A 53,833-nucleotide genomic window follows, 5' to 3' on the forward strand; every position below is an offset into this window, starting at 1 on the left:
ATTTGCATAAATTAAGAGAAAATAAAAAGTTAGGAATAATCGTATTTGGGATTGTTCCTAGCTTTTTTACAAACAAAGGTATATTAAAACAATGAAGATGGACAAGCGAGGCATTCCTCCTATTTAGCTGGTTTTTAGTAAAAGATAAAAGGTGACAAAATTAAGTATAGTTAACAGGTTGTTTGACGAAGTGAGGCTGCCAAGTAAAAAAATTGCACTGAAATTTGCAAACAGATTAAAGATAGACAGCTGGAAATACAAGTTACGCTACATATCAAAAAGACAGTGTGTTAATTCCCCATTTTCTTTTTCTATCCTTTTAGAGAAAAAGGAGTAAATAATCCTCATGCTTCTACTTTTACCATAAAATACAAAAAAGTTAGGCATAAAGCAAGGGGAGAATTGGTCGGAGTAATCTATTCGAGTGAATGCGAACAAATTTTCGGTTTATGATGAAAAAAAGCAATGAAAATGGTATGATAAAAGGGCATATAATTTTATAAAGCAGTACCTATTTTATAAAAATTATTCAAATAAAGCCGGATAAGGCATAAATTCATCTTGAGTAAAAAGGAGGACACTCGATGGTTAAATTCATCCATGCAGCTGATTTACATATCGATCGCTCTTTTGAAGGACTAGTAAATTTAGATAAATCGGTACAGGAAAAATTATTAGAGGTTAATTTAAAAGTTTTAGCAAATATTGTAGACAAGGCTATAATAAATGAAGTTGATTTTGTTTTACTTGCGGGAGACACCTTCCATCAAAATCGTCCTTCATTAAAAATCCAAAAAAATTTTTTTGATCAAATCGAACGATTGAATGAAAAAGAGATTGCTGTCTATTTGACATTTGGAAATCATGATTATTATCAATCAGAGCGCTACTGGTTTACTTTTCCCGAAAATGTCCATTTATTTACTTCGGAAGAGGTAGAAACAAAGACATTTTTATCTAAAAAAGGGGAAAAGGTCGCCATCAGCGGGTTTAGTTATTTACACCAATGGATACAGGGAGATAAAGTTGCTGAATTTCCTTTACGACACTCAGTGGATTATCATATCGGTCTGTATCATGGCGAAATAGGGAGCAATCAGCGGGGAAACTATGCACCTTTTCAGCCGTCTAAAATGCAGGAAAAAGGCTATGATTATTGGGCATTAGGACATATCCATGTGCCAATGTCTTTAAACGAAAAAGAAACAATGAATTATCCAGGGGCACCTCAAGGCCATACCCAAAAAGAGCAGACAGCTAGAAATGTTTTATTGGTTGAATTGACCTCCAGTGAATGCCAGACGATTCCGCTAGAGGTCGCAGAAGTATACTGGGAGAGTAAGAACGTGTCTTTAAAAACTGCTCGGACTACGCAAGACGTGTTACAAGTGATCCAAGAGCAGTTAACTATGGGAAATCCAAAACTGACGTTGTTAGATTTAAAGGTAACAGAGTATCATCACTTGAACCAAGAAGTGATTGATCGAATCTATTCTGGCGAATTACTTGAGTATTTAATGGAAAAAATAGCCAACCTATCTACAAATTTACTTATTTGGCGTATATCTATTAAGGAAGATGAAAGAATGAATCGAATATCGTTGAAGGTCTCACAGACATTAGTTGACCAACTCTTTGAAACTTATCGGGTAAGTGAAGATTTCCATCAGATTTTAGGTGAGATGTACAGTCATCCTGATGCGGTTCGCTTGATGAATGATTTACCTGAATATCAGGAAGGTACCTTGACTAAAGCCAAGGCAATACTGGAGCAAGATTTTGTGTTCGAGGAGGAAAGTATATGAGAATCCTTCGAATCGAAATAGCTGCATTTGGTAAGTGGAGACAAAAAACATTTGATTTTATTTCTGGAAATCAATTGATCTACGGTGAAAATGAAGCAGGCAAGTCAACGATTTACCAATTTATTCAGGCTGTATTATTTGGCTTCCCTTCAAAAGGAAAGAAGAAAAAAGACTATACGCCGAAAGATGGGGCTGCCTATGGTGGGAAAATTTGGTTAGAACATCCTGTTCATGGAGAAATACTAGTTGAACGTTACAAACAGCAAAATCGTGGGAAATCCAAAGTCCTTTTTAATGAGCAACAGGGAAGTGATGAATTATTAGAGAAATTACTTTCTCCACTAACAAAGGATTTATTTCAGCAGGTTTTTACTTTTCAACAAGAACAGTTAACTGAACTAGATCATCTACGAGAAAAAGAATTACATGATGCACTGATCACATTAGGGATTACGGGTAGTTCGTATGTTTTTCAAAAAAGACAAGAATATTATCAGCAAGCCCAACAGCTTTTTAAGAAAAAAGGACAGAAACTGCTTATCAATCAGAAATTGAATGAGTGGAAGAACCTTCAAGAAAGAGTCCATCAAAAACAAGAGCAGGAATCTTTTTTCGGTGAACTCATTCGACAAGAACAAGCCTACAGTCAAGATCAAAGAGAGCTACAAAAAAAACTCCAAGAGATAAACGAAAAAATTTCTCAGATCAAGCAACAAGAGCTGAATTATTCTTTATACGAAGAGTGGCAAACACTTAAAGCCAATACCTTACCACAAGTTCCTGAAGAACAGTTGCTTTTAGACTTAGAGGAATTCACTAAACGCTACCAGCAGATGACGGAACGCCTAGATGAGCTCGAAGCTACTTTAGAAAAACATAGCGGAATGGATCAACAGTCGGCACGATATTATTTCTATTTGGAACAAGAGCAAGTACTAAAAGAATTGCAACAACAGCAAACACAAATCGAACATTGGCTGAATGAATGGCAAAGACTCCAAGTGGAAGAACGAGAAATTGATTCAGAATTAAAAATTTTAGAACAAAGTTGGCAATGGCAACGGACACAAATGCCACAAGAATTTTTGCATACCGAAGAATGGCAGCAACTGTTTTCTGAAAATCGTTTGTTGAAAGAACAAGTCAATCAATTATCAATCAGATCAGAAATCGTCTTAGAGCAGCAGCGGACGATTGAAGCGGAGATCAACCAATTAGAAGCCACACATCCAGAATTATTACAGTCGGCACCTTCAGAAGTTCGTTCAAAGAACAAAACACCGTTTGCTATTATCGGCGGATTCTTTTTTGTGGTGGGGATCTTCCTACCAATGCCTTGGAAACTAGGAGTCTTTTTATTAGCCTTAGGTACATTGGGGTATTCATTTTATGAAAGGAAATCACTGAATGGTCAGAAAAGTGATTTATCAGAAATCAAAGGTAAGTGGCAAGAAAAACTGGGACAATTAGACAATACGTTAGCTCAAATCGAAGAAATCAATCAAAGTAAAAACAAGCTAGTGATTGAACAACAAAAAATCCAACAAAAAGCTTTCGATTTTCCAAAGGTCCATCACTTAGGAACGATGAATACCTTAGAAGCGATGAAGGAATATGGGCATGAAGTATCCGATTATCAAGACTTGTATAGCCGCTTGATCAAGAAACAAGAACGAGCAAATGAGATTCAACAAAAGTTGGTACAGCTTGATCGTCAGTTTGAATTGATTAAGGAATGGTTACCGTTACAAGATAAAGGAATCGCTGAAAAAATGGTGCTTTTAACGAACTTCATCCAAGAAATGGAACAATTGAAATTCGCTAGAAGTTATCAACAAAATACACTGTTGAAACAAGAAATCAACCAATTGAAAAAGAAACAAAAAAGTTTGATCGAACACTATAGCGGACAGATGGAACAGGTCGGACTTGCTTATCCATCCGAAGTAGCTGCTTATTTGCAAAAAGCGCAACAAACAAAAACACAACTTCAACGACTAAAAGAGTTGGATGAGATTCTCGCGCCACTTTTTCCAAAAAAACGGACACGGGAGCAATTAAGTACTGAACTGTATCATAATCAAGAGAAACAACGGCAGTATCAGTTTGAAGAAAAACAATTGATCGAACAACGTCAGCGGTTAAAGATCCAAATCGAGGAATTACAAAAAGATGGTACGTTGGATGAGATGTACCAAGAAGAAAGTTTATTGAGAGCACAACTGCAACAACTGATGGAACATTGGGGCGGTCTAATGGTCGCTGGGACTTTTTTAGGGGATCTGTCTACAGAAATGAGTGAACGTCAATTACCACAATTGTTAAAAGCTGCTGGTCACTATTTAGGAGTCTTAACACAAAATCATTACCAAGAGATTTTATTGAGAAATGATACTTTGACACTAACAGACGGTGTAACTGATTTTCCCATTTATGAATTATCTACAGGAACGAAAGATCAACTGATTATGGCCATGCGCTTTGCCTACCTATCGTTAGAATCAAAACGTTCGATCTGTCCAATCATCATAGATGACGGTTGGTTGCATTATGACCATCAAAGAAAATATCAATTAGCCAAATTGTTAGCTGATTTCGGTCAAAATTATCAAGTTATTTGTTTTTCTTCTGACCAAGAAATGGTAAGCTATTATCAGGAGCTTCAACAATCTGTGAATATATTAAAGGATGTATAAAGAATGAAAAAAATTCGTGAATTAGTTGTCGATGAACAATTTGAATTGTTTGTTTTAATTAAAAATGCTGATGTCAGAGTTGCGAAAAACGGAAAAAAATTTATTGCATTTACTTTTCAAGATACGTCTGGAACGATTGATGGCAAATATTGGGATGCTTCTGAAGAAGAGATCAACAAGTTTACTGCTGGGACAGTTGTTTTCTTAAGTGGGAAGCGGGAAATCTATCAAGGAAACCCACAAGTAAAGATTTTGCATATGCGATTGACTAAACTTGAAGAGCCAAGTGATCCTAGTTTTTATATGGAAAGGGCTCCTTTGAAAAAAGAAGAAATGGAAGAAGAAATCAATCAATTATTATTTGATATAACAAATGCTCATTGGAATCGGATTGTCCGTCATTTACTAAATAAATATCAAAAGCAATTTTTTGAATTTCCCGCAGCAAAACGGAATCATCATGCTTTTGCGAGTGGATTAGCTTATCACACATTGACTATGTTGCATTTAGGTAAAGCGATTGCTGATGAATATCCAGAATTGAATCGATCGTTGTTATACGCAGGAATCATTTTACACGATCTCGGAAAAGTGATTGAATTATCTGGACCGATGAGTACGGAATATACTTTAGCGGGTAATCTAGTGGGGCATTTGGTACTAGTAGATGAAGAAATCACGAGAGCATGTATCGCATTGAAAATAAATGAAGCAGATGAAGATGTTTTGGTATTAAGACATATGGTCTTAGCACATCACGGCTTATTAGAATACGGATCGCCGGTTCGACCACGTATCATGGAAGCAGAAATCTTACATCAGATCGATAATCTCGATGCTTCAATGCAAATGATGTTGACGTCGATTCGTCAAACAGAACCTGGAAAATACACTGAACGGATTTTTGGAATGGAAAATCGTAGTTTCTATGTTCCCAAAGAACTATAGATAACTAAAGGCACGTAGCCTAACACGAACTACTTGTGAGCCTACGTGTCTTTATTATTGGAAAATTTATTTTGTTATTGATAAAAATCTACAATAGTGTAAGATTGTAGTCAGATGAGAAACCGTTTTACTAATAGGGGGAAAATAGTTAATGAATCATTATATCCAATCTCTTGGCGTTCAAAGAGATCCGCTATTTTTCTGGGTATTGGGAATTTTCTTCTCAGTATGTTTGTTGTATATGGCTTATAAATTGAGAAACAAATCCAAGATTGCTTTGATTACTTTAACGACTACGGGCGTCTTTATTTGTATTTTTGCTATGTTTGCAACGATCGTTACACTGATGACCAGAATCAGTTACTAAAAAACAGCTCTTTGTCAAAGTGAATAGGTAGCGAAAAAACATCAAAGTCAATCATTTACTTTGGTGTTTTAATCTATGCTTATCTTTTATAAAAAATAAGGTGGAAATTACGATCCTTCTTAGAAATTATAGCGTCAAAAAAAACAGACCTGGATAGGTCTGTTTTTTCATCTTATTTGCTTGATGATTCAGTTGTTGATGATTCAGAAGTTTTTGTTGATTCAGTTGTTTTAGATTCAGAAGATTTTGTTGATTTTGTTTTAGACCCAGATGTATTGGTATTAGCTGTTTCCATAGTAAATGGCGTTAATACATTTTTAAAGGCATCATCTGTGACTTTTACATTTTCTTCTTTTAATACTTTAGCGATAATTTCTTTTTGTAGGTCTTGATCACTTTCTTTTGTATCTCGGGCGATTGATTCTAATTGTTTCTTGTATTTATTCATGTCATCGCCTTTATTTTGGTTTTTGACCATTTTTACAACATAATAATCTGTTGAGTATGAAGTTGTATTTGTCGCTGAGATAACGTCAGATACTTGACCGTCTTTTAATTTGAAGGCTGCTTCTTTCACTTCAGTTGGAACATCTGTCGTTTGAGAATCAAATTTGATTTTTCCGCCATCTTTTTTAGTTGCTTCATCGGTTGATTTTTCTTTTGCCAGTTTCGCAAAATCAGTTCCGTCATCTGCTGATTTTTTCACTTCTTTTGCTTCATCTTCACTGCTTACTTTAATGATTTGTGCTTCAACTTCTGGATGGAAAGTTTTCCAAGCTTCTTTTAAATCTTTTTCTGTCACTTTGACGTTAGCACTTATACCAGCTTTTAATACTAAACTGCTTCTAAGTGCTTGTTTATATGAGTCTTCTGTATAACCAGCTGCTTCTAATTGTGATTTAAAGGTGTCACCGTAAGTTTCTTCATTCTTTTTGTATTCAGCATTGACATCTTTATCCGTTACTTTATCGCCATATTTATTTTCAAAGGCTTTGTAAATAATCATATTTTGAACTAATTGTTGGTTGTTTTGCGTATGTTTTGCTTCATTATAAAAATCTTCAACCGTGATAGTTCCGCCTTTCATTGTGGCGATGTCTTTATTTGTACTACCTGAACAAGCAGCTAATGCTAATACAGCTAGCGCACTAGTTGCAGCTAAAATTATTTTTTTCTTTTTCATTAAAATTGCTCTCCTGTGATTTATTATTATTCTTACAATAATAACTATACCATATCTATTTATTAATAAAAACGTTCTCGTGATAGTTTCAAATAAAATTCAAATTTTGATCACATTCCTAACTAAAAATTAAAAAAACAATAAAATTAAAATCAAAAGTGTTATAAAATTCCGCATTATTGCATGTCTTGTGGCAAATCATTTGTTAATTTTTCAACTTGTTCTTGGATTTGTGCAATTCTTGGTTCTGCTTGAAATTTAAAATTTTCAATATCTTTTTTCATTGATTCTTGAAAAGCGGGGATCAAAGTATTAGCTGTTTCTTTTGTGTCAACTAATGCTTGTTTGAAATTATTAAGACTGTTATTTAAATCATTTGTTAATTCCGTTGCTTCGTCTAGTTCAGCGATCAATTTTTTTCTGGTTTCGTTCCCGCTTCTAGGAGCAAATAACAACCCGGATATAGCTCCAACGGTCGTTCCAAAAACGATTCCTTTTAAAAAGTTTTTAATCAATGTTCTTCACCTGCTTTACAATGGTATGTTGAATTTGTTGCAATTCTTCCGCACTATATTCTGACTGATGGTTACCAAAGTGGATCGAAAAATCATCTTCTTTACTATAGCGAGGGACCAAATGGACATGTGAATGAAATACAGATTGATAAGCCAATTCACGGTTATTATTCAAGATATTCAGTCCTTGCATCTCAGGAAAAGCTTCTTCAATTGAACGAGCGATTTTAGGGATACGTGAAAAGACATCAGCTGCTAGTACTTCGTCATATTCAAAAATATCAGAAACGTGTTGTTTTGGAATAACTAGTGTGTGTCCTTTTGTAGCTTGGGATATATCTAAAAATGCATAGACTTTTTCGTCTTCGTAGATTTTATAACTAGGGATTTCTTGCTTAATAATTTTACAAAAGATACAGTTTTCCATAGGAAACATCCTTTCCATCAAAAATATTATTTATGTTAACTTTACCATATGTTCAAAGATTTGTATGAAAAAAAATAAATTGACTTCGTTTTCTTCATGGTATAATAAAAACAATCGAACGACGGAGGAAAAATTATGAGTCTAATTGTGGAACATGTAACAGGTGGCTATGGACATCTACCTGTTTTAAAAGATATTAGTTTTAGTGTACAGCCTGGCGAAATGGTAGGATTGATCGGTTTAAATGGCGCTGGAAAAAGTACAACGATCAAACATATCATTGGCCTCTTAGAACAAAAAAAAGGATCTATCACGATTAATGATCTGAGTTTGAAAAAAAATACTGAAGAATACCGAAAACAAATCGGTTTTATACCTGAAACGCCTTCTTTATATGAAGAACTAACTTTAAGAGAACATATCGAAGTGACTGCGATGGCCTATGATATTCCAATCGATATAGCGATGCAACGAGCTGAGAAATTGTTACATACGTTTCGTTTAGAGAATCGTTTGGAATGGTTGCCAGCCAATTTTTCAAAAGGGATGAAACAAAAGGTGATGATCTTGTGTGCTTTCTTGATCGAGCCTTCTTTGTACATTATTGATGAGCCTTTTTTAGGATTAGATCCATTAGCAATCAATGCTCTTTTAGAACTAATGGTAGAAATGAAAAATGAAGGTTCAGGGATCTTGATGTCTACGCATATTTTAGCTACGGCAGAAAAATATTGTGATCGTTTTGTAGTTCTGCACAATGGAGAAATACGTGCAGATGGAACCTTAAAAGACTTACAGGAGGAATTCCGACTACCTGATTCTTCTCTGGATGAAATTTATATCTCCTTGACAAAGGAGCAGGATCATGAATAATTTCTTTCAATTGCGATTAGCAAAACACCAGAAAAAAATGATGAAGTATTTGCGTTATGTACTAAATGATCATTTTGTATTGGTTTGCTTATTTCTATTTGGCGGAGTCGGCTTTTACTATTCAAACTGGTTAAAAACGTTAACGACTCCTTTTCAAATGGGTGGGATTATCCTTACGATCTTTTGGTTTATTTGTTTGTTTTTTGGTAAATTTGCCACTTTCACGCAAGCGGCCGATCTGGTTTTTCTACTACCGAAAGAAAAGGAGATGCATCAGTATCTCCAACGAGCTTTTCTTTATTCCAGTCTATTTCCTTTTCTGTTCTTAGGACTAGCTTGTGGCTTTTCAATGCCCCTCGTGGTTGTGACAACCGGGCAGCCTTTTTCTTTTTATTTCGTTTATTTACTGATTCTCTGGGGATTGAAGAGTAGTCAACTACAAATCAAACGAGTGGAGCTTTTCCGAATTGAAGAGAAAAAATTGATGGTATGGAAAGCTTCTTGGTATCTTTCGACATTGCTGATCTTGTTGCTTACGGTCTATGGATGGCTCTGGCTTGGATTGTTAGCTATGTTGATTCAATTAAATATTTACTTTTGGTTTTTATGGAAAAATATGACGTATCGGTTGGATTGGGAAAAAATGATACAAAAAGAAGAGCAACGTTTACATCAAATCTATCAATTCATCAATCTTTTTACTGACGTGCCGGAAATCACTTCTAAAGTCAAAAGAAGAAGGTATTTAGACCCGTTGCTTCAACATACGAAGAAAACGAAAGATAATACTTATTATTATCTTTATGTCAGAAGATTTATTAGAGGTTCTGATTTCAGTGGTCTTTTCTTACGCTTAGTGTTGATTGGAAGTATCTTGATTGCAGGTATTGAAGATGTTTATTTTATAACTGCTATTGGGGCGCTTTTTATCTATTTGATCGGATTCCAAGTGATTCCTTTATACAATCAATTTCGTTACATGACACTTGTCCAACTTTATCCAATCACGGAAAAGCAAAAAGAAGTTGCGCTGCAAAAATTATTGTTAAATCTTTTGCTGATTGCCGCTAGTCTTTTTGGATTGATTGGTGCAATCGTATTAAATGGGCTAGACAAACTCATACCGATTATCAGTTATTTGATCGTCATCGGCTTGTTTATTAAAATCTATACACCGACTCGGATCAAAAAAATGAACGAATAAAAGAGGTGAAAAAACGAGAGAATAAGGCAGATTTGCTTTTTCTCTCGTTTTTTTGATAAAAGATGGTTTTTTAGAGAGGAATACAGGAAAAAAGAACGTATATGTGCTTGACGTTCGGGGCTTAGGCGACTAGAATAATAAGTACTGCAAATCATAGAGTTTAGAGGACGGGAGAATGCATGATGGAGTTTCAGTTAGACCAAGAATGGCGTTTACGCCCAATCAAAGGTGATACGGGAAAAACATACATAGGCATGCGCGATGAAGATAAGGTCTTTATTAAACGCAATACGACTCCAATGCTTGCTGCACTATCCCGAGAAGGAATTACACCAAAACTGGTATGGACGAAACGGACAGGAAATGGCGATACCTTAACAGCACAGGAATGGCTAGAAGGACGTTTATTAACTCCGACCGAGATCGGCCAGCGAAATGATGTTATTGATGTCTTGTATCATTTGCATCATTCTGCTTCACTTAAAACGATGTTGACTCGGATCGGTGGCAGAGTGATGACACCAGAAAAAATGTTGCAACAATATGAACTGGAGTTACCTGAGACACTCAGAAAGAATCGATTTTTACAAATCGTTCACCAGTTTTTGCGTCAACAAATTCCACAGATGGATAAAGAGAACTTTGCAGTTGTACACGGAGATGTCAATCATCGGAACTGGTTAGTGTGCAAAAATTATTTGTATCTAGTTGATTGGGATTCAATTATGTTTGCTGATCCAGCGGTGGATATTGCCACGATTTTAGGGAATTATGTTCCATTATCTAATTGGAATCAATGGCTCGTTACTTATGGGATTCGCCCAACGGATGAGATATTAGAAAAATTACATTGGTATGCTGCGATGAACCTTTTACAAGAGATTACCCGATATTGTCAGCGTGAAGATCATCGACGAATGAATGAAGAGATCTTACAGTTGAAAAGAATTTTTAGTGGTTGAGCAAAGAGTCAAAAAGAATGAGTACGGTGTACGAATAAAGCATTTATTGTCGATTATTTATTCAGAGTTAAGATCAGAAGAGTAGAACATCACTTGTCTGATCTTTATTTTTTTAGGAAAGAAAGGAATGGAGTTTTCATGCGTGTACGTAATCGCCCAGGTGCTGCTGAAATGCTAGCAGCGCATCCAGATTTAGTAATAAGTGAACCAACCAAGTGGAGAGGTAAGTGGAACGAACTATTTGGCAATGAGCAGCCGATCCATATTGAAATTGGTATGGGAAAAGGTCAGTTTATCACAGGAATGGCTAAGGCTCATCCTGAAATCAATTATATCGGGGTAGAAATGCAAGTCAGCGTTGTATCAATTGCTTTAGATAAATTAATTGAACAACCATTACCAAATTTAAAACTATTGCATGTTGATGGTTCAGCGTTGACGGAATATTTTGCAGATAGTGAGATTGATCAAATCTATTTGAACTTTTCTGATCCGTGGCCTAAAAAGAGACATGAAAAACGCCGGTTAACGTATCATACATTTTTAGCGGTGGATGAACAAATTCTACGCCCTAAAGGAGAAATCCATTTTAAAACAGATAACCAAGGACTATTTGAATATTCATTAGCTAGTTTTTCTCAATACGGCATGATCATCAAACAAGTATGGTTAGATTTACATCAAAGTAAATATGAAGGAAATATCATGACTGAATACGAAGAAAAATTTTCTTCGAGAGGTCAAAGAATCTATCGTGTTGAAGCTCAATTTCCAGATAAAACGAAGAAATAATGACTTCATTTAATCAAAAGCAACCGAAACATTTTTGTTTCGGTTGCTTTTTTGGTTGTAGATGCAGCTGTTCGAGCAAGGAAAAATTGTAGGACAAAATATTTTCGTATTTATTTTATATAGAAGGTTCAATCAAGTTAAATTTAGAAAATGAAAATAAGCCTTTATCTGTAATCTTTAATTCGGGGATGACAGATAATGTTAAAAATGAAAGTGTTAAAAATGGATCGAATGATTGACTGGCACCTAACGCATGTGCTTCTTTAGTTAAGGAAACTAACTGCTCATTCACAGCTAAAAAAGGTTCTTGAGACATTAAGCCACCGATTGGTAAGGGTAAACAAGCCAACTCTTGACCATCTGCAACAGCGATCATTCCGCCACCTTTTTTGATTAATTGGTTTGCTGCTATTAACATATCTTCGTCATTCGTTCCCACCACGACGATGTTATGGGAATCATGCGCAACAGTTGTTGCAAGGGCACCTTTCTTTAGTTGAAATCCCTTAACGATCCCAACACCAACATTTCCTGTTCGATGGTGACGTTCGATCACAGCAATTTTTAGTTGGTCGTTGGTAATTGAAGGAACAAAGACACCATTTTTTGTGTCTACTTCTACGAGACAATCATTGGTCAATAAACTGTTGGGGATGACTTCGATCATGTGGGCTTTTTCAGTACAAAGTGGTAAAGCAAAAGAATCGACCGTTAATGGTTTCACATCCATTTTTGGTAATTTTTGAGCATAAGTATTTTTTTGTCTCGGAAATTGTTCCAGATTCAATTGTGCATTCTCTACCACGATTTTTCCATTAGAAAAGACAGTATTGATTGGAAGAGTCGATAAATCATTGGTTAAAAAGAAATCAGCTTGATAGCCAGGTGCGATGGCGCCTAGCTGACTTAAGCCAAAACATTCGGCAGCGTTTAGTGTGGCCATTTGAATAGCTTGTAATGGTTCCATTCCTAAATGGATTGCTTGGCGTATGATGTGATCGATAGAGCCTTCTGCAACCAGATCATCGATCAGTTTATCATCCGTGACAAATAAACAACGTCGTGAATTTTCTGGTGTTACAACGGGCAGGAGTGCTTCGAGGTCTTTTGCAACTGTCCCTTCTCGAATCATTAAATACATCCCTAAAGCTAGACGTTCTTTTGCTTCTTGTGCGTTAGTCGCTTCATGGTCGGTTTTTATACCAGCTGTCAAATAGACGTTTAGCTCATCCCCTTGAATACCAGCTGCATGACCATCGATTTTCATATTTTTCTCATGCATCAATTGTAATTTATCAATGATGGTTTTTTCGTTATTTGCAACAGCTTGGTAGTTCATCACTTCAGCAAGTCCCAACACTTCAGGACGATCAAGAAAAGGAATGAATGATTGGGCGTCTAGCACTGCGCCGCTTGTTTCAAAAGGTGTTACAGGAACGCAGGATGGCAGCATGATAAAAATATTCATTGGTACGGATTGGGCATCTTCAATCATAAAATCAAGCCCAATACTTCCTGCTACGTTTCCTATTTCATGAGGATCAGTAATTACCGAGGTGACGCCATGTAATAAAGAAATTTTTGCAAACTCGCTTGGAGATAAAAGTGAACTTTCGATATGCACATGCCCATCAATAAGTCCTGGTACGAGGTATTGATTTTTTGCATCATAGATTTCTTTGCCTTCGTATTGACCGATCCCCACGATTTTACCGTCACAAATCGCAACATCACCGGTTAGGATTTCTTTTGTAAAAACGTTGACGATTTGTGCATGTTTGATTACCAGATCAGCTGGTTCTTTTTTCCCAGCGACTAAAATATGCTTTGTTCGTAATGATTCCACCATGTTCCCTCCAAAATAAATTTTTAATAGTATAACATAAATTCGGATTTTGCCCATCTTTTAGCATTTAATGATACAAAAATAAAATAGTATTAGAAAAAAGACGTATGTTTTTTATGGAGGGGATAAGATGGATATAAAGGAGATATCAGATGATCTCATTAATGAAAGTTATAAAAAACGTGTTCAAGATATCTATATAATGCCTAATCAAACTGATTTCAATATTTATTACCGCTATAGTAAAAAACGAACATTCCAAAAAAGTATTGCATCAGATATTGGACAACAATTAATCTCACGCTTTAAATATTTAGGAGAGATGGATATCGGTGAGAGAAGAAAAGCGCAATTAGGTGCAATGACTTACGTCTTAAAAGAAAAAGAGGTCAGACTGAGACTGTCTTCTGTAGGTGATTACTTACAAAGAGAAAGTTTGGTGATTCGATTACTTTATGATTTGTCTGAAAAACAGTTCCGCTGTTTTTGTCCTGAGGATTTAAAGGTGATCAATGAGCGGAGTAAAAAGCGTGGGCTCTATTTGTTCAGCGGACCAGTTGGGTCAGGAAAAACTTCTTTGATGTACTATTTGGCACAAGATAAAGAGGTACAAGTAATTACAATAGAGGACCCAGTAGAAATTGAAGAAACAGCCTTTTTACAATTACAAGTAAACGACAAAATCGAACAAACGTATGAGGAATTGCTGAAGCTTGCATTACGTCATCGTCCAGATTTATTGATCATTGGAGAAATCAGAGATAGCAAGACAGCGAATGTAGCAATTCGAGCAGCGTTGACAGGTCACCGTGTATTTGCGACGGTTCATGCCCGACATTTAGATGGAACCGAAGCGAGAATTCTTGAATTAGTTGGCAGAAGCGATGAGTTTTTTGAATGTTTATCTGGCGTAATCTACCAAGAAATCCTTTTAGACCAAACACAAGCAGCAGCGGCTTTATGGGGTTACAACTTTACCTACAATGATTTTGAGAGGAAAGGGTGGGACCAAAGCTATGAAGAAGCAAAAAATAGTCGCTGGCGATCGTTTGCCTTCTAAGAAAATGTCACTGAACCATCAAGCAAAGTATATTCGACTGATGGGGGAGTTACTTGACCATGGATTTAGTATTCAAGAAGCAACGGAAATATTGTTGAAGATCACACCTGTCCCCCATATTTATTTACAGCAAGGACATCGTTTATTGCAAGAAGGACATTCTTTTTATGAGGTTCTACAAGCATTGGGTTTTACTCAAGACAAGCTTGTGCAAATCGAATTAGCCAGTGCGCATGGGAACTTGATCCAAACATTGAATGGGATGGCAGAACAATTTCGTCTCGTAGCAGAATTTCGAAAAGAATTAAAAAAGATGATCAGTTACCCGTGTTTACTGTGTTTGTTTTTATTAGGGATCTTAGTTGCATTACGCCAATTTATTTTGCCACAGTTATTAACTTCGGAAATGGTCATGGATACGCATTGGGGAATCCGATTTTTGCAGTCCTTTCATTGGTATGTTCTTCTTGTTTTACTGTCTGTTGGTTTATTATGTCTGTTTATCAAGATCAGGCTCCTAAAAATGGATATGATTCAACGAGGGGAATGGTTCAGCAACAAACCATTGATTGGTTCGCTTTTTTCCCTCTACCAGTCTTCTTATATCGCTTTAGAATTTGGAAAATTATTCTACGAGGGATTAGAATTGCGCCAAATTATTTTTTGTTTGAAAGAAACAAAACAAGGGAGTTTGATCCAACTATTAGCATTTCGTCTGACAAAAGGGTTAGAATCAGGAATTTCTTTAGCACAGCAGTTTGAGACTTATTCATTTTTAACGGCTGAATTTAGTCAAATCGTTTTACAAGGGGAAGCAAAAGGAAACTTAGGTAAAGAACTTTTGTTTTACAGTAAATTAGCAAGACAGCATTTTTTCCAAAAGGTGAACCGTGGACTTTCATGGATACAGCCAGTCCTTTTTCTAGGAATTGCCAGCTTGATTCTATTGATTTATGCAGCAATTTTACTGCCGGTTTATGGCAACATTGAGGAGGTTTTATTATGAAATATCTAGTCAATTTCAGACGAAAACAATTAAGGAATGTTGAAAGTTTTACGTTGATCGAAATGCTGATCGTCTTATTAGTGATCAGTGCATTAGTTCTCTTGTTCATCCCTAATATTTCCCGCTATCGAGATCATGTCAATCGAGAAGGCAAACAAGCAGTGATGCAATTGGTCGATGCTCAAAAAGAATTGTACTCTTTGCAAAATAATGGGAAAGTCCCAACGATCGCAGAACTCTTAAAGGAGGGATATATAAAGCAAGAACATGCAGATGCCTATAACCAAAAATAAACCAATTTGCCTTACTGGTTATACTTTGATTGAAACCTTATTTGTTTTGACGATCACTTTAGGATTATTTCTATTCCCTTCACTTTCGGTCTCAGCTTGGCAAAAGCAGATGACAATAGAGCAATTTTTTGCACAATTTGAAAGTAGGATATATGCCACGCAGAAAATAGCCATTGTCAGCCAACAAGCTACAAGAATCTTTTACGATCAATCAAAGGATCAAATTGTTTTTGACGTACCTAATCCAAATCTCGGTTGGTCAACTTTAGAGGTGCCAGATGAAATTACTGTCCAACAGATGGAAAAGCTCATATTCGCTTCGGGAACCGGCAATGAAAGTTCATTGCAAGCCTATCGGTTCTATTGGACAAATAAAAGACAAACAATCGTTTATCAATTTCAGCTAGGGAGTGGCCGATATATTAAAAAAATCGAATAGACATGCTTTTATTCTATTAGAAACAGTAATGGCTTTATCCATTACCTTATCGTGTATCTTTCTTGTCAGTCACGGGAATTTGTATTTATTAACTGCAGAAAAGCAAAATAATCAGGAAATCTTATTACTTCGCAGACTATATGAAGATGTAAAAACCTACCGAATGTATGAACAAATACCGAACCGAACGTTAAATGGACCAGATAGTCAGACAACCATAACCGCTAAAAAGAAAAAGATCGAAAAAGTGAAGCTCACACAAGGAGACAAAGTGATTGAGATTACCAAAATACCAGAATAAAGCTGCCTTTACACTGTTTGAATGTTTGATTTCGCTTGCCATTTTAAGTGCTGTTTTACTTTCAATCAGTCTTTTAATCACGCAAACAACGAAAGTGGAACAATATTTACAACGAAAGGATCAAAAAGAGTGGCTGATTTTTTTAGCTCAGTTTGAAGAAGAAATAAAAAAAGGAAAAAATGTCGTTATTAAAGATAACCGTATTTATTATGAGATGGAAAAGAAAACCTATTTATTTGAGCAATATCAAGCGTTGATACGTAAACGAGAAGTATCAGGGGGACACCAACCTGTGTTAACACAAGTCAAGCATTGGGAAGTGAGAGATTCTACTGCAGCTATCACATTTTTAATCGAATTTATAAACGGAGAGAAGTATGAGGGGATTTGGACCAAGCCACTATCATAAAAAGCATAACAAGGGGTTCAGTAGTAATATCTTATTCTCAACCTTACTATTGTTTCTAGTTTGTAGTTCCTTATTGTCGATCATTGTACAAACTTATCGCTCGACAGTAGATTTGAATCAACGCACCAAAAATTATTATGTAGCAAAAATAATCAAACAAATGGTTTTATCTGAAAGTAACGAGTTGAAAGAACAGGGAATGTATCAATATAATTTAGGAAAGGCTCATTACAAAAGAAAAGCGAATCAGCTAACGATCGAAATTCAGATCGAATCTCAGCATTTTCAGTTCATGGAAATGCTTAACAGTGATACAGAAAGTAACACAGAAAGTGAGTGAATCCATGAAAACGCACTCTTTTCTGTGTTACCGCTGTTTACATAACATTTATGTTTTTTATTTCACAAACAAAAAAGTGTGAAAACGATTGAAATTTTGCTCATAGTTCGTTAAAATTAAACAGGTAAAATAATTGTTATAATATATCTAGAAATGAGGTGCACCATGTTACCAGAAAAAATGGAACAGGGGTTTGAACAAAACCTAAAAGCGATTCAGCTTTTACAAAATGCATTGGGAACTTCCTTTTTAGAAGCCTATGTCGAAAATGCTGAAAACTTAATCGACAACTATCAAGTACGAGTGGTAGATGGAGTACCGTCTGAAGAAATCAAGCAACAGATTTCTGCTTTGTATAAAGAACTCAGTCAACTTTCCTTTGAACCAGAAGAGTGGCGCCGTCTGTCACAACTACTGTTACTAAAGGGGAGTCAGACAGAACATCTTCAAGCGAACCATCAACTTACTCCAGATAGTATTGGTTTTTTATTTGTCTTTTTAATTGAACAGCTATTCACAAATAAAGAAGAGCCAATCAAGATTTTGGACATTGCAGCAGGAATGGGCAACTTGTTATTAACAGTTCTTTTAAACCTATCAAGTGCGGGATACCAAGCGGAAGGGATGGGTGTAGATATTGACGATACGTTATTAGCGGTTGCTGCTTCAACAAGTGATCTGACTCAGGCGAATGTTCAATATTTTCACCAAGATGGCTTACAAGAATTACTGATTGATCCAGTGGATGTAGCTATCAGCGATTTACCGATTGGTTATTATCCGAATGATCAAAAAGCAAAAGAGTTTTTAACAAGCACCACACAAGGGCATAGTTATGCCCATCATCTGCTATTAGAACAGGCAATGAAGTATGTCAAACCAGATGGATTCGGTCTGTTTTTGATGCCAAGTAACTTCTTAGAAACAGAACAAAGTGAAGAAGTCAAAAGATGGTTTAAAGAAGAAGGATATCTTCAAGGAATGATCCAATTACCAGATGAATTATTCCGTAACAAGCAATCACAAAAAAGTATTTTGATCTTGCAGAAAAAAGGAACAAAGGCAAAACAAGCACAAGAAGTATTACTTGTAAAACTTGATTCACTAAAGAAACCAGAGAAGGTGACTGAATTTTTTAAAGAATTTGAAACATGGAAATCGTCTTCTCTTTAATCACGCACTAAGAAGGAGAATTATATGTCTAAAACAATTGCTATCAACGCTGGAAGTTCAAGTTTAAAATGGCAGCTATATCAAATGCCAGAAGAAACCGTAATTGCTAAAGGAATTGTCGAAAGAATCGGTTTAGAAGATTCAATTTTTACGATCAAATATGGTGAAGATCAAAAATTTGAGAAAATCATGGACATCGATGATCATGAAGTAGCAGTAAAAATGTTGTTAGATCAACTGATTGCATTACAAATCTTAAGCTCTTACGATGAAATCACTGGGGTAGGACATCGTGTGGTTCATGGTGGAGAAACTTATGCTGATTCTGTAATCGTGGATGAAGCTGTGATGGATCGCATTGAAGAATTGGCAGAGTTTGCACCATTGCATAACCCTGCTAACTTAATGGGTATCAAAGCATTTAAAAAAATCTTACCTGATATCCAAAGTGTGGCTGTGTTTGACACGTCATTCCACGCAACAATGCCAAAAAGCAGTTATTTGTATAGCTTACCTGTTTCTTACTATGAAGATTTCAAAGTAAGAAAATATGGCTTCCATGGTACAAGTCATCGCTATGTAGCAGAACGTGCGGCTAAGATGTTAGAGAAACCAATCGAAGAGTTGAAATTGATCACTTGTCACTTAGGGAATGGTGTTTCAATTACGGCAGTAGATGGTGGAAAATCAGTTGATACTTCGATGGGATTCACACCACTGGCAGGTGTAACAATGGGAACACGCTCAGGGGACATCGATCCAGCTGTTTTACCTTATCTAATGGAAAAATTAGAGATTGATATTGATGAAATGGTCAACATTTTAAACAAAAAATCAGGTTTGTTAGGTCTAACAGGTTTATCAAGTGACATGCGTGATCTTGAGAAAAACTATGAACAAGAACATATCCATTTGGCATATGACATCTTTGTAGACCGTATCCGTAAATATATTGGTGGATATGTGACAACGATGAACGGCGTTGACGCAATTGTTTTCACTGCTGGAATTGGCGAAAATGATGGGCACGTCCGTAGTGAAATCATTAAAGGGATGACATGGTTTGGTTGTGAAATTGATCCTGAAATGAATAAAAAACGTGGGGAAGAATTAGATATCTCCACAAAAGATTCAAAAGTCAAAGTACTTGTCATTCCAACTGATGAAGAATTGATGATCGCTCGTGACGTGGAACGTTTACGTAAATAAATATTCTAATGAAATAGTTGTTAGCCTTTTTTAGGTATGAAATAGTGTAACGAACGTATCATAATTTTAAGAATAAATTTTTTCCGAAGTGAACATTGTTCACTTCGTTTTTTTGTTTTGTCTATAAAAAGTGATTGATTGAAAAAAAGAAATGTTCTTTTTTAAATCAATAAAAAATATAGAAATAAAATAAAGTATTATGAAAAAAAGGGAGGAGATTGAATTGAGAAAAACAAATCGATTAACGATAACGATTATGAGTGTACTAATATTAGCTAATTCATCTATAACTGCCAGTCCATTTGTATACGCAGAACAAAATGAAGTCTCAGGAAAGAAAACAATGAAAAGTGAAATCAGCCAGGCAAATATTTCAGGTGAACATTCAGATGTGAAACAAACGAACATTCCTAATGATCAAAACGTTAAGAAAGCGACTGAGGCAGTGAAACTTCTGTTTGATGAAACAGGAGCAAAAACAAGTAATACCCAAGCAAAAATTAATGAAGTAAAGCTACAAGTAATGGAATTAACAGAAAGTGTACAAAAAACAAAATTATTTGAAAAAATTGTTCAAGCGCAAGAAATGTATGATTCAAAACAGACTAAAATGACAAATTCTAAAGAAAAAAATGGACAAAAAGAATTTGACGAAAAAACTCCTTCCTGTACAATCGACCCCTATATTTATGGAAACGTATATATGACTGGTACTTATGAAGGGGAAATCAATCAATTTAAATTGATTGTTGGCGATAAAGAATATACCCCAGGTTTTACTTTGTTACCAAATAATCAGTACAAACTTTATATTGGAAAGAAAATTCCGCCTTCAATTTTTTCAGTCACAGTAAAAATCTTTGATAAAAAAGGAAAAGAGACAAGTTCTCAAAACGTTTCAGTTCAAGCACCGAAACTCACCATTAACAATTACACATTAGGAGAAAACTATGTCAAAGGTGAGTTTATTGGTGATGTTGCTAAATTTAAATTGAGGGTGGGGACCACAGGAAGCACGAAAGAATACACTCCAGGTTTTAGACGATTAGCGAATAATCAATTTGAAGTCTATGCGAAAGATAAAATATTACGTGGAAGTAAAAGAGTCGTTTTGGTTGCTCTGAATTCAGAAGGAGATTTGTTAAAATCTGGTTTAGTTAGAGTCCAATCTCCCTACTTAGATATAAATGACTATAAATTAGGAAATGAATATATTACAGGTACCTATGCTGGGGCAGTAAAGAAATTTAAGTTAGTAGTGGATGGAAAAGAGTATTTTCCAGGATTTAAATTGTTAAAGGATAATCAATTTGAAGTCTACGCGAAAAACAAGGTATCGGCGCTAACTAAATCTATTACTTTGATTAGTTTAGATGAACAAGGAAAAGAAATCGTTAGTAAGCAAGTGGTTTTCATTGATTCAACGAATAAAGACTGACTATTTTTATAGCTGAAGCATTAACGACTCGTATAAAAAGTTACTTGAATAGAAATAGAAGAACAGCCAGTGTCACAAACAAAAATTTTTTTACCGAAGTGAGTAACTTTAACATTGTTTTTTATTTTATAAAATAGTCTATTTAAAAAAATGACATTTTTTTTTTAATAATTAAAAAAATAGCGAGCCCGAATAGGTTATTATTTCCTTAAATCAAATAAACAAAAAAGGGTGGTTTTTAATTGAAAAAGGGGAACTTGAAAAAGAATTTAGTGTCGTTTTCAACTACGAGTGCATTAGTATTATCTAGTTTATCTGGAGTAGTGACACCAATGGTCCATGCAGATCAAAATGGGGCGGGAGAAGGCATCACTATTACTACTTCGGAAAAAAATGAGAAAAAAGAAGAAGCAAATCAATCAAATCAATCAAGTCAGGCGAGTGAAACAAGTCAAACACACGCTTCAGAAGAAAAAGAAAATAAAAAAGTAGAAGAAACAACAACATCTTCCACTACAAAAGAACAGAACGCATCAAGTGTGCCAGTACCGGAACAGAAGAATACACTTGCAGATGAAGTGATTCAACAGGCTACTGATGCAGTCAATAATCTATTTGATGGAAATGGAGCAAAAGTAGGCAATACTAAAGCTCAAATTGATGCGGCGAAACAACAAGTCGAAAGCTTACCAGATAGTGATCAAAAAACAGCGTTGTTGGAAAAAGTCAATCAAGCACAAAAAGCATACGATACATTGATGCAAAAATGGCAAGTTGCGAATGAGACGATGGATAAACACTTTATTGATGGAGATATCGGTAATCCTAAAGGTAGTTTTACAACAGAAGAAATGATCGATCTTGCAGAAAAACTAGGTGAACTTCCTTATATAAACATTCCATTTTTAGAAGGCTATACGACCAATGAATTGCATGAAAAATACGATCAGTTAATTGCTGTATCAAACGCAACGCCAGTGGTGGATCGTCTGTTTTTTAATGGTAAACCAAGTACAAACAATACTCAAAATGATATTAATACTGCATTGAATCTTGTCCACCGTCTTGTGGATGGACCTTATAAAGACAGACTATTAGCGAAAGTACAAGAAGCACAAAAAGCTTATAATGATGCACATATTGTCCAAGATCCTGCAGAAAAACAAGCGGTAGAAGCTGTAAATCAGCTCTTTAATGGAGACACTCCCAAAGAAAGTAATACTCAAGAAGCAATAGATGAAGCTAGAAGAAAAGTAGATGCGGTAAATAATATATCTCCTGTTAAAGCACAATTATTGAAAAAATTAGAAATCGCTCAAGCAGCTTTGGATGATAGAGTAAATGCATTCAAAGTGGATGTTTATCATTATGGAAATGTCCATATGACGGGAGAATACAGTGGGAAAATCAAGAAGTTCAAGTTGATTGTTGATGGCAAAGAATACACACCAGGATTTAAATTATTAGCAAATAATAAATTTCAACTTTATATTGGGAAAAGGATTCCTTCGACAACAAAAACAGTTACAGTGAAAAGTTTTGATTCAAATGGAAAAGAAACAGGTACAAGAGAAGTTGCTGTACAATCACCTAAATTAACGGTGGAAGAATATACAGTAGGTAAAGATTACATCAAAGGTCAAATTGCAGGTGAGGCTAAACAATTCAAATTAATTGTTGATGGCAAAGAATATACACCAGGATTTAAACTTTTAGAGAATAATAATTTTGAAGTGTATGCAAAAAATAAAGTAACAGTAGATTCTGAAAAAGTGATTTTAAAAGTTTTAAATGCTGAAGGTATAGAAATCGGCATGCAAGAAATCACCCTTAACGCTCCAAGCTTAGTTGTAGATTATTATAAAGTAAACACTGATTATATTACAGGAAGCGTGACCGGCAATGTCAAGAAATTCAAATTGATAGTAGATGGAAAAGAGTACTTCCCAGGATTTAAGTTGTTAAAGAATAATCGATTTGAAGTATATGCAAAAAATAAAGTATCAGCAACGTCTAAAACAATTACTTTAGTGAGCTTAGATGAACAAGGGAAAGAAATTTTGAGCAAACAAGTTTCTATCTTGAATTCAGCAATCGAAGATGCTTTAACGATAGTAAATAATTTGTTTGATGGAAATGGAGCAAAAGTAGGCAATACTAAAGCTCGAATTGATGCGGCGAAACAACAAGTCGAAAGCTTACCAGATAGTGATCAAAAAACAGCGTTATTGGAAAAAGTCAATCAAGCACAAAAAGCATACGATACATTGATGCAAAAATGGCAAGTTGCGAATGAGACGATGGATAAACACTTTATTGATGGAGATATCGGTAATCCTAAAGGTAGTTTTACAACAGAAGAAATGATCGATCTTGCAGAAAAACTAGGTGAACTTCCTTATATAAACATTCCATTTTTAGAAGGCTATACGACCAATGAATTGCATGAAAAATACGATCAGTTAATTGCTGTATCAAACGCAACGCCAGTGGTGGATCGTCTGTTTTTTAATGGTAAACCAAGTACAAACAATACTCAAAATGATATTAATACTGCATTGAATCTTGTCCACCGTCTTGTGGATGGACCTTATAAAGACAGACTGTTAGCGAAAGTACAAGAAGCACAAAAAGCTTATAATGATGCGCACATTATTGTACTTCCTAAAGGAAATAAATAGGCGAATTGATGACAAAGAAATATTTTTATCCTGAAATCGATTAGGTTAGAAAAAATGATTGATTGGATAAATAATCTAAAAAAGAGCTTGGAACAAAAGAACGTGCCAAGCTCTTTAGCATATGTAAAAATAAATAAAAGCGGTTGTGACATACTTTTGTCACAACCGCTTGTTTAGTAATTAATCATTCTTTTTCAGGTAATTTATTCTCTAAATCAGTACGTACCACTAGAACATCACAAGTGGCGTTACGAATCACATATTCTGAAACAGAACCAATAAATAGACGTTCAACAGCATTCAATCCTGTTGCACCTAACATGATTAAATCTACATGGTTATCCTCAGGAATTTCTTTAGCGATGATTTGTTTCGGCGAGCCGTATTCAATCACGGTAGTAACATTGTTCAATCCCGCTTTTTTAGCATTTGCTTCATAATCAGCTAGCGTTTGCTTCGCCATTTCAGTTGCTTGCTCTGCCAACATGCCATCAAATGATGAAACGGTTTGGAAAGAACGAGTATCAATCACGTGTGCTAATAAAAGTTCTCCATTATTTCTGATAGCAACGTTTACGGCTTTTTTAAAAGCTAATTCAGCTTCATCAGAGCCATCTACGGCAACCATAATTTTTTTGTACTGTTGTAACATAAGCATTCACTCCTTCAGATAAATCAATCATTTATAATTCTATTGTAAAACAAGTTGAACAAAAAGAGAATTATTTACTGTTTGGTTTGACCATTTTCCGAGCGAAAGTAAAACTGAAGACAGAAGCAACAATAATGACCAAGAGCAGGTAAGCCAAAGCAATAAATCGTTGATTGAAGAAGGCAACAAAAATACCTAACACCCCTAGGAAAGCGTAAATGGCACCATAGAATTGTAAATAGCCACGATTTTTTTCTGTTTCTTCTATTAATACGAAAAAGATGGGTTGTTTTTTTAATAAATAATAGCTAACAAATAATAATAATAATGCGGCAATGCCCATTAAAAGTTGAATCATAGAAATTCCTCCAAAAGTCTAAAGATTGGTCAAATAATGTTTTTCAAGGGATATACTCGAAAAAAAAGGAGCTGTACCAAGTAATTGGCATAGCCCCTTAATCTTCAAAAAATGGTAATCTCCGTTAATGCCGTTGTTCGTCCTGTAGTATTGATCCCGCGAATTCAAGCAGGTGGGTCCCACGGTCGTAGCCTCGAACTACCAAATGATAAGGCATGTTACCAGCAGTGACACAAGACGGGTCCCAAGATATCAATAAAAATGTTCGGTCAACACACAAAGAGGACAATTCGAACATCACAGATTTCCCACCTCTATAGTAGCATATGGAAATAAAAAGAGCAATGAGAGCGCTCATGGAAAATCAAGTCTATGTCGTTGGCTTATTGCCTCCTGATTTTTTCCATTCTTTGATTCGCTGATATTGTTGCCCAAGGGCTTGTTCATATTTCCCTGTAGTCTTCGGATGATAATAAGACGCTTGTTTTAATTTGTCGGGTAAATATTGTTGGTTCACCCAGGCTTGATCAAAATTGTGAGGGTATTGATAACCAATCCCACGATTCAATGCCTTGGCTCCTTGGTAATGACTGTCTCGTAAATGATCGGGCACTTCGCCAGCGTTGCCTGAGCGGATATCAGCAATCGCTTCATCTAAAGCGGCATAAGCAGAATTTGATTTAGGAGAGAGACAAAGATCAACTACGGCATCTGCTAAAGGAATCCTTGCTTCGGGAAGTCCTAGACGTTCAGCAGCTAAGACAGCATTGACAGTTCTAGCTGCGGCAGCAGGATTTCCTAGACCGATATCTTCATAACCAATCACCATCAAGCGCCGACAGATACTTGCCAGATCACCAGCCTCAACTAAGCGGGCTAGATAATGAAGTGCTGCGTCAACATCGCTTCCTCGGATCGATTTTTGAAAAGCTGAAATCACATCATAATGAGCATCTCCGTCTTTATCATGAGTGAGGGCTTTTCGTTGGATACATTCTTCAACGATCGTTAGCGTCAAGTGAATGATGCCCTGTTCATTTGGCTCGGTCGAACGAGCCGCTAATTCCAAGCCGTTAAGTGTGCTTCGAAGATCGCCGTTCGTTGCGCGTGATAGATGGAGCAAAGCGTTTTCGTCTAATTGAATAGCTAGATTACCAAGCCCACGCTCTTTATCACTTAGAGCTGATCGAACCGCTTGCTGGATATCTGATTCGTTTAAGGGTTTTACTTCAAAAATCTGTGTTCGACTGCGAATAGCAGGATTAATCGTGATATAGGGGTTTTCAGTTGTTGCGCCAATCATGATGATCCGTCCATTTTCCAGATGTGGGAGCAAAAAATCTTGTTTTGTTTTATCTAAACGATGGATTTCATCAAGTAAGAGGATGACAGTGCCGCTCATCTTGGCTTCTTCGGCAACCACTTGTAAGTCTTTTTTGGAATCAGTTGCTGCATTGAGCATGCGAAAGGCAAATTTGGTTGAGCCAGCAATCGCACTAGCAATACTGGTTTTACCAGTTCCTGGTGGACCATATAAAATCATGGAAGACAGCATTTTGGCATCAACCATTCGCCGAATAATTTTTCCTTCACCAACTAAATGTTCTTGTCCTACGACTTCATCGATCGTTCGTGGACGCATCCGATAAGCTAAAGGTTGCTGCATAAAACGGCCTCCTTTTTTTATTTTTCGTTCGTTAATTATACCATACATTAGGACAATCCACTTTATGGTAACGCTAATTTAGAACGCCGTAAACCGTAAAGTGAAAGGAAACGAGTTTACTCATATTCAGGCTAAGTTTAACAGGGAGGATTCTTATTGAAAGGACTGGGGGACTTTTAAAATAAAGCACCAGCTTCCTCGTTTATTCTGATTTGAGGTAAAATAAAGGGAGTGAAGACATAGATGGCTTGGAGGAGGAGAAAAATGAAAGCGACACGATTATTGAGTGAAACATTGTTACGAGCACAAGAACGGTTTGAAGAAACGTTAGACCAGCTAGATGTAGCAGAAGCAAATACGATGCCGGCACCTTTGATCAAATCAGTAAATTGGCTGATCTGGCATACTGCTCGAGAATTAGACCTTCAAATATCCGATTTGAAAAATAGTGAACCACTGTGGTTTAGTCAAGACTGGTCTGGAAAATTTGCATTAGATCTGCCTGATGATACGCAAGATTGGCAACACACACCTGCGGAAGCAAAAAAAGTCGTCGTAACAGACAAAAAACTACTTACAGATTATTTAGCTAATAGTGTTTCATTGACGATTGAGTACTTGGAACAAGTCGATGAAGGAACACTTGATGAAGTCATTGATTCCAACTGGACACCTCCTGTCACACGTGAAGATCGTCTCGTGTCGATCATTGATGATGCAGTGATGCATTCTGGTCAGGGAATCTATACTCGCCGACTGGTGATCGGTAAATAATGAATGCTAAACCTTGTTCTGGTTTGAACGGTCTATGTAAAATCCTATAAAAGGCTGTGACAGAAGTGTCTAGTTCTGAAAAATAAGCCGGAGAATCCGAAGATAGTTCTTCCTATTTTTGGGATTTTTCGGCTATTCTTATCTGCCTGTCTATTGCTGTAGGTTTTTCTTGGTTTCCATAGCTTATGCTTTCAATATTGTGTATGATAAGGGTGGTGAATAAAATGACAAATAAAGAGCAATTAGATGAACTTTTATTGAATAAAACAACACCCGAAGTCGCCAGAGATCTTTTAGGGATGTATTTAGAATATGTTACGCCAACTGGTACCGTTGGTGGTTACATCGTTGATGCAGAGGCATATCTTGGTCCAGAAGATGAAGCGGCTCATAGTTTTGGGATGCGCAGAACCCCACGAGTGGCAGCGATGTATGAAAAGCCAGGAACGATTTATCTTTATACGATGCACACCCACCGTATTTTAAATATTATTACGCAACCTGAAGGGATTCCACAAGGGGTAATGATCCGTGCGATCGAGCCTGCAACTGGTGTGGCTCAAATGAGCATTAACAGAGGCGGGAAGACTGGTCCTGATATTAGTAACGGTCCCGGAAAATTGGTAGCGGCATTAGGATTACCACAAGAACTTTATGGACAATCGATTTTAGACAGTCCGTTGCATTTTGTTTTTGAAAAAACAAAAATACCTAAGAAAATCATGGCTTTGCCAAGGATCGGTATTCCTAACAAAGGAGAATGGACGGACAAACCATTACGTTTTGTGGTGGCTGGAAATCCATATCTATCATTACAAAGAAAGAACCTGGTGGAGGAAGACTGGGGCTGGAGGAAGAAAAAATGAAAAAAACAAACTTACTTGACTACTTAGACAAAACAATCGAAAAAACGATCACTGATTATGATGTGGCATTAGACTGGGATACGAAAAACCATACGATTGAAATCATTGTCCGACTATTTGCAGAAAATAAAGCGCATTTGGAAATCGATGATGTCCAAGGTGTAGTTTCCGAAGAAGAAATCATTGAATTTGAAGATGGTATTTTATTGTTCAATCCACAAAAATCCCATTTTGATGAAAAAGATTATTTAGCGGTTATTCCTTATGAAGGGAAGAAAGGGATAGCCAAATCGGTCATTGATGCATTGATTGAGTATTTGAACGAAGTATTAGCGCAAGGGCAAAGTGATCTCTTAGATTTTCTTGATGCAGATGATGAAACGGCAGTGTTTGAGTTGAATTGGGACAATCAACAGTTAGCAAAACTAGTCGAAGAAAAACAGCAAAATGAGACGGACGTCTATTTGCCTTATCCAAGTTATTAAGGAGTGAATGTCATGAAATGGAATGAAGTAAAAGTTGAAACCGCCAGTGAAGCAGTGGAAGCTGTGGCTAATATACTAATGGAAGCAGGAGCAAGCGGTGTTGCGATTGAAGATGCTTTAGACGTTGAAAATTTCAAGTCTGATCAATATGGGGAAATCTTGAATAAAGAAGATTTTACTTCATTAACAGAAGGCGCATTGGTGATGGCTTATTTCCCTGAAACGATTTTTTTACCAGAGATTTTGCCTTTTATCAAAGACCGTGTAGCTCAACTCCCAGAATTTGGCTTGGCGATCGGTAAAAATATCATCACCGTTAGTGAAGTGGAAGAAAGCAACTGGGCAACTGCTTGGAAAAAGTATTATCACCCAGTACGGATCACCAGAATGTTAACAATCGTGCCTAGTTGGGAAGCGTATCAAACAAGTGATCCATTAGAAAAGATCATTACATTAGATCCTGGAATGGCATTTGGAACAGGGACACATCCAACTACCTCTTTAACATTGCAAGCATTAGAAACGGTATTGCGTGGCGGAGAAACACTTTTAGATGTAGGAACTGGTTCTGGCGTCTTAAGTATCGCAGCAAAATACTTAGGAGCCAAAGATGTTTATGCCTATGATCTGGATGAAGTGGCTGTTCGTGCAGCGAAAGAAAATATGGATATGAATGAAGTAGCCAAAGATGTTCACGTAGCTGCTAATGATTTATTGAACGGCATCACAATCGAAAGTGATGTTATCGTGGCGAACATCTTAGCAGATATTATTTTGTTGATGATCCCTGATGCTTGGCGCTTATTAAAACAAACGGGGCGCCTGATCGTATCTGGTATCATTGAAGAAAAAAAACAAATGGTCATTGACGCCATGAAAGAACAGGGCTTTGTCGTTGATCAAATTTTCCAACAAAAAGATTGGTATGCAATTATCTTGAAAAAGCCTGAGGTGGAATAAATGCAACGTTACTTTTTAGAAGAGGCGTATCAACCAAATACACGCTTCGAACTTTCGGGAGAGGCATTTCATCATATCGTACGGGTCATGCGCATGGCGCCAAAAGATCAAGTCTATTTAGCATTCAACGATCAAGTATCGATTCGTGCGGAGATCACAGAAATCAGTGAAGATACCGTTTATTTGAGCGAGCTTGAAAAAGAAAAAAGCCAAAAGGAATTACCCAATAACATCACGATTGCCAGTGGTTATCCAAAAGGGGATAAACTAGACTGGATCGTTCAAAAAGGAACAGAATTAGGTGCGCATGGATTTATTGGCTTTCCAGCTAAAACATCTATTGTAAAATGGGATGCGAAAAAAAGAAACAAACGTCAAGAACGTTTGAACAAAATTGCTCAAGAAGCAGCTGAACAATCTCATAGACAGATTGCGCCCCAAGTGGAATTATTGGAAAGTCAGCAAGCTCTTTTTGATCGACTATCTGCTTATGATGTGTTGTTGATTGCTTATGAAGAGTCAGCAAAACAAGGAGAACTAGCCAATTTAGCTAAGGTATTCCAAGAACTCACTGATGGTAGTCGGATTTTAGCCATTTTTGGTCCTGAAGGAGGTCTTGCTCCTGAAGAAGTTGAAGCCTTTGTTGCAAAAGGTGGAATCTTATGTGGATTAGGACCACGGATTTTACGTACGGAGACGGCACCTCTTTATCTTTTAAGTGCGGCAAGTTATCAGTGGGAGCTCACTCACTGATAATAACTGAATAAAATCAGGAAAAATTGAAAAAATTCCGAACAATCTGTATAATAAAAACAATTATTTTATTGTAAACAACGGATGACATCAAATGAATGGTGTGCATGAGTTTGTTTCTAGTTATGTTATAAAAAAGAAGAATGGTTTTTAATATTATTCGGAGCAACAGCTGTTGTTCGTAACCTTTGAAAGGGGGATGTTCCATGCCAAAAGAAGAATTATTGACAGGTCCTGGAGTGATTAAATTGGTTAGCCAATACATGGGACCTGATCATGTAGCATTTGTTCAAAAAGCTTGCGATTATGCAACGGCTGCTCACGATGGCCAGTTTCGTAAATCAGGCGAACCATACATTATCCATCCTATCCAAGTTGCTGGGATCTTAGCTGATTTAAGAATGGACCCCCATACTGTTGCAACTGGTTTTTTGCATGATGTTGTAGAAGACACCGACGTTACTTTGGATGATTTGAAAGAAGAATTTGGTCCAGACGTTGCAATGTTAGTTGACGGTGTAACGAAACTAGGGAAAATCAAATACAAATCACATGAAGAACAATTAGCAGAAAATCATCGAAAGATGTTATTAGCTATGGCGCAAGATTTACGTGTAATTATGGTGAAATTAGCTGATCGACTACATAACATGCGTACGCTAAAACATCTTCGTGAAGATAAACAACGTCGAATCGCCCAAGAAACTTTAGAAATTTATGCACCATTAGCTCATCGCTTGGGGATCAGTCGAATCAAATGGGAATTAGAAGATACCGCACTTCGCTATCTCAATCCTAAACAATATTATCGAATCGTGCATTTGATGCAAACGAAACGAGAAGAACGAGAAAAATATGTCAACGCCACAGTCGAAGATATTCGTCTAGCAACAGAAGAACTAGATATCTATGCAGAAATCTATGGACGTCCTAAACACATTTATTCCATTTATCGGAAAATGAAAGACCAAAAGAAACAATTCAATGAAATCTATGATTTACTTGCAATACGGGTAATCGTTGACTCTATCAAGGATTGTTATGCTGTTTTAGGAGCAATCCATACCAAATGGAAACCAATGCCAGGGCGGTTTAAAGATTATATTGCTATGCCTAAAGCAAATATGTATCAATCCTTGCATACAACAGTCATTGGACCAGCTGGAAATCCGGTAGAGATCCAGATACGAACTCAAGAAATGCACGAAATCGCCGAGTTCGGGGTGGCTGCACATTGGGCATACAAAGAAGGTAAAAATGATAAGGTCGAACCAGATGGTATCACGAAACAATTAAGTTGGTTCCACGAAATCATTGAACTGCAAGATGAAAGTTATGATGCTTCAGAATTTATGGAAGGTGTCAAAGGAGATATCTTTAGTGATAAGGTCTATGTTTTCACTCCTAAAGGGGACGTGACAGAACTGCCAAAAGGTTCTGGACCTTTAGATTTTGCTTATAGTATCCATACTGACATTGGAAATAAAACAACGGGTGCCAAAATCAACGGCAAAATGGTTCAATTAGATTATAAGTTGAAAAATGGGGACATCATTGAGATTTTGACTTCACCTAATTCGTTTGGTCCAAGTCGAGATTGGTTGAAATTAGTTGCTACGAGTAAAGCTCGTAATAAAATCAAACGTTTCTTCAAAGCCCAAGACAGAGAAGAAAATATCATCAAAGGACATGAAGCAATCACAAAATGTATTATCGATCTAGGCTTTGCACCAAAAGAAATTTTAGCAAAAAGTAAGCTGCAAGATGCTTTAGAAAAGCTGAATTATCAAACGGAAGATGATATGTATGCAGCTGTGGGTTATGGTGAAGTCAGTGCATTGACGATGGCGAACCGTTTGACTGAAAAAGAAAGAAAAGAACAAAAGATCGAGCAACAAAAACAAGAAGCTGAAGAAATCATGAACCAACCGAAAAAAGAACCGGAAAAAATGAAGGTTCGCCATGAAGGTGGTGTCGTGATTCAAGGTGTCGATAACTTGTTGATTCGGATCAGTCGTTGCTGTAACCCGATCCCTGGAGATGATATCGTGGGTTATATCACTAAAGGAAGAGGAATCTCGATTCACCGAAGAGACTGCCCGAATGTCCAAGTAGACAAGCCGAATGTGGCCGAACGCCTGATCGAAGTTGAATGGGAAGACACCTCGAATACCAGAAAAGAATATGATGCTGATCTGGAAATTTATGGTTATAATCGTTCCGGCATGTTAAATGATGTCTTACAAACGGTAAATACCATGACTAAAAACTTAAACAGCGTGGAAGCGAGAACCAACAAAGACAAAATGGCAACGATCCATTTAACAGTAGGGATCCAAAATCTTGCTCACCTAAAGAGCATCGTGGATAAAATCAAAGCTGTACCAGATGTGTATAGCGTGCGACGAACCAATGGTTAGGAGGAAAACACGTGAGAGCTGTTGTCCAACGAGTAAGTAAAGCTTCAGTGACGATCGATCAACAAGAAGTTGGGAAGATCGATCAAGGACTGGTTATTTTACTAGGTATTCATGAAAAAGATACGCAAGATGATGTTGATTATTTAGTAAAAAAAATTGCACAAATGCGTATTTTTGAAGATGAACAAGGAAAAATGAACCGTAGTGTAGAAGATGTCGAAGGACAAATTTTGAGTGTGTCCCAATTTACGCTGTTTGCAGATACTAAAAAAGGAAATCGTCCAAGTTTCATCTCAGCAGCTCGTCCCGAAACAGCTATTCCACTATACGAGGCTTTTAATGAAGGGATTAGAAACAGAGGGATTACCGTAGCGACCGGCCAATTTGGTGCTGACATGGCAGTATCTTTGATCAATGACGGTCCGGTTACTATCATCATTGATTCTCAAAATAAATAAGAGATGCTAGTATATTCATAATTGATTGAAATAAGATGAGCATGACTTGTCAATTTCTTTAACCGATCCTCAGAGATTCGCACAAGCGATGAATCTTTGAGTGATCGGTTTTTTGTGTGCCTACTCAAAAAGTGTCATACAAATGGGGGAACCTATTTTTTAAGGAAAAAAGAGTGATTTTAGAGGAGAAATAGTTCTGAAATCGAGTCCATTTGGTCTTTTTGGTTTTAGAACACTTTTTTTGTCAGCTATCTAAAAAAAAGATAAGCTAATAATAGATGAAGTGTTCTATTGGAGGAGATAAAAGATGAAAGAGGTACCAGTAGTCGATATAAAGATAACCGAGATTAAAAAAAGATATGAGCAAGGTTATCACTTGTTAGAGGAATTACGTAAAGAGGCAAATGCGCCAGTAGTGAAAGCAAAAATCTTCAATAAAGAAGCGATTGTGATCTATGGAAAAGAAGCCGCTCAAATTTTTTATGATCCAAGGAATTTCAAACGAAAAGGAGCAATGCCTAAATTAGTATTAAAAACGTTGTTTGGGAAAGATGGTGTTCAAACACTAGACGGTGCCCAACACCATCATCGCAAATCGATTTTTATGGATTTGATGACACCGGAAAGAATGGATGCGTACCATCAAATTTTAGAAAAAAATTTGTCTCAAGCGTTAAACGAACAACATGGACAATTTGAATTATTTGATTTAAGTAAACAAGTACTATTTACTTCGATTTGTGAATGGTCAGGAATCAACTTAGCAGAATTGACCGATGAAGAAATCAATCAGTTCGCTGATTACCAAATTTCTATGATCAGTGGGACATTTACGTCGCCAATCGATCATATCAAAGGGATTGAAAATCGTAAAAAATCTGAACAATGGGCTCAAAGGTTGATTGAGGATGCACGAGCAAACCCTGTTCCAGGTAAAGAAGATGTCGCTTTATATGCTTTTGCCCAAGCAACTGATCTTGATGGTAATTTGTTGCCAATCGAAGTGGCTGCGGTGGAATTGCTCAATATTATTCGACCAACTGTAGCATTGACAGTCTGGGCAGCTTTGATGGGACATTCTTTATTCAGTCGACCAGACTTAAAACAGCAGTTAAAAAATGACTTTACAGAACTTCAAGATCCATTTATTCAGGAAATGCGTCGTTACTATCCATTTTTCCCAATGTTGCCAGCCATTGCTTTAAAAGATGTGTCAGTTGACGGCTACCTTATTCCTAAAGATAGTTGGGTTATTTTGGATCTATACGGGACGAATCATGATGAGCGTACAATCGATGCGCCAGATTCATTCATGATCAAACGTTATTTAGGGAAAGCAAAAGATCTTTCTTACGAAGAGGAATATGAGATGATTGCTCAAGGTGGAGGAGACTTTCGACAAATGCATCGCTGTGCAGGAGAATGGATCACTTTACACAGTTTACGGGTCTTTTCTGACCAATTAGTCAACCATTATGAATTTTCAGTACCTGAACAAGATTGGACGATCCCTAGTAATCAATTTCCAACTTATCCTAATAGTCGTGTACTCTTATATAAAGAATAGTGCGTAGAAAATAAAAAGTCTGAAATATAAATCTCATTCTGTAGCGCCCCCCAAAAAAAAGTTAGACTAAAAAAACTAACTTTTGGGGGGCGCTTTATTTTTTATTCTAAAACAAGTAAACGGTGTTCAAGCAACAGCTCCTTGAAATAAGCCTGAATTTTTCAAAACATGAGAAGCTGTTTTAAAAAATTCTTTCTTATTGTCATCGGAGCTTCCCGTTGCTTTCACAACCTCTGATTCACGGTGTTCAAAGAGCTGACCTTCGGCGATAAGTCAAAAAATCTCAAAACATGAGAAGCTGTTTCGAGATTTCCCTCCTTAACGCTCAGGTCAAAACGCTCTTTTCACAACCTCTAATTCACGGTGTTCAAGAAGCAACTCCTCAGCAATAAGCGATGATTTTCTAAAATATGAGAAGCTATTTTACAAAATCCTCTCTTATTCGCTCGGAGCTGATCGCTTCTTTCACAACCTCTTGTTTTAAACGGTGTTCAAGCAACAGCTCCTTGAAATAAGCCTGAATTTTTCAAAACATGAGAAGCTGTTTTAAAAAATCCTTTCTTATTGTCATCGGAGCTTCCCGTTGTTTTCACAACCTCTGATTCACGGTGTTCAAAGAGCTGACCTTCGGCGATAAGTCAAAAAATCTCAAAACATGGGGAGCTGTTTCGAGATTTTCCTCCTTAACGCTCAGGTCAAAACGCTCTTTTCACAACCTCTTACTTCAAAAGTTCTTTTAGTTTAGCTTTTTTTCTTTTTGTTTTAGACTAAAGAAAAAAGGAGGAATTGCGAATGGCAGAAATAAGAATTGGACATTCACAAGTTTACGCTGAACAACTTGGCTTAGGAGCGAATGCGATCGGTGGTCATAATCTCTTTGCTAACTTAAAAGATGAAACTGGGAAAGAAGTTGTACGAACCGCTTTGCAAAACGGCATCAATTTAATTGATACTGCTTATGCTTATGGAAATGGACGTTCAGAAGAACTGATCGGTGAAGTCCTGCAAGAAAATGAATTTGATCGTTCACGGGTAATCATTGCCACTAAAGCTGCCCATGTTCCTGGACAAAAAGGGGTATTCAATAATTCACCAGAATTTTTGACCCGTTCTGTAGAAGAAGCACTCCGACGTTTACAAACTGATTATATTGATATTTTTTATATCCATTTTCCAGATAAAGAAACGCCAAAAAATGAAGCAGTCGCTGCTTTGCACAAACTAAAAGAAGCAGGGAAGATCCGTGCAATCGGAGTCTCTAATTTTTCAATGACTCAACTGAAAGAAGCAAATCAAGATGGCTATGTTGATGTTGTTGAAGATAAATTTAGTTTGATCCATCGTGAAGCTGAAAAAGAACGTTGGCCTTATCTTGAACAACATAACATTAGTTTCGTCCCTTATTTTCCACTTGCTTCCGGCTTGTTAACGGGAAAATATCACTTAAATAGTCTTAAAAGTATGGCGTCAGATGACCCTCGTAAGAAGAATCCGGATTTTCAAGGAGAGAGGTTTGAAAAAATCATTCAGGCTGTCGAACAACTTGCACCGATTGCGAAAAACAATCAAGCTAGTATTGCTCAACTCGTTTTAGCTTGGTATATGAAAAATCCACGGATTTCTGTCGTGATACCTGGAGCAAAAAAACCGGAACAAGTTAGAGATAATGCTCGTGCATTAGATATTCATTTATCGTCCACTGATTACCATACCATTGATCAACTCTTTAAAGATTTTTAGAAAAATACAGAGAAGGTCGTGACAGAAGAAGTTAGCTCTGAAAAATGAGCGTATGCTGGAATGAAGGATGCTAGTAATTAAGGAGATGTTTCATTCAGTTAGTCGGTTAGCACCTTATTAATTCTCAGTTGATTTACAGATTTTTCTTGACTTTACGCCTTGTTTTTAGTAGGTTATAGGTAATATTGAAAATATCAATGAAAGAGCGAGTAAGTTTCTGAAGCTTTACAAGAGAGGATCATCAAGGCTGAAAATGATCTAAAGTTTTAGGTTCTAAAAGACACTCTGGAGATGGACGAGTGAAAAGCCGTCCCGTGTACGAGCGTTAATCGTTAGAGGAAAGAGCAATCTTTCAAAAATAGGTGGTACCGTGTATGAATTAGTCATTCACCCTTGTTCGTAATGAATAAGGGTGGATTTTTTTTTACATAGAAAAGTAAAGGGGAGAAAAAAATGAGTTTCCAAAGACCAAAAGGAACAAATGATATTTTACCTGGTGAGTCAGAAAAATGGCAGTTCGTGGAAGAAACAGCGCGTTTATTGTTTAGAGATTATCAATACAATGAAATCCGCACGCCTATTTTTGAACACTATGAAGTCATTTCTCGAAGTGTAGGGGATACAACGGATATCGTGTCAAAAGAAATGTATGATTTCTATGACAAAGGGGAACGCCACATCACTTTACGTCCAGAAGGAACAGCACCGATCGTTCGTTCTTTTGTGGAACATAAATTATTTGGACCAGAATATGCAAAACCTTATAAAACATTTTATATGGGACCAATGTTTCGTTATGAACGCCCTCAAAAAGGTCGTTTACGTCAATTCCATCAAATCGGAGTAGAAGCTTTTGGTTCTGACAATCCAGCAACTGACGTGGAAAGTATGGTTATGGCCCTTGATTTCTTTAAACAATTAGGAATCACTCAAATTCGATTAGTGATCAACTCGCTAGGAGATAAAGAAACGCGTCAAGCATACCGTCAAGCATTGATCGACTATCTTTCACCATTTGAAAAAGAGTTGAGTGAAGATTCACAACGTCGTTTGCATGAGAATCCGTTGCGGGTGTTAGATAGTAAAGACAAACGTGATCAAAAGTTTGTTGCTGATGCACCATCGATTTTAGATTTCTTAAGCGAAAAAGCACAAAAACATTTTGATATGGTCGTTGCTATGTTGGATGCACTTAATATACCTTACGAAATCGATAGCACGATGGTTCGAGGGTTGGATTACTATACACATACAATCTTTGAGATTATGAGTGATGCACCAAAGATGGGCGCACAAGCGACGATTTGTGCAGGTGGACGTTACGATAATCTGGTTGAAGAACTAGGCGGACCTCAAACACCCGGTTTTGGTTTTGCGATGGGGATCGAACGCTTGCTGTTAACAATGGAAGCAGAAGAAGTCGTGATTCCGGCATTTAATGAATTAGATGCTTATGTCGTGGCTTTAGGCGAAGAAACGAATATCGAAGCATTGAAACTGGTGCAAACGATCCGCAATTTTGGGTTTTCAGCTGATCGTGATTTTATGGATCGTAAAGCAAAAGCACAATTCAAAACGGCTGATAAAGCGAATGCTAAGTTAGTGTTAGTTATTGGCGGAGATGAGCTGGAAAACCAAACGGTCACAGTCAAATCAATGGCTAATAGAAAAGAAAAAAGCTTTAGTTTAACAGAAGTTTATGAACATTTTGATGAAGTCTATGATGAAATGACTTTATTCGAGTAGGAGGAAAAAGAAAAATGGCACAAAGAACAACTTATTGCGGTTTGATTTCAGCAAAAGAACTAGATCAAACTGTTACATTAAAAGGGTGGGTACAAAAGCGAAGAGACCTAGGGGGAGTAATCTTTATTGATTTACGTGACCGAGAAGGAATCGTCCAAATCGTTTTCAATCCTGAAGTCAATAAAGAAGCATGGGAAATCGCGGATAAATGTCGGAGTGAATACGTGATTGAAATCACTGGTGTGGTTCGTAAACGTGAGGAGCTAGCCATCAACCCTAAAATGGTCACTGGTGAATATGAAGTATTCGCAAACGAAATTGTTATCTTGAACAAAGCAAAAACACCACCGTTTTTGATTGAAGACGATCAAACAGTCGGAGACGAGATCCGTATGAAATATCGTTATTTAGATTTGCGTCGTCCAAAAATGACGAAAAATATCAAAATGAGAAATGAAACAACGAAAGCAATCCGTCATTATTTAGATGATAATGATTTCATGGATATCGAAACACCTTATTTAGGAAAATCAACGCCAGAAGGGGCTCGTGACTATCTTGTTCCTTCGCGTGTTTACCCAGGGCACTTTTATGCTTTACCTCAATCACCTCAGTTGTTTAAACAATTATTGATGAACGCAGGATTTGATCGTTACTACCAAATCGTTCGTTGTTTCCGTGACGAAGATCTTCGTGGTGATCGTCAGCCAGAATTTACTCAAGTAGATATTGAAACGACATTCTTGACGGCAGAAGAAATCCAAGATTATACCGAAGGCTTGATTGCGAAAGTGATGAAAGATGTTCGTGGAATCGACGTTACTTTACCGTTTCCTCGCATGACGTATGACGAAGCAATGAATCGCTACGGTAGTGATAAACCAGATACACGTTTTGAGATGGAGTTGATCGACTTAAGTGAAATCGTCAAAGATGTTGATTTCAAAGTCTTCCAAATGGCTCTTGAAAAAGGTGGCGTCGTCAAAGTTTTAAATGCTAAAAATGCTTCAAGCAACTACTCTCGTAAAGATTTAGATAATCTTGGGCAATACGCTAGCCAATTTGGTGCGAAGGGATTAGCTTGGCTAAAAGTAGAAGAGGACGGCTTGAAAGGTCCAATCGCTAAATTTATGGGAGATGCAACAGAAGCAATCGTTCAAGCGACAAACGCTGAAGTTGGAGACATTTTATTATTTGGTGCGGATACAAAAGAAATCGTAGCTGCAACACTAGGTGCAATCCGTACACGCTTAGGAAAAGAATTAGGCTTAATTGATGAATCAAAATTCAATTTCTTGTGGATCACAGAATGGCCACAATTTGAATATTCTGCAGAAGAAGGACGCTACGTATCCGCTCATCATCCATTTACGATGCCAAAAGAAGAAGATCTTGAACGCTTGAGTACAGATCCAGCTAGTGTCTATGCAGAAGCATATGATATCGTATTGAATGGCTATGAGCTAGGCGGTGGTTCAATCCGGATCCATACTCGTGAAATCCAAGAAAAAGTCTTAGAAACTTTAGGCTTTACGAAGGAACAAATGGAGGAACAATTTGGTTTCCTATTAACTGCATTGGATTATGGGTTCCCACCACATGGCGGTATTGCTCTTGGCTTGGACCGTTTTGTGATGTTACTTGCTGGTGAAGAAAACATTCGTGAAGTTATTGCTTTCCCTAAAAATGGTAGAGCAGCAGATGTCATGAGTGATGCACCAAGTACGGTATCAGATGCCCAATTATTTGACTTGAATATTGATGTAACCAGCATAGACTAAGTTTATTCGTATTGAACAAAAGACTAGTAACTCAATTCCATTGATCGTTTTATAAATAATAAGTACGGGAGTCTGGACTAGGTGTAAAAAGACTCTCGTACTTGTTTATGTTGTCTTGATTTAATTCCAAAACGATTTATAATTAAGCCATAGCGTATAATGTCAGTTGAGTTTTAACCCATATTTTCAATGGATGCTACGTTTAGTGATGCGATAGGCGAAGAATGAATCCTTCTTTTTGGTTAGTGTAATGATGGATCATTATAGAGTAGTCACTGAACGTAATCGTTCGTTCTTTCATTATATACTACGTATCTTTACTCACTATCCAAATTAAAATTAAGAAAGGAAATTCCGGGAAAAGAGAGAAATTGACTTCCAGCCAATGATTGTCTCTTCATACGAATTCATATGAAAATTACGAGATCGTAACCGGAAATACAAAGCAATGAAAAAAACTTTCGAAAATTGGGCGCATCATGATTATACGACCAAGCTTTCGGTATCTATCGTTTATGCATTGATTGCATCAGTAGCACTAAACTTTTTTTATCAACCAGGACATATTTATTCAAGCGGAATCACTGGCTTGGCACAAATACTGACTACTTTATCTAAATCGTTGATTGGATTCGAAGTACCCGTCTCAACGACTTTATACTTATTGAATATTCCTTTATTTGTTCTTGCTTGGGTGAAAATCGGTAAGAAGTTTACGATTTTTACATTTATCACCGTGACATTGACGTCACTTTGTATCCATATCCTTCCTCTAACGGTTCTTTCAACTGATCCAATCATCTGCGCGATTTTTGGGGGTGCTGTGATGGGGTTAGGGATCGGGTTAGCCTTAAGAAATGGCTTATCCTCAGGTGGTTTGGATATCGTCAGTATCACTATTCGTAAAAAAACAGGAAAATCGATTGGTTCAATTTCGATTTACTTCAATGCATTGATTGTTTTCGTAGCTGGTATCCTTTTTGGCTGGCAATACATGTTTTATAGCGCACTTTCGATCTTTGTCAGTGGGAAAGTAACCGACGTGATGTATACGAAACAAAAGAAAATGCAAGTGATGATCGTAACGAAGCATCCCGAACGAGTAGTCAATGAAATCCAAAACTGTATGCGTCGTGGAATCACGATCATCAATGAGGCAGAAGGAGCTTACAAGCACGATAAACAAACGGTGTTGATGACGATCGTTACACGCTATGAGTTGCCTTTGTTAAGAGAAGCGATGAAAGCTTCTGATCCACAAGCGTTTGTCAGTATCGCCGAAAATGTCCAAATTCTTGGTCGGTTTTATGAAGAGGGCGTTTAGTGCAAGTGCAACTTATTGACAGAAAAAGTGACATATCCAAATAAATGAATCGATCAGTGTGGCTGGAAACAACTTTATTCTACAAATCGTTTGATAAAGTTGGGCATTGTGTAGCTTGATTTGTATCTGGAGGGTGAGAATCTTCAAACAGTTTATCCTGTTTTGAGATTTTCACCCTTCATTTTGCTAAATTTGTCGTAACGATCTTAGTAAAGTGATTCTTTCAGTTAGATGTAATCTTACTGAGACTTCAAGGTTATTTTTAGTTATATGTTGTTCATAGTTGAATTTTTATTAAAGTTGCGGAAAAAGTTATTCTTTTTTTCAAAGTTTTATGGGAAGATAGAAATGATAGCGAAAATCACATGAATTTTTCTTGCTATTTTTGTACAATACACGTATATTACAAATGAAAAAAGTTTATGAAAAGTTGGAATATTGAATGGAAAAACAAAAAAGGTTAAAAAATAGTCGCTACATTACTGGTTTTGACGGTATTCGTTCTTTGGCAGTAGTAGGAGTGATTTTGTACCATTTGCTCCCTACAAGTTTGAAGGGTGGTTATTTGGGCGTCCCGATATTTTTTGTTGTATCAGGCTATTTGATCACTGATTTATTACGGCAAGAATGGGAACAAAATGGCAAAATCAATATTTGGCAGTTTTATGTCCGACGAATGAAAAGGTTATATCCAGGATTAGTGTTTTTACTAATCACTGCATCTGCTTATATTACGTTATTTCAACGAGGGTTATTGAATAACTTACGAGGAACAGTCGTTAGTAGTTTATTGTATGTCAACAACTGGTGGCAAATAAAAAATGGTTTGTCTTATTTTGATCGATTTGCCAATGAATCACCGTTTACCCATATTTGGTCATTGGCGGTGGAAGGTCAAAACTACTTAGTTTGGCCCATTCTTTTTGTTTTGTTAATGGTTTTTGTACGTAAAAAGAAGTGGATCGTTTATACAGTCTTAGGAGGATCACTTATTTCTGCGATCCTCATGATGATCCTGTTTACGCCAGGCGGCGATCCAACTCGAGTATATTATGGAACAGATACGCGATTGTTTTCAATTTGGTTAGGAAGTGCTTTGGCTTTTGTCTGGCCAAGTACCCGATTGAAAAAAAATATTCCGAAGCAAGCAAAACGGGTGTTGAATCTAGCCGGATTGATTTCACTGATCGCATTGATCCTCTTCTTTTTCTTGTTAGATGATCATTATAGTTTTGTCTATTATGGGGGCATGCTGTTAGTTAGTCTCTTCTGTGTCGTTTTAGTTGCGGTAACAGCGCATCCAGGCGCAAGTGTGAACAAATGGTTAACCAATCCCGTGTTTTCTTGGATCGGTAAACGAAGTTACGGCATCTATCTGTATCAATTTCCAGTCATGATTTTTTATGAAGCAAAAGTTGCGAATATTGCGGATCATGTTTTGCTTCATACATTGATCGAGATTTCATTGATCCTGATCATTAGCGAACTTTCTTATCGCTACATTGAACGTCCTTTGGCACGATTCGATTATGGACAAACGATTCAAGTAGTCAAAGGCTGGTTCACTAAGCCGATTATCAGCAAGCAAAAACCTTGGGTCATTCCGGGAACATTGATGGTGTTGATCGCTCTTGTTGGTTTTGTTACAGCACCTAAGAATTCAGTGACTGCGGATCAAAAAAAATTACAAGCACAAATTGCTGAAAGTAAAAGATTGGCGGAGGAAAGCCAGAAAAATGAAGATAATAATTCCAACACCGTTGATCAAGCAGTTCTTGACAAATATGGACTAACAGCTAAACAAGGAAAGAAAGCGCAGAAATTAGAATTGACAGCATTTGGGGACTCAGTCATGTTAGATGCAGCGACTGATTTGAAGGAGTTATATCCTAAAGTTGTTGTTGATGGAGACGTTGGTCGACAATTATATGCGAGTGAGCCATATATTGAAGAACTGAAAAAACAAAACCTATTGAAAGATACGGTTTTGATTGGCTTAGGAACAAATGGAGCCTTTTCTGAATCGCAATTTGATAGCATCATGAGTGCCTTAGGAGATCGTAAAGTTTACTGGGTAAATGTCCGCGTTCCTACAAAACGTTGGCAAAACGATGTGAATGCCTTGTTAGCACAAATGGCTAAAAAATACGATAATCTTACATTGATCGACTGGTATGATTATAGTAATAGCCACAATGATTGGTTTTATGATGACCAAGTACATCCAAATCCAGAAGGAATGAAACACTATATCCATTTAGTAAGTGAAACTTTATTAGGGAAAGATAAAACGAAGAAAACTGTTTCAAGTGAATCAACCCAAAATGATACGAATACTAATAGTGGTAGTGTAGCTAGTTCTGCTAATGGAAATGGTAGTACGGAATAGTTGAATAAGAGATAAGACATCTTGATTTTCCGGCTCTTTGTCAATAAGGACTGATAAGTGGTATAAAATCAAATATGGGTCAGAATGAACCTCATTCTGACCCGTATTTTTTGTTATTTAACGTCAATTAATTGATTGCTCAAAAAGATTCTAATATTCATGTTCTCAAATGATTTAAATCCGTAAGCTACACGTTTGATTGTCTTTATATGGGGATTCTTCTGGAAGCTTTCGCAAGCAACCTCGATACATCATCAGTCCCATAAATTATAGAGCCGATTTTCCTCTATCAATAAGTGCTGAACTCATTTGAAAGGATCTCAAGATGTCTTTTCAATTGTTTGAAGTAGGTAACAATCAACAGCCAAAAAACTAATTTTTGTGTTTTTGTTTAGTTCTCGTACATCCCCTTAAAAGGTCGATTCAGCCCCAGTAATATTGACCCAAATTATTGTTCTGGCAACATGTGAGAGGGCTGTGTCTTTAAATACCGTTCTTTTTGAGTGCGCGTGAGTTTTTTAAAGGCTGCTTCGGCTTTTGTTGCGTCACTCCTAGTTGCAAACACCTCAGCATGGATCATTTTGACGGGTCGCCTTTTTTGTAATCGGGTATATTTAGCTCCTGTCCCATGATTGTGTTCTGCTAATCTTCTTGAAAGATCCGTCGTATAGCCACCGTAAAACGTGCCATCTTTACAAGCTAAGACATAAAAATAATGCTCACTGGCCATAAAGAATTTCTCGGATTTCATTTGTATAGCTACCATCAGGCATGTATGTGATCAACGGTGAAGCAACTTTAAAGCCATCTAATTTGCCTTCTTTGATTCCTTCGATCAACAAAATATTTGCCTCTTTCCCCATTTTTGGATAAACGAATTGAATTTTTTTAGGGGCGATACGGTGTTTTTCTAGTAACTGAATAATTTCTAAAAAGCGGTCTGGGCGATGGACCATTGCAAAGCGTCCATTGGTTTTTAATAATTTACTAGAAATTTTGATCACATCTTCAAGAGTAGTATGGATTTCATGTCGAGCAATCGCTAAATGCTCATTCGGATTTTTTTTATTGGTTGGTAATCCCTTAAAATAAGGGGGATTACAGACGACTAAATCACATGAATTATGACGAACAACGGATAAACTTTCTTTTAAATCAAGCGTATGGATGGTCATTTGGTGTGTTAGCTCGTTTAATTGGATACTACGTCTTGCCATATCCGCTAAACGTGGTTGAATTTCGATTCCATCAATCAACGCATTCGTTCGTTTGCTCAAAAAAAGACCGACTGCACCATTTCCTGCACAGAGGTCAACGATTTGTCCTTTTTTCGGTACACGTGCAAAATGAGCAAGTAAAACAGCATCTAGTGAAAAAGAAAAAACGTGAGGACTTTGAATGATTTTAATATCATTTGCATATAATTGATCGATCCGTTCATCTTCGTGAAGCATGGGTTCCCTCCAAAATGAAAAAACTAAGTGATTGTATTATACTATTTTTATAAAAAAGAACCAAGGTACCTTGTAAAGTTTCCTAAATTTAGGCATACTATGACCATACACCTAGAAAGGAAGAGACTATGTTCTATCGATTTATGAGAGGGCTAGTCCGAGTGATCTTAGCAGTGATCAACGGCAATGCCCGATATGAAAATAAAGAAGTTTTACCACAAGATGAGAATTATATTTTGGTAGCGCCACATCGAACTTGGTGGGATCCTTTATATCTTGCTGTAGCAGCTTCGCCTAAAGAATTTAGCTTTATGGCAAAAGAAGAATTATTCAAAAATCCAGTATTACGCTTTATTTTGACACATGCCCATGCGTTTCCAGTAAAAAGAGAAAATCCAGGACCTAGTGTCATCAAAACGCCAGTTAAAATTTTAAAATCTACTCATTTAGGTTTGATTATGTTCCCAAGTGGAACAAGACATGCAACGGAATTAAAAGGCGGAATGGCATTGATTTCTAAAATGTCAAAAGCAAAAATCGTTCCTGCTGTCTACCAAGGACCATTGACTTTGGGTGACTTATTCAAGCGCAAACGGGTGGTTGTACGTTTTGGTGAACCGATCGATTTGTCTGATATCAAAAAAACAGACAAAGAAGGAATGGCAGAAATCGAACGTAGAACACAAGCCGCTTTCGATCAACTAGACAAAGAAGTCAATCCTGACTTTAAATATGAAATCAAAAATAAAAAGTAAATGATTCTTTTTCAATAAAAATCAAAGCGCAAGGTAATGATAAAAGTTGTGATTCTTTCTAAGCATGGGACTATCTATGTTTATACGGAATCAGCAACTTTTTTTCATTGCCTATTTGTTTTAGTCCGTAATGATCCTAGGTATCATGTAATGAGGGGAAGTGTTATAATAATTAGAAGGACATTTTTTGAGGTGATGAGATGCGTTTTTTACATACAGCTGATTGGCATATTGGAAAAAAACTACAAGGATACGATCGAATCAAGGAACAAGAGCATGTTTTAACCCAGATCTTAGCAATTGCAAAAGAAGAAAATGTTGATGCAATCGTGATTGCGGGAGATCTTTATGATCGAAGTGTTCCGTCTGTGGATGCCATTGAAGTGTTCAATCAATTGATGGTCGAATGGAATCTACGGGAAGAATTTCCGATTTTTGCGATATCCGGAAATCATGATAGCGGTATTCGTCTTTCGACAGGAACACCTTGGTTCAGTCAGTCCGATTATTATTTACAAACTAGATTGGCAGAAGCCTTTCAACCAATCATATTCAAGGATACGCAATTTTTCCTTTTGCCTTATTTTGAACCAATCTCAGCGAGGATATATTTTGAAGATGAGCAGATACGCACCATTCAACAAGCAATGGAAAAAGTCATTGAGAAAATGAAAACGCAGTTTGACTCAACGAAAAAACAAGTGTTAGTGAGTCACTTTTTTGTGACCGGGAGTATGAAATCAGATTCAGAAACCAAAATTGAAGTAGGCGGATTAGATGCTGTTTCAGGAGATTTACTTGAACCATTTGATTATGTCGCATTAGGACACCTCCACAATCAAGCAGCATTGAATCAAAAAAATGCCCGTTACAGTGGGTCGCCTTTAAAATTTTCATTGTCAGAAATCAATCAAAAAAAAGGTGTTTGGATCGTAGATTTAGAAGAGGACGTCTCTTTGAATTTTCGAGAACTGACCCCGTTATATGATATTGAAGAAATAACAGCAAGTTTTAAAGAGCTGTTGAATCCAGATTTTTATCAGACGATCAATCGTGAAAATTATCTCCAAATTTATTTGGAAGATCGAACGATTATCCCTAACATGATGAATCAATTAAGAAAAATCTATCCACGGATACTTGGTGTGGAACGTTCAAACGGTCGAGTAGAACTGAAACAGGGAAAACAAAAAAAGATGATGACAAAGGATCCACATAAGATCGCACAAGGCTTTTTCAAAGAAATGACCAAGGAACAGTTGACGAACAAGCAGGAAATCTGGTTAAAAGAAACGCTACAAGAACTCACGGACAGGAATGATCAGTAATGAAACCCAAGAAATTACGACTAAAAAATTTTGGTCCTTTTATTGACGAGACAATTGATTTTGCGAAATTGACCGAAGCACCACTATTTTTGATTACTGGAAAAACAGGTGCAGGAAAAACGACTCTTTTTGATGGAATGACTTATGCATTGTTTGGTGAAACTTCTGGCAGAATCAGGACTGGTAAAGAAATGCGGTCTCTTTTTGCTACGCCTGAAGAAGAAACGTGTGTCTTTTTTTCATTTGAGCATCAGCGGATGAATTATGAGATTGAACGTAAGCCAGAACAACTCTTGGCCAAACGTAAAGGTGAAGGCAATCGAAAGCAAGCAGCAAAAGTTTCTTTGACGATCTTTGATGAAGCGGGCAAAGAAATGCGTCAATACACGAAACGTAGTGAAGTGGATCAATTAATCAAAGAATTAATGAATCTGGATGCGAAACAGTTTTCTCAGATCGTTTTACTACCTCAAGGAGAATTTCGTAATTTTTTAATTTCATCAAGTAGTGAGAAAGAAATTGTCTTACGTAATTTGTTTGGCACGCAATTTTTCCAACAACTTAATGAACAATTGAAAGAAAAAGCCAAAGAACATCAAAAAAATTTAGATCATCTTGAGCAAGAATTGAGTTTGCTGCAAAAACGCTTTATCCCTTTGGACACAGGAACGGTTCCTGAAACCTTAAGTTTCGATGCGTTATTCACTTATTGGCAGGCAGAGCAAACAACATTACAAGAAAGACTTCTCCAAGAAAAAAATAAACTGGTTCATTTACAAGAACAACAAAAGCAATTAGAAGATACCTATTATCATTCGCAAACATTGCAAACACGTCAGGAAGAAAAGCAAAAATTAGAGCAAAAACATGCAGAATTGATCCAGCAAGAAAGTGAAATCAATGAAATAAAACAATGGATCACTCATTATGAATTTGCTGAACGACTGGTCGATACGTTGACACGAAGCCAAGAATACCAGAAAGAACAAGCAGAACTGATTGATAAAGAACAGACTTGTTCTGAAACATTCGTGCAACAAGAACAAGCGTATGCACAGTGGCATAAAGAGGAACCTGAAAGAAAAAATGCCCAACAAGAAATGGAACATGCAGCGAATCGATTACAAGTCATGAAGTCATTAATCCCAATTGCGGAAGAATGGCAAAAAAAGCAAAATGAAAGTGAAGAGTTACAAAAGGCTAAGAAAAAAGCAGAAGAAAAAGAACAAAAAATTCTTCAAGAACAAGTCCGGTTAAAAGAAGAAGAACAAAGACTAGCAGAACTGCTGCTTGACCAAGATCGCTTGCACAGTGATCAATTGTGTTACGAACAACTTCGGCATGAGCAAGAAAAGTACCAAACTATCCTTACAGAAAATCACCAGAATACAGAACAGTTAAAGATGAATCAAACCAAGTTGTCCGAACTGATCACAAAACTCCAAGCTCAACAAGTAATGTTAAGCAAACAAAATAATCAAGTTGATCTTTTAAAGAGTCAATGGGCAAGCCAACAAATTGCGAAGTTGCAATTGCTATTATTACCGGGGCAACCTTGTCCAGTTTGTGGGTCAACGGAGCATCCTAAACAACAAAATGAGCATGTATTGCCTAATCAAGAAGAATTTGTCCAACTGGAAGCAAATTTAGCCGAGGCAGAAACAAACCTTGAACAAATCAATCAAGAAATAGGGCGTAGTGAAGCAGAAAAAGCACAAATAGAACAAAAAATAGCTGACTTGGAAAACTTCGGAACAGAAAAACAAGTAGAGATCCAAAAAAGCAAAGAACGATTACAACATTTGATCCAGCAATCGTTTAAATTTGCCATAGCAGATGATCCTCTTGTATCCTTAGAAAAAATTCAGCATGATTTGGATTCGCGTGCAGAGGCCATCACACAGGCAAAAATCGCTATTCAAACACTAACTGAACGTTTAAGTCTTATCGAAGATCAGCGAAAGAAGATCACCGAACAAATCAGCCAAAACAAAGAAGAGCTCCAACAAGTACAAGGGGAGCTTGTTACCTTGACGAAACAGTTAGAAGGACAAAATACTCAGACTTTGATTGAGGATGTCAACCAATTAGAAGAAAATGTTGCGATGAAAGCCCAATGGTTAGCAGAAGAAAAAACAAAAGAACTTCGTTTTTCTCAAGAAATCAGTTTGTTAAAAGCGCAAATGGCTAATATTCATGAGCAACAGGCAAAAATTGAAAATAAAATTCAGCGTATCCAAGAGCAAATTTCAGCAAAAATAAAAGAGCAAGCTTACTTTAAAGAAGCAGATGAGGTATTGGCATTTACTAAACAAACAGTTGAATACCAAGAGAAGAGTCAACTGGTCAACGCATATGAGAAAGAACGATTAATCGTTGAAGACCGCTTAAGCCAGTTGAACCATGTTGCTTTAGCTGAAACACTTCCTGATTTAGAACAATTGGAGCAACAACTAGATGAGCTAAAAGCTGCGGTTCAAACACAACAGGAACATTGTTATCACTTGCAAGAGCAAGAACAGCAGAATCAGCAAATCATCGAAGAATTTTCTTCGATTTATCAAGCGAGTCAAGAACAATTAGATGAATTGATCCAACTACAACAATTATCGCAAACGATGAATGGGGAAAACCCTAGAAAAACCAGTTTGGAAAGATACGTACTACAAGTGTATTTACAAGAAGTACTACAAGTGGCAAATGTGCGATTGCAACGTCTGACGAAAAATCGTTACCAATTTGAGCTTGCAGATGAAGTGGGAAGTTACCGTGGGAAAACAGGGTTGGAGATCAATATCTATGATGATGAAGCAGGTCTGACACGTGGGGCTCATACGCTATCTGGTGGCGAAAGTTTTATTGCAGCTTTATCCTTAGCGTTGGCTTTAGCTGAAGTGATCCAGACACAAGCCGGTGGTGTGTTGATCGAAGCGTTATTCATTGATGAAGGATTTGGATCGTTAGATGAAGAAGCACTTGAAATGGCGATTGAAGCATTAGAAACAATTGAAAGTGAAGGTCGTATGATCGGGATCATCAGCCATGTGAGAGAATTAAAAGAACGAGTAGTACAACAAATCAGAATCGAAACAGAAGGTAGCGGACAAAGTAAAGTACGCTATCATCTTGGATAAGAGGGGGATTAACTGATGAAATGGAGCATTCCAGAAAAAGTCATTGCAAGAGGACGTCAATATCTGCAAGAAGGACGGGTATTATCGGTTGTCCCTGACCAAGAAGAAAAAGTTTGGCATGCGGAAGTCTTAGGCAGTGAATTGTATATGGTCGATTTAGATGGGACAGCCAAAGAAGTCGATTTCTGCCAATGCCCTTATTGGGAAGAACATCATTATTGTAAGCATACAGTGGCAGTCGAACTGTACTTGCGCTCTAAGAATCTTTCACGAATAATCAAGGCAGATCAACCTGCGTTAGAACCAGTCAAAAAAAGTAGCGAAGGTGAAATTTTAACGAAAGGTTTTTCAAGACTAACTGTCAAAAACCACTCATCACGGACGCAACCATTGATTGTGGAATATCAAGTAGAAACGATTGAGACCAATCATTATCATCCGGAATTAGCTATTTTAGCCGTTTATTTGCGGATTGGTTATTTAGATCAGCCAAAGAAAACGTATATCGTTAAAAACATTTTTGATTTTTTACATTCCTATATGGAAAATGAACGCTACACTATGAATAAACAATACCAGTTCCATCTAGATCAACGAGCTTTTCAAGGAGAAGATCAAGTAATCTTAAAAACGTTAGCTGAGTGTGCCCAAACGCAACTTCTTTTAGGTGCAAACGGCCTACAAGTCAAAGGGAAATTAGATAAACGTTATTTGTTATTACCGATCGAACAAGCAAAAACATTGTTAGAACAGATGAACCAAACGACAAAACTCCAAATGAAGATCGGAGAAGTGAATTATCAAGGGGTTCGATTTTCTGATAATGAGCCTTCCTTAGAATTTGAAGTAACAAAAAAAGAAGAGGCCTATCAATTAAGCGCACTGAATGACTTTGAGTTGTTCTTTACTCATTATCAATGGGGAATGATCCAAGGAACTTTTTATTCATTAACAAAACGTCAACAAGCAGTCTATTTAACTTGGAAACAGCTTATGAGAAGATTTGAGAAACCAGAAGTATTGTTTCTTAAGCAAGAACTATCCTCATTATTCAAAGAAATCATTCCATTGCTATCTGAAATTGGTCAAGTGAGCATAGCGGATGAAGTGAAAGCAGAAGTTGCTGACGTGCCAGTGGAATTTATTTTCTTCTTTAGAAAATCGAAAGGCAAGATCCAGGCTCGTGTTGATTTTGTCTATGATGAAGTCGTTTTTTCAACAGATAAAAAACATGAAGTTATTGCTGAAAATGCTTCTGAAGTATTAAGAGACAAAGCCCAAGAACAACGCGTATTAGACTTGTTCAAAATGTATCGCTACCAACGAAATGAGACAGGCTATGAACGTTTATTGCCGACAGGAGAAGAGTTGTATACTTTTTTCCGTACAGAGTTAGCCGTTTTTCGTCAGTTTGGTGAGGTCCGCCTTGGGAAAAAACTTCGGGAATTGTATTTAGATGCACATCGACATCAACCGAAGATCGAAGTGGAAGAAACCAGTTCATGGTTAGATATTCGTTTTGATGTGACTGGGATTGAGGAACAAGAAATCAATCAGGTCTTACAAAGTTTATTGCGAAATGATGCTTTTTATACGTTAGAAAATGGGCAAGTATTGTCCTTTGATTCCGAAGAGTTTCAGCAAACAAGTCAAATCTTGCAACAATTCCGTGAATCGATCCGTTCAGAATCTGGAACGATCCATGTGCCTAAAAACCAAGGATTGATCATTCAAGATAAGTTAGCAGGAAGTTCAGCAACTTTTGGTGACTCCTATCAAAAAATGATCCAAGATCTAATACAACCTGAACAATATCAAGTATCCTTGCCAGCAGGTCTACAAGCTGAATTGCGTGATTACCAAAAACAAGGATTTCGATGGTTGAAAATGCTGGGAAATTACCAGTTTGGCGGAATTTTAGCAGATGAAATGGGTCTAGGAAAAACCCTTCAGACAATTGCCTATTTGCTTTCAGAAAAAGAAGAAAAAGGCGAACTCTCTGCTTTGATCGTCGCTCCTGCTAGTTTGATCTATAACTGGCAAGCAGAAGTGAAAAAATTTGCTCCTTCTTTGAGCATCCAAGTAATCAACGGGAATAAAAAGGAACGAGAAGAACTATTAGCTCGTAAGGCAGATATCAGAGTCACTTCTTATGCTAGTTTAAGACAAGATTTAGCAGATTATCAAAAACATGCGATTAATTATTTGATCCTTGATGAGGCTCAGATGGTCAAAAATAGTAGTACCAAAACAGCTCAAGCGCTACGAGAATTAAGTGTACCGCAACGTTTTGCCTTAAGTGGGACGCCAATTGAGAATAATTTGGAAGAACTATGGTCGCTCTTTGCAACGATTATGCCGGGATTTTTCCCGAATAAGACCCGCTTTAGAGAGCTGGCACCTGAAGAAATTGCCCGAATGATTCGTCCGTTTGTGTTACGAAGGGATAAGCAAACCGTGTTAAGCGACCTGCCAGAAAAAACCGAGATGAATCTTTATTCTGCATTGACAGAAGAGCAAAAAACCGTGTACTTGGCTTATTTACGTCAGATGCGAGAAGAGATTTCTACTATGGACTCAGAAGCTTTTAAAAAGAATCGCATCGGTATTCTAGCTGGTTTGACACGATTACGCCAAATTTGCTGTGATCCAAGATTATTCTTGGAGGATTATGAAGGTGGCTCAGGAAAGCTAGAACAAGTCAAAGATCTACTGGTCGCAGCCAAAGAAAACAATCGGCGGGTTCTGTTGTTTTCTCAATTTACAGGTATGTTGACCATCTTACAAGAAGAACTAGCAGAATTAGGAATTTCTACTTTTTACTTAAGAGGAAGCACCAAACCGCAAGATCGTTTAACGATGGTAGATGCATTCAATGAAGGAGAACGAGATGTCTTTTTGATTTCATTGAAAGCTGGCGGAACCGGACTCAACTTAACGGGAGCAGACACGGTAATTCTGTATGATTTATGGTGGAACCCAGCCATTGAAGAACAAGCGGCAGGACGTGCGCACCGTATCGGACAAAAAAATGTGGTCGAAGTTTGGCGCATGATTGCAGAAGGAACGATTGAAGAGCGGATGGATTCGTTACAACAAGAAAAAAGAGAGTTATTCCAAAAAGTCATCCAAGGAAATGAAGACCAATTAACCAAATTAACGGAAGATGATATCCGGATGATTCTGAGTGTCGGAGACCTGGAAGACTAAAAATTTTGAAACAAAAAATAATTAAATCTTAAGACTCAATAATAAA

The 53,833-nt window shown here is 37.0% G+C and carries 45 protein-coding genes, 1 other RNA gene and 1 pseudogene; 36 read left to right on the plus strand and 11 right to left on the minus strand.

Annotated features, from left to right (window positions below; translation table 11 throughout):
- Window positions 1–584: 584 nt before the first annotated feature.
- The 4 genes from AB3I12_RS12445 to AB3I12_RS12460 all read left to right on the plus strand — a co-directional run bounded on the left by AB3I12_RS12445 (window position 585) and on the right by AB3I12_RS12460 (window position 5,816).
- On the plus strand, window positions 585–1,805 hold the full coding sequence (locus AB3I12_RS12445; protein ID WP_063627556.1) for a DNA repair exonuclease: 1,221 nt from the start codon (window positions 585–587) through the stop codon (window positions 1,803–1,805).
- Entirely contained in the window at window positions 1,802–4,501 is a 2,700-nt protein-coding gene (locus AB3I12_RS12450) for an AAA family ATPase (RefSeq protein WP_063627555.1), read from the plus strand. The genes AB3I12_RS12445 and AB3I12_RS12450 overlap by 4 nt, the downstream gene beginning before the upstream one ends.
- A gap of 3 nt (window positions 4,502–4,504) precedes the next feature.
- Entirely contained in the window at window positions 4,505–5,449 is a 945-nt protein-coding gene (locus tag AB3I12_RS12455; protein ID WP_010737065.1) for a 3'-5' exoribonuclease YhaM family protein, read from the plus strand.
- 151 nt (window positions 5,450–5,600) lie between these two features.
- The gene (locus AB3I12_RS12460) at window positions 5,601–5,816 is read left to right on the plus strand and encodes a hypothetical protein (protein ID WP_010720908.1); all 216 of its coding nucleotides are present in this window, start codon (window positions 5,601–5,603) and stop codon (window positions 5,814–5,816) included.
- Window positions 5,817–5,988: 172 nt separating this feature from the next.
- Here the strand turns inward: AB3I12_RS12460 and AB3I12_RS12465 are convergent, their stop codons facing one another.
- From AB3I12_RS12465 to AB3I12_RS12475, 3 genes are all read right to left on the minus strand, one after another.
- Complete coding sequence (locus AB3I12_RS12465) at window positions 5,989–6,999, minus strand: peptidylprolyl isomerase (protein ID WP_063627554.1); 1,011 nt, start codon at window positions 6,997–6,999, stop codon at window positions 5,989–5,991.
- 176 nt (window positions 7,000–7,175) lie between these two features.
- Window positions 7,176–7,514, minus strand: a complete 339-nt coding sequence (locus AB3I12_RS12470) for a YtxH domain-containing protein (protein ID WP_010720906.1) — start codon at window positions 7,512–7,514, stop codon at window positions 7,176–7,178.
- The gene (locus AB3I12_RS12475; RefSeq protein WP_010720905.1) at window positions 7,507–7,941 is read right to left on the minus strand and encodes an HIT family protein; all 435 of its coding nucleotides are present in this window, start codon (window positions 7,939–7,941) and stop codon (window positions 7,507–7,509) included. The genes AB3I12_RS12470 and AB3I12_RS12475 overlap by 8 nt, the downstream gene beginning before the upstream one ends.
- Before the next feature lie 135 nt (window positions 7,942–8,076).
- On the opposite strand from AB3I12_RS12475, the gene AB3I12_RS12480 reads away from it, so the two are divergent.
- The 4 genes from AB3I12_RS12480 (at window position 8,077) to trmB (ending at window position 11,772) form a co-directional block, all read left to right on the plus strand.
- Window positions 8,077–8,814 (plus strand): ABC transporter ATP-binding protein, encoded by a 738-nt coding sequence (locus AB3I12_RS12480; RefSeq protein WP_010720904.1) that lies wholly within the window; start codon window positions 8,077–8,079, stop codon window positions 8,812–8,814.
- Window positions 8,807–10,018, plus strand: a complete 1,212-nt coding sequence (locus AB3I12_RS12485; RefSeq protein WP_010720903.1) for an ABC transporter permease — start codon at window positions 8,807–8,809, stop codon at window positions 10,016–10,018. The genes AB3I12_RS12480 and AB3I12_RS12485 overlap by 8 nt, the downstream gene beginning before the upstream one ends.
- A gap of 179 nt (window positions 10,019–10,197) precedes the next feature.
- On the plus strand, window positions 10,198–10,980 hold the full coding sequence (locus tag AB3I12_RS12490) for a phosphotransferase family protein (protein ID WP_010720902.1): 783 nt from the start codon (window positions 10,198–10,200) through the stop codon (window positions 10,978–10,980).
- 138 nt (window positions 10,981–11,118) lie between these two features.
- Window positions 11,119–11,772, plus strand: a complete 654-nt coding sequence (gene trmB / locus AB3I12_RS12495) for a tRNA (guanosine(46)-N7)-methyltransferase TrmB (RefSeq protein WP_010720901.1) — start codon at window positions 11,119–11,121, stop codon at window positions 11,770–11,772.
- 115 nt (window positions 11,773–11,887) lie between these two features.
- Here the strand turns inward: trmB and ade are convergent, their stop codons facing one another.
- On the minus strand, window positions 11,888–13,618 hold the full coding sequence (gene ade, locus AB3I12_RS12500; protein ID WP_063627728.1) for an adenine deaminase: 1,731 nt from the start codon (window positions 13,616–13,618) through the stop codon (window positions 11,888–11,890).
- A gap of 130 nt (window positions 13,619–13,748) precedes the next feature.
- On the opposite strand from ade, the gene comGA reads away from it, so the two are divergent.
- From comGA to AB3I12_RS12555, 11 genes are all read left to right on the plus strand, one after another.
- Window positions 13,749–14,678 (plus strand): competence type IV pilus ATPase ComGA, encoded by a 930-nt coding sequence (gene comGA, locus AB3I12_RS12505; protein ID WP_010737071.1) that lies wholly within the window; start codon window positions 13,749–13,751, stop codon window positions 14,676–14,678.
- Window positions 14,635–15,684, plus strand: a complete 1,050-nt coding sequence (comGB, locus tag AB3I12_RS12510) for a competence type IV pilus assembly protein ComGB (protein WP_010737072.1) — start codon at window positions 14,635–14,637, stop codon at window positions 15,682–15,684. The genes comGA and comGB overlap by 44 nt, the downstream gene beginning before the upstream one ends.
- Window positions 15,681–15,977 (plus strand): competence type IV pilus major pilin ComGC, encoded by a 297-nt coding sequence (gene comGC / locus AB3I12_RS12515; RefSeq protein WP_063627553.1) that lies wholly within the window; start codon window positions 15,681–15,683, stop codon window positions 15,975–15,977. Before comGB ends, comGC begins: the two co-directional genes overlap by 4 nt.
- Entirely contained in the window at window positions 15,952–16,416 is a 465-nt protein-coding gene (gene comGD / locus AB3I12_RS12520) for a competence type IV pilus minor pilin ComGD (RefSeq protein ID WP_063627552.1), read from the plus strand. Before comGC ends, comGD begins: the two co-directional genes overlap by 26 nt.
- Before the next feature lie 28 nt (window positions 16,417–16,444).
- Window positions 16,445–16,717, plus strand: a complete 273-nt coding sequence (locus AB3I12_RS12525) for a hypothetical protein (RefSeq protein WP_014834442.1) — start codon at window positions 16,445–16,447, stop codon at window positions 16,715–16,717.
- On the plus strand, window positions 16,692–17,126 hold the full coding sequence (gene comGF, locus AB3I12_RS12530; RefSeq protein WP_063627551.1) for a competence type IV pilus minor pilin ComGF: 435 nt from the start codon (window positions 16,692–16,694) through the stop codon (window positions 17,124–17,126). The genes AB3I12_RS12525 and comGF overlap by 26 nt, the downstream gene beginning before the upstream one ends.
- Window positions 17,095–17,466, plus strand: a complete 372-nt coding sequence (gene comGG / locus AB3I12_RS12535) for a competence type IV pilus minor pilin ComGG (protein WP_063627550.1) — start codon at window positions 17,095–17,097, stop codon at window positions 17,464–17,466. The genes comGF and comGG overlap by 32 nt, the downstream gene beginning before the upstream one ends.
- A 165-nt stretch (window positions 17,467–17,631) precedes the next feature.
- Window positions 17,632–18,639, plus strand: a complete 1,008-nt coding sequence (locus tag AB3I12_RS12540) for a class I SAM-dependent methyltransferase (RefSeq protein WP_010720892.1) — start codon at window positions 17,632–17,634, stop codon at window positions 18,637–18,639.
- A gap of 24 nt (window positions 18,640–18,663) precedes the next feature.
- A complete protein-coding gene (locus AB3I12_RS12545) occupies window positions 18,664–19,848 on the plus strand; it encodes an acetate/propionate family kinase (RefSeq protein WP_010737077.1) in 1,185 nt (394 codons plus the stop codon).
- A 223-nt stretch (window positions 19,849–20,071) separates the two neighbouring features.
- On the plus strand, window positions 20,072–21,286 hold the full coding sequence (locus tag AB3I12_RS12550) for an immunoglobulin-like domain-containing protein (RefSeq protein ID WP_063627549.1): 1,215 nt from the start codon (window positions 20,072–20,074) through the stop codon (window positions 21,284–21,286).
- A 242-nt stretch (window positions 21,287–21,528) separates the two neighbouring features.
- Window positions 21,529–23,967 (plus strand): immunoglobulin-like domain-containing protein, encoded by a 2,439-nt coding sequence (locus AB3I12_RS12555; protein WP_196763501.1) that lies wholly within the window; start codon window positions 21,529–21,531, stop codon window positions 23,965–23,967.
- Window positions 23,968–24,151: 184 nt separating this feature from the next.
- Here the strand turns inward: AB3I12_RS12555 and AB3I12_RS12560 are convergent, their stop codons facing one another.
- From AB3I12_RS12560 to AB3I12_RS12575, 4 genes are all read right to left on the minus strand, one after another.
- Entirely contained in the window at window positions 24,152–24,619 is a 468-nt protein-coding gene (locus AB3I12_RS12560) for a universal stress protein (protein ID WP_010720888.1), read from the minus strand.
- 70 nt (window positions 24,620–24,689) lie between these two features.
- Entirely contained in the window at window positions 24,690–24,977 is a 288-nt protein-coding gene (locus tag AB3I12_RS12565; RefSeq protein WP_010720887.1) for a hypothetical protein, read from the minus strand.
- A 114-nt stretch (window positions 24,978–25,091) separates the two neighbouring features.
- Window positions 25,092–25,286: non-coding RNA, 6S RNA (gene ssrS / locus AB3I12_RS12570), on the minus strand.
- A gap of 61 nt (window positions 25,287–25,347) precedes the next feature.
- A complete protein-coding gene (locus tag AB3I12_RS12575; RefSeq protein WP_063627548.1) occupies window positions 25,348–26,643 on the minus strand; it encodes a replication-associated recombination protein A in 1,296 nt (431 codons plus the stop codon).
- Between the two features lie 264 nt (window positions 26,644–26,907).
- On the opposite strand from AB3I12_RS12575, the gene AB3I12_RS12580 reads away from it, so the two are divergent.
- The 13 genes from AB3I12_RS12580 (at window position 26,908) to AB3I12_RS12640 (ending at window position 43,906) form a co-directional block, all read left to right on the plus strand.
- Complete coding sequence (locus tag AB3I12_RS12580; RefSeq protein WP_063627547.1) at window positions 26,908–27,417, plus strand: DinB family protein; 510 nt, start codon at window positions 26,908–26,910, stop codon at window positions 27,415–27,417.
- Window positions 27,418–27,641: 224 nt separating this feature from the next.
- The gene (locus tag AB3I12_RS12585; protein ID WP_053766269.1) at window positions 27,642–28,283 is read left to right on the plus strand and encodes a DNA-3-methyladenine glycosylase; all 642 of its coding nucleotides are present in this window, start codon (window positions 27,642–27,644) and stop codon (window positions 28,281–28,283) included.
- Window positions 28,280–28,768 carry a DUF3013 family protein gene (locus tag AB3I12_RS12590; protein WP_063627546.1) on the plus strand — a complete coding sequence of 163 codons (489 nt, stop codon included), beginning with the start codon at window positions 28,280–28,282 and terminating at the stop codon, window positions 28,766–28,768. Before AB3I12_RS12585 ends, AB3I12_RS12590 begins: the two co-directional genes overlap by 4 nt.
- A gap of 12 nt (window positions 28,769–28,780) precedes the next feature.
- Complete coding sequence (prmA, locus tag AB3I12_RS12595) at window positions 28,781–29,728, plus strand: 50S ribosomal protein L11 methyltransferase (protein WP_010720882.1); 948 nt, start codon at window positions 28,781–28,783, stop codon at window positions 29,726–29,728.
- The gene (locus tag AB3I12_RS12600) at window positions 29,729–30,481 is read left to right on the plus strand and encodes a 16S rRNA (uracil(1498)-N(3))-methyltransferase (RefSeq protein WP_063627545.1); all 753 of its coding nucleotides are present in this window, start codon (window positions 29,729–29,731) and stop codon (window positions 30,479–30,481) included. It abuts the gene before it with no gap.
- A gap of 206 nt (window positions 30,482–30,687) precedes the next feature.
- Window positions 30,688–32,901, plus strand: coding sequence for a bifunctional (p)ppGpp synthetase/guanosine-3',5'-bis(diphosphate) 3'-pyrophosphohydrolase (locus tag AB3I12_RS12605; RefSeq protein WP_010720880.1), 2,214 nt, complete (start codon window positions 30,688–30,690; stop codon window positions 32,899–32,901).
- An 11-nt stretch (window positions 32,902–32,912) separates the two neighbouring features.
- Entirely contained in the window at window positions 32,913–33,359 is a 447-nt protein-coding gene (dtd, locus tag AB3I12_RS12610; protein WP_034699948.1) for a D-aminoacyl-tRNA deacylase, read from the plus strand.
- Window positions 33,360–33,666: 307 nt separating this feature from the next.
- The gene (locus AB3I12_RS12615) at window positions 33,667–34,926 is read left to right on the plus strand and encodes a cytochrome P450 (RefSeq protein ID WP_063627544.1); all 1,260 of its coding nucleotides are present in this window, start codon (window positions 33,667–33,669) and stop codon (window positions 34,924–34,926) included.
- Window positions 34,927–35,718: 792 nt separating this feature from the next.
- The gene (locus AB3I12_RS12620; RefSeq protein WP_063627543.1) at window positions 35,719–36,666 is read left to right on the plus strand and encodes an aldo/keto reductase; all 948 of its coding nucleotides are present in this window, start codon (window positions 35,719–35,721) and stop codon (window positions 36,664–36,666) included.
- Window positions 36,667–37,119: 453 nt separating this feature from the next.
- Window positions 37,120–38,412: a histidine--tRNA ligase gene (gene hisS, locus AB3I12_RS12625; RefSeq protein ID WP_063627542.1), complete on the plus strand. Its 1,293-nt coding sequence runs from the start codon at window positions 37,120–37,122 to the stop codon at window positions 38,410–38,412.
- 14 nt (window positions 38,413–38,426) lie between these two features.
- Complete coding sequence (aspS, locus tag AB3I12_RS12630) at window positions 38,427–40,193, plus strand: aspartate--tRNA ligase (RefSeq protein ID WP_063627541.1); 1,767 nt, start codon at window positions 38,427–38,429, stop codon at window positions 40,191–40,193.
- A gap of 448 nt (window positions 40,194–40,641) precedes the next feature.
- A complete protein-coding gene (locus tag AB3I12_RS12635; protein WP_010720874.1) occupies window positions 40,642–41,517 on the plus strand; it encodes a YitT family protein in 876 nt (291 codons plus the stop codon).
- Window positions 41,518–41,959: 442 nt separating this feature from the next.
- The gene (locus AB3I12_RS12640; protein WP_010720873.1) at window positions 41,960–43,906 is read left to right on the plus strand and encodes an acyltransferase family protein; all 1,947 of its coding nucleotides are present in this window, start codon (window positions 41,960–41,962) and stop codon (window positions 43,904–43,906) included.
- Window positions 43,907–44,019: 113 nt separating this feature from the next.
- Here the strand turns inward: AB3I12_RS12640 and AB3I12_RS12645 are convergent.
- The 3 genes and pseudogenes from AB3I12_RS12645 to AB3I12_RS12655 form a co-directional block, all read right to left on the minus strand.
- Window positions 44,020–44,139 (minus strand): annotated as a pseudogene (locus AB3I12_RS12645) (transposase); the annotation flags it as partial.
- A gap of 215 nt (window positions 44,140–44,354) precedes the next feature.
- Window positions 44,355–44,636 carry a GIY-YIG nuclease family protein gene (locus tag AB3I12_RS12650; RefSeq protein ID WP_053766274.1) on the minus strand — a complete coding sequence of 94 codons (282 nt, stop codon included), beginning with the start codon at window positions 44,634–44,636 and terminating at the stop codon, window positions 44,355–44,357.
- On the minus strand, window positions 44,626–45,360 hold the full coding sequence (locus AB3I12_RS12655) for a tRNA1(Val) (adenine(37)-N6)-methyltransferase (protein ID WP_063627540.1): 735 nt from the start codon (window positions 45,358–45,360) through the stop codon (window positions 44,626–44,628). The genes AB3I12_RS12650 and AB3I12_RS12655 overlap by 11 nt, the downstream gene beginning before the upstream one ends.
- A 128-nt stretch (window positions 45,361–45,488) precedes the next feature.
- On the opposite strand from AB3I12_RS12655, the gene AB3I12_RS12660 reads away from it, so the two are divergent.
- The 4 genes from AB3I12_RS12660 (at window position 45,489) to AB3I12_RS12675 (ending at window position 53,787) form a co-directional block, all read left to right on the plus strand.
- Window positions 45,489–46,115 (plus strand): 1-acyl-sn-glycerol-3-phosphate acyltransferase, encoded by a 627-nt coding sequence (locus AB3I12_RS12660; RefSeq protein WP_010720870.1) that lies wholly within the window; start codon window positions 45,489–45,491, stop codon window positions 46,113–46,115.
- Window positions 46,116–46,315: 200 nt separating this feature from the next.
- Window positions 46,316–47,443, plus strand: a complete 1,128-nt coding sequence (locus AB3I12_RS12665) for an exonuclease SbcCD subunit D (RefSeq protein ID WP_063627539.1) — start codon at window positions 46,316–46,318, stop codon at window positions 47,441–47,443.
- Window positions 47,443–50,577: an AAA family ATPase gene (locus tag AB3I12_RS12670; RefSeq protein ID WP_063627538.1), complete on the plus strand. Its 3,135-nt coding sequence runs from the start codon at window positions 47,443–47,445 to the stop codon at window positions 50,575–50,577. Before AB3I12_RS12665 ends, AB3I12_RS12670 begins: the two co-directional genes overlap by 1 nt.
- Window positions 50,578–50,592: 15 nt before the next feature.
- A complete protein-coding gene (locus tag AB3I12_RS12675; RefSeq protein ID WP_063627537.1) occupies window positions 50,593–53,787 on the plus strand; it encodes a DEAD/DEAH box helicase in 3,195 nt (1,064 codons plus the stop codon).
- The last annotated feature ends 46 nt before the right edge of the window (window positions 53,788–53,833 follow it).

The organism is Enterococcus sp. C65 (genome assembly GCF_040887165.1).
GTDB classification, from domain to species: domain Bacteria; phylum Bacillota; class Bacilli; order Lactobacillales; family Enterococcaceae; genus Enterococcus_B; species Enterococcus_B hirae.

Coding starts and splice junctions, on each gene's coding strand:
- AB3I12_RS12445 (WP_063627556.1), top strand. CDS start 585: ATGGTTAAATTCATCCATGCAGCTGATTTACATATCGATCGCTCTTTT.
- AB3I12_RS12450 (WP_063627555.1), top strand. CDS start 1,802: ATGAGAATCCTTCGAATCGAAATAGCTGCATTTGGTAAGTGGAGACAA.
- AB3I12_RS12455 (WP_010737065.1), top strand. CDS start 4,505: ATGAAAAAAATTCGTGAATTAGTTGTCGATGAACAATTTGAATTGTTT.
- AB3I12_RS12460 (WP_010720908.1), top strand. CDS start 5,601: ATGAATCATTATATCCAATCTCTTGGCGTTCAAAGAGATCCGCTATTT.
- AB3I12_RS12465 (WP_063627554.1), bottom strand. CDS start 6,999: ATGAAAAAGAAAAAAATAATTTTAGCTGCAACTAGTGCGCTAGCTGTA.
- AB3I12_RS12475 (WP_010720905.1), bottom strand. CDS start 7,941: ATGGAAAACTGTATCTTTTGTAAAATTATTAAGCAAGAAATCCCTAGT.
- AB3I12_RS12480 (WP_010720904.1), top strand. CDS start 8,077: ATGAGTCTAATTGTGGAACATGTAACAGGTGGCTATGGACATCTACCT.
- AB3I12_RS12485 (WP_010720903.1), top strand. CDS start 8,807: ATGAATAATTTCTTTCAATTGCGATTAGCAAAACACCAGAAAAAAATG.
- AB3I12_RS12490 (WP_010720902.1), top strand. CDS start 10,198: ATGATGGAGTTTCAGTTAGACCAAGAATGGCGTTTACGCCCAATCAAA.
- trmB (WP_010720901.1), top strand. CDS start 11,119: ATGCGTGTACGTAATCGCCCAGGTGCTGCTGAAATGCTAGCAGCGCAT.
- comGA (WP_010737071.1), top strand. CDS start 13,749: ATGGATATAAAGGAGATATCAGATGATCTCATTAATGAAAGTTATAAA.
- comGB (WP_010737072.1), top strand. CDS start 14,635: ATGAAGAAGCAAAAAATAGTCGCTGGCGATCGTTTGCCTTCTAAGAAA.
- comGC (WP_063627553.1), top strand. CDS start 15,681: ATGAAATATCTAGTCAATTTCAGACGAAAACAATTAAGGAATGTTGAA.
- comGD (WP_063627552.1), top strand. CDS start 15,952: ATGCAGATGCCTATAACCAAAAATAAACCAATTTGCCTTACTGGTTAT.
- AB3I12_RS12525 (WP_014834442.1), top strand. CDS start 16,445: ATGGCTTTATCCATTACCTTATCGTGTATCTTTCTTGTCAGTCACGGG.
- comGG (WP_063627550.1), top strand. CDS start 17,095: ATGAGGGGATTTGGACCAAGCCACTATCATAAAAAGCATAACAAGGGG.
- AB3I12_RS12540 (WP_010720892.1), top strand. CDS start 17,632: ATGTTACCAGAAAAAATGGAACAGGGGTTTGAACAAAACCTAAAAGCG.
- AB3I12_RS12545 (WP_010737077.1), top strand. CDS start 18,664: ATGTCTAAAACAATTGCTATCAACGCTGGAAGTTCAAGTTTAAAATGG.
- AB3I12_RS12560 (WP_010720888.1), bottom strand. CDS start 24,619: ATGTTACAACAGTACAAAAAAATTATGGTTGCCGTAGATGGCTCTGAT.
- AB3I12_RS12565 (WP_010720887.1), bottom strand. CDS start 24,977: ATGATTCAACTTTTAATGGGCATTGCCGCATTATTATTATTATTTGTT.
- AB3I12_RS12575 (WP_063627548.1), bottom strand. CDS start 26,643: ATGCAGCAACCTTTAGCTTATCGGATGCGTCCACGAACGATCGATGAA.
- AB3I12_RS12580 (WP_063627547.1), top strand. CDS start 26,908: ATGAAAGCGACACGATTATTGAGTGAAACATTGTTACGAGCACAAGAA.
- AB3I12_RS12585 (WP_053766269.1), top strand. CDS start 27,642: ATGACAAATAAAGAGCAATTAGATGAACTTTTATTGAATAAAACAACA.
- AB3I12_RS12590 (WP_063627546.1), top strand. CDS start 28,280: ATGAAAAAAACAAACTTACTTGACTACTTAGACAAAACAATCGAAAAA.
- prmA (WP_010720882.1), top strand. CDS start 28,781: ATGAAATGGAATGAAGTAAAAGTTGAAACCGCCAGTGAAGCAGTGGAA.
- AB3I12_RS12600 (WP_063627545.1), top strand. CDS start 29,729: ATGCAACGTTACTTTTTAGAAGAGGCGTATCAACCAAATACACGCTTC.
- AB3I12_RS12605 (WP_010720880.1), top strand. CDS start 30,688: ATGCCAAAAGAAGAATTATTGACAGGTCCTGGAGTGATTAAATTGGTT.
- AB3I12_RS12615 (WP_063627544.1), top strand. CDS start 33,667: ATGAAAGAGGTACCAGTAGTCGATATAAAGATAACCGAGATTAAAAAA.
- AB3I12_RS12620 (WP_063627543.1), top strand. CDS start 35,719: ATGGCAGAAATAAGAATTGGACATTCACAAGTTTACGCTGAACAACTT.
- hisS (WP_063627542.1), top strand. CDS start 37,120: ATGAGTTTCCAAAGACCAAAAGGAACAAATGATATTTTACCTGGTGAG.
- aspS (WP_063627541.1), top strand. CDS start 38,427: ATGGCACAAAGAACAACTTATTGCGGTTTGATTTCAGCAAAAGAACTA.
- AB3I12_RS12635 (WP_010720874.1), top strand. CDS start 40,642: ATGAAAAAAACTTTCGAAAATTGGGCGCATCATGATTATACGACCAAG.
- AB3I12_RS12640 (WP_010720873.1), top strand. CDS start 41,960: ATGGAAAAACAAAAAAGGTTAAAAAATAGTCGCTACATTACTGGTTTT.
- AB3I12_RS12650 (WP_053766274.1), bottom strand. CDS start 44,636: ATGGCCAGTGAGCATTATTTTTATGTCTTAGCTTGTAAAGATGGCACG.
- AB3I12_RS12655 (WP_063627540.1), bottom strand. CDS start 45,360: ATGCTTCACGAAGATGAACGGATCGATCAATTATATGCAAATGATATT.
- AB3I12_RS12660 (WP_010720870.1), top strand. CDS start 45,489: ATGTTCTATCGATTTATGAGAGGGCTAGTCCGAGTGATCTTAGCAGTG.
- AB3I12_RS12665 (WP_063627539.1), top strand. CDS start 46,316: ATGCGTTTTTTACATACAGCTGATTGGCATATTGGAAAAAAACTACAA.
- AB3I12_RS12670 (WP_063627538.1), top strand. CDS start 47,443: ATGAAACCCAAGAAATTACGACTAAAAAATTTTGGTCCTTTTATTGAC.
- AB3I12_RS12675 (WP_063627537.1), top strand. CDS start 50,593: ATGAAATGGAGCATTCCAGAAAAAGTCATTGCAAGAGGACGTCAATAT.